This window comes from Marinobacter mobilis (genome assembly GCF_900106945.1).
GTDB lineage: Bacteria > Pseudomonadota > Gammaproteobacteria > Pseudomonadales > Oleiphilaceae > Marinobacter > Marinobacter mobilis.
Map to the genome: position 1 here is coordinate 342,751 of NZ_FNNE01000003.1, position 55,979 is coordinate 398,729.

General features: G+C 56.2%; 58 protein-coding genes and 1 tRNA gene (2 of these 59 only partly in view). 28 read left to right on the plus strand and 31 right to left on the minus strand.

The genetic code is table 11. From position 1 onward, the window contains the following. The 12 genes from trpA to cobA all read left to right on the plus strand — a co-directional run. Positions 1-307 carry the final stretch of a tryptophan synthase subunit alpha gene (trpA, locus tag BLV11_RS06400; RefSeq protein WP_091812133.1) on the plus strand. The gene continues 506 nt to the left of window position 1, outside the view, so the window shows 307 of its 813 coding nt (coding positions 507-813); its start codon lies off the left edge, out of view; its stop codon occupies positions 305-307. Positions 308-349: 42 nt separating this feature from the next. After that, positions 350-1,276, plus strand: a complete 927-nt coding sequence (gene accD / locus BLV11_RS06405) for an acetyl-CoA carboxylase, carboxyltransferase subunit beta (RefSeq protein WP_091812134.1) — start codon at positions 350-352, stop codon at positions 1,274-1,276. Further along, positions 1,260-2,582: a bifunctional tetrahydrofolate synthase/dihydrofolate synthase gene (folC, locus tag BLV11_RS06410; RefSeq protein WP_091812135.1), complete on the plus strand. Its 1,323-nt coding sequence runs from the start codon at positions 1,260-1,262 to the stop codon at positions 2,580-2,582. Before accD ends, folC begins: the two co-directional genes overlap by 17 nt. 140 nt (positions 2,583-2,722) lie before the next feature. Next, a complete protein-coding gene (locus tag BLV11_RS06415; protein WP_091812136.1) occupies positions 2,723-3,358 on the plus strand; it encodes an SPOR domain-containing protein in 636 nt (211 codons plus the stop codon). A 100-nt stretch (positions 3,359-3,458) separates the two neighbouring features. Continuing rightward, complete coding sequence (locus BLV11_RS06420) at positions 3,459-4,004, plus strand: CvpA family protein (RefSeq protein WP_091812137.1); 546 nt, start codon at positions 3,459-3,461, stop codon at positions 4,002-4,004. 35 nt (positions 4,005-4,039) lie between these two features. Beyond that, complete coding sequence (gene purF / locus BLV11_RS06425) at positions 4,040-5,569, plus strand: amidophosphoribosyltransferase (protein WP_091812138.1); 1,530 nt, start codon at positions 4,040-4,042, stop codon at positions 5,567-5,569. Positions 5,570-5,600: 31 nt separating this feature from the next. Beyond that, positions 5,601-6,818, plus strand: a complete 1,218-nt coding sequence (locus BLV11_RS06430; protein WP_091812139.1) for an O-succinylhomoserine sulfhydrylase — start codon at positions 5,601-5,603, stop codon at positions 6,816-6,818. A gap of 105 nt (positions 6,819-6,923) precedes the next feature. Next, positions 6,924-9,566, plus strand: a complete 2,643-nt coding sequence (locus tag BLV11_RS06435) for a DNA translocase FtsK (RefSeq protein WP_091812140.1) — start codon at positions 6,924-6,926, stop codon at positions 9,564-9,566. A 49-nt stretch (positions 9,567-9,615) separates the two neighbouring features. Then, positions 9,616-10,224 (plus strand): outer membrane lipoprotein periplasmic chaperone LolA, encoded by a 609-nt coding sequence (gene lolA, locus BLV11_RS06440; protein ID WP_245725951.1) that lies wholly within the window; start codon positions 9,616-9,618, stop codon positions 10,222-10,224. Continuing rightward, positions 10,224-11,567: a replication-associated recombination protein A gene (locus tag BLV11_RS06445; protein WP_091812142.1), complete on the plus strand. Its 1,344-nt coding sequence runs from the start codon at positions 10,224-10,226 to the stop codon at positions 11,565-11,567. The genes lolA and BLV11_RS06445 overlap by 1 nt, the downstream gene beginning before the upstream one ends. Before the next feature lie 143 nt (positions 11,568-11,710). After that, entirely contained in the window at positions 11,711-12,985 is a 1,275-nt protein-coding gene (gene serS, locus BLV11_RS06450) for a serine--tRNA ligase (RefSeq protein WP_091812143.1), read from the plus strand. Beyond that, positions 12,982-13,824, plus strand: coding sequence for a uroporphyrinogen-III C-methyltransferase (gene cobA, locus BLV11_RS06455; protein WP_091812144.1), 843 nt, complete (start codon positions 12,982-12,984; stop codon positions 13,822-13,824). The genes serS and cobA overlap by 4 nt, the downstream gene beginning before the upstream one ends. A gap of 78 nt (positions 13,825-13,902) precedes the next feature. On the opposite strand, the gene BLV11_RS06460 is transcribed toward cobA, so the two are convergent. Next, positions 13,903-14,970, minus strand: a complete 1,068-nt coding sequence (locus BLV11_RS06460) for a 3-deoxy-7-phosphoheptulonate synthase (RefSeq protein ID WP_091812145.1) — start codon at positions 14,968-14,970, stop codon at positions 13,903-13,905. Positions 14,971-15,286: 316 nt separating this feature from the next. Between BLV11_RS06460 and BLV11_RS06465 the strand changes: the two genes are divergently transcribed. The 3 genes from BLV11_RS06465 to BLV11_RS06470 are packed head-to-tail and all read left to right on the plus strand — an operon-like array spanning position 15,287 to position 17,535. Further along, positions 15,287-16,843, plus strand: coding sequence for a DUF1631 family protein (locus BLV11_RS06465; RefSeq protein WP_139173214.1), 1,557 nt, complete (start codon positions 15,287-15,289; stop codon positions 16,841-16,843). Between the two features lie 26 nt (positions 16,844-16,869). After that, positions 16,870-17,106: a DUF1631 family protein gene (locus BLV11_RS18490; protein WP_245725939.1), complete on the plus strand. Its 237-nt coding sequence runs from the start codon at positions 16,870-16,872 to the stop codon at positions 17,104-17,106. 33 nt (positions 17,107-17,139) lie between these two features. Continuing rightward, positions 17,140-17,535 (plus strand): PilZ domain-containing protein, encoded by a 396-nt coding sequence (locus BLV11_RS06470; RefSeq protein ID WP_175528298.1) that lies wholly within the window; start codon positions 17,140-17,142, stop codon positions 17,533-17,535. 62 nt (positions 17,536-17,597) lie between these two features. Here the strand turns inward: BLV11_RS06470 and BLV11_RS06475 are convergent, their stop codons facing one another. The 7 genes from BLV11_RS06475 to gloB all read right to left on the minus strand — a co-directional run bounded on the left by BLV11_RS06475 (position 17,598) and on the right by gloB (position 26,815). Continuing rightward, positions 17,598-18,383 (minus strand): enoyl-ACP reductase FabI, encoded by a 786-nt coding sequence (locus BLV11_RS06475; protein ID WP_091812147.1) that lies wholly within the window; start codon positions 18,381-18,383, stop codon positions 17,598-17,600. 63 nt (positions 18,384-18,446) lie between these two features. Then, positions 18,447-20,081 carry an ABC transporter ATP-binding protein gene (locus tag BLV11_RS06480; RefSeq protein ID WP_091812148.1) on the minus strand — a complete coding sequence of 545 codons (1,635 nt, stop codon included), beginning with the start codon at positions 20,079-20,081 and terminating at the stop codon, positions 18,447-18,449. Between the two features lie 3 nt (positions 20,082-20,084). Then, positions 20,085-21,113, minus strand: a complete 1,029-nt coding sequence (locus BLV11_RS06485) for an ABC transporter permease (RefSeq protein ID WP_091812149.1) — start codon at positions 21,111-21,113, stop codon at positions 20,085-20,087. A 3-nt stretch (positions 21,114-21,116) separates the two neighbouring features. Continuing rightward, entirely contained in the window at positions 21,117-22,202 is a 1,086-nt protein-coding gene (locus BLV11_RS06490; RefSeq protein WP_091812150.1) for a microcin C ABC transporter permease YejB, read from the minus strand. Positions 22,203-22,268: 66 nt separating this feature from the next. Beyond that, positions 22,269-24,089 (minus strand): extracellular solute-binding protein, encoded by a 1,821-nt coding sequence (locus tag BLV11_RS06495; protein ID WP_091812151.1) that lies wholly within the window; start codon positions 24,087-24,089, stop codon positions 22,269-22,271. Positions 24,090-24,119: 30 nt separating this feature from the next. Beyond that, complete coding sequence (locus BLV11_RS06500; RefSeq protein WP_091812152.1) at positions 24,120-25,847, minus strand: LysM peptidoglycan-binding domain-containing protein; 1,728 nt, start codon at positions 25,845-25,847, stop codon at positions 24,120-24,122. A 173-nt stretch (positions 25,848-26,020) separates the two neighbouring features. Beyond that, positions 26,021-26,815: a hydroxyacylglutathione hydrolase gene (gene gloB / locus BLV11_RS06505; protein ID WP_091812153.1), complete on the minus strand. Its 795-nt coding sequence runs from the start codon at positions 26,813-26,815 to the stop codon at positions 26,021-26,023. Between the two features lie 98 nt (positions 26,816-26,913). Here gloB and BLV11_RS06510 point away from each other — a divergent pair, with 98 nt between their 5' ends. The 5 genes from BLV11_RS06510 to BLV11_RS06530 all read left to right on the plus strand — a co-directional run bounded on the left by BLV11_RS06510 (position 26,914) and on the right by BLV11_RS06530 (position 31,464). Further along, on the plus strand, positions 26,914-27,702 hold the full coding sequence (locus BLV11_RS06510; protein WP_091812154.1) for a class I SAM-dependent methyltransferase: 789 nt from the start codon (positions 26,914-26,916) through the stop codon (positions 27,700-27,702). Next, positions 27,695-28,138: a ribonuclease HI gene (gene rnhA, locus BLV11_RS06515; protein WP_091812155.1), complete on the plus strand. Its 444-nt coding sequence runs from the start codon at positions 27,695-27,697 to the stop codon at positions 28,136-28,138. The genes BLV11_RS06510 and rnhA overlap by 8 nt, the downstream gene beginning before the upstream one ends. Positions 28,139-28,150: 12 nt before the next feature. Then, entirely contained in the window at positions 28,151-28,855 is a 705-nt protein-coding gene (dnaQ, locus tag BLV11_RS06520) for a DNA polymerase III subunit epsilon (RefSeq protein ID WP_091812156.1), read from the plus strand. Positions 28,856-29,104: 249 nt separating this feature from the next. Continuing rightward, positions 29,105-30,811: a FimL-related protein gene (locus tag BLV11_RS06525; protein ID WP_091812157.1), complete on the plus strand. Its 1,707-nt coding sequence runs from the start codon at positions 29,105-29,107 to the stop codon at positions 30,809-30,811. Positions 30,812-30,816: 5 nt separating this feature from the next. Next, positions 30,817-31,464, plus strand: a complete 648-nt coding sequence (locus BLV11_RS06530; RefSeq protein ID WP_091812158.1) for a multidrug transporter — start codon at positions 30,817-30,819, stop codon at positions 31,462-31,464. Positions 31,465-31,510: 46 nt separating this feature from the next. On the opposite strand, the gene BLV11_RS06535 is transcribed toward BLV11_RS06530, so the two are convergent. Continuing rightward, positions 31,511-31,825, minus strand: a complete 315-nt coding sequence (locus BLV11_RS06535; protein WP_091812159.1) for an SCP2 sterol-binding domain-containing protein — start codon at positions 31,823-31,825, stop codon at positions 31,511-31,513. 293 nt (positions 31,826-32,118) lie between these two features. Here BLV11_RS06535 and sohB point away from each other — a divergent pair, with 293 nt between their 5' ends. After that, positions 32,119-33,195, plus strand: a complete 1,077-nt coding sequence (gene sohB / locus BLV11_RS06540) for a protease SohB (RefSeq protein WP_091812160.1) — start codon at positions 32,119-32,121, stop codon at positions 33,193-33,195. A gap of 25 nt (positions 33,196-33,220) precedes the next feature. Next, the gene (locus BLV11_RS06545) at positions 33,221-34,219 is read left to right on the plus strand and encodes a YhdH/YhfP family quinone oxidoreductase (RefSeq protein WP_091812161.1); all 999 of its coding nucleotides are present in this window, start codon (positions 33,221-33,223) and stop codon (positions 34,217-34,219) included. An 82-nt stretch (positions 34,220-34,301) separates the two neighbouring features. Here the strand turns inward: BLV11_RS06545 and BLV11_RS06550 are convergent, their stop codons facing one another. The 4 genes from BLV11_RS06550 to metH form a co-directional block, all read right to left on the minus strand. Further along, positions 34,302-34,805 (minus strand): DUF934 domain-containing protein, encoded by a 504-nt coding sequence (locus BLV11_RS06550; RefSeq protein WP_091812162.1) that lies wholly within the window; start codon positions 34,803-34,805, stop codon positions 34,302-34,304. After that, positions 34,798-36,450 carry a nitrite/sulfite reductase gene (locus BLV11_RS06555; RefSeq protein WP_091812163.1) on the minus strand — a complete coding sequence of 551 codons (1,653 nt, stop codon included), beginning with the start codon at positions 36,448-36,450 and terminating at the stop codon, positions 34,798-34,800. Before BLV11_RS06555 ends, BLV11_RS06550 begins: the two co-directional genes overlap by 8 nt. A 409-nt stretch (positions 36,451-36,859) precedes the next feature. Further along, positions 36,860-37,105, minus strand: a complete 246-nt coding sequence (locus BLV11_RS06560; RefSeq protein WP_091812164.1) for a DUF2970 domain-containing protein — start codon at positions 37,103-37,105, stop codon at positions 36,860-36,862. A gap of 63 nt (positions 37,106-37,168) precedes the next feature. Next, positions 37,169-40,867, minus strand: a complete 3,699-nt coding sequence (gene metH / locus BLV11_RS06565) for a methionine synthase (protein WP_091812165.1) — start codon at positions 40,865-40,867, stop codon at positions 37,169-37,171. Positions 40,868-41,060: 193 nt separating this feature from the next. On the opposite strand from metH, the gene nfuA reads away from it, so the two are divergent. The 3 genes from nfuA (at position 41,061) to BLV11_RS06580 (ending at position 43,460) form a co-directional block, all read left to right on the plus strand. Continuing rightward, positions 41,061-41,648, plus strand: a complete 588-nt coding sequence (gene nfuA, locus BLV11_RS06570) for a Fe-S biogenesis protein NfuA (RefSeq protein ID WP_091812166.1) — start codon at positions 41,061-41,063, stop codon at positions 41,646-41,648. A gap of 296 nt (positions 41,649-41,944) precedes the next feature. Beyond that, positions 41,945-43,063 (plus strand): DUF445 domain-containing protein, encoded by a 1,119-nt coding sequence (locus BLV11_RS06575; protein ID WP_245725940.1) that lies wholly within the window; start codon positions 41,945-41,947, stop codon positions 43,061-43,063. A gap of 43 nt (positions 43,064-43,106) precedes the next feature. After that, complete coding sequence (locus BLV11_RS06580; RefSeq protein WP_091812167.1) at positions 43,107-43,460, plus strand: hypothetical protein; 354 nt, start codon at positions 43,107-43,109, stop codon at positions 43,458-43,460. Positions 43,461-43,478: 18 nt separating this feature from the next. Here the strand turns inward: BLV11_RS06580 and BLV11_RS06585 are convergent, their stop codons facing one another. The 6 genes from BLV11_RS06585 to BLV11_RS06610 form a co-directional block, all read right to left on the minus strand. Beyond that, on the minus strand, positions 43,479-44,519 hold the full coding sequence (locus tag BLV11_RS06585) for a glycosyl transferase family protein (RefSeq protein ID WP_091812168.1): 1,041 nt from the start codon (positions 44,517-44,519) through the stop codon (positions 43,479-43,481). 21 nt (positions 44,520-44,540) lie between these two features. Beyond that, on the minus strand, positions 44,541-44,858 hold the full coding sequence (locus tag BLV11_RS06590; RefSeq protein WP_091812257.1) for a TusE/DsrC/DsvC family sulfur relay protein: 318 nt from the start codon (positions 44,856-44,858) through the stop codon (positions 44,541-44,543). A gap of 5 nt (positions 44,859-44,863) precedes the next feature. Then, entirely contained in the window at positions 44,864-45,133 is a 270-nt protein-coding gene (gene tusB / locus BLV11_RS06595) for a sulfurtransferase complex subunit TusB (protein ID WP_091812169.1), read from the minus strand. Between the two features lie 27 nt (positions 45,134-45,160). After that, positions 45,161-45,508 carry a DsrE family protein gene (locus BLV11_RS06600; RefSeq protein ID WP_091812170.1) on the minus strand — a complete coding sequence of 116 codons (348 nt, stop codon included), beginning with the start codon at positions 45,506-45,508 and terminating at the stop codon, positions 45,161-45,163. A 3-nt stretch (positions 45,509-45,511) separates the two neighbouring features. Next, entirely contained in the window at positions 45,512-45,922 is a 411-nt protein-coding gene (gene tusD, locus BLV11_RS06605; RefSeq protein WP_091812171.1) for a sulfurtransferase complex subunit TusD, read from the minus strand. A 94-nt stretch (positions 45,923-46,016) separates the two neighbouring features. Then, positions 46,017-46,730: a Bax inhibitor-1/YccA family protein gene (locus tag BLV11_RS06610; RefSeq protein ID WP_091812172.1), complete on the minus strand. Its 714-nt coding sequence runs from the start codon at positions 46,728-46,730 to the stop codon at positions 46,017-46,019. Positions 46,731-46,942: 212 nt separating this feature from the next. On the opposite strand from BLV11_RS06610, the gene BLV11_RS06615 reads away from it, so the two are divergent. Together BLV11_RS06615 and BLV11_RS18405 are read left to right on the plus strand one after the other, a co-directional pair. After that, positions 46,943-47,033 (plus strand) — tRNA-Ser (locus tag BLV11_RS06615). 123 nt (positions 47,034-47,156) lie between these two features. Continuing rightward, the gene (locus BLV11_RS18405; protein WP_245725941.1) at positions 47,157-47,408 is read left to right on the plus strand and encodes a hypothetical protein; all 252 of its coding nucleotides are present in this window, start codon (positions 47,157-47,159) and stop codon (positions 47,406-47,408) included. A 12-nt stretch (positions 47,409-47,420) separates the two neighbouring features. Here the strand turns inward: BLV11_RS18405 and BLV11_RS06625 are convergent, their stop codons facing one another. The 8 genes from BLV11_RS06625 to BLV11_RS06660 all read right to left on the minus strand — a co-directional run bounded on the left by BLV11_RS06625 (position 47,421) and on the right by BLV11_RS06660 (position 52,701). Then, complete coding sequence (locus BLV11_RS06625) at positions 47,421-48,371, minus strand: 5-oxoprolinase subunit C family protein (protein ID WP_091812173.1); 951 nt, start codon at positions 48,369-48,371, stop codon at positions 47,421-47,423. Beyond that, the gene (pxpB, locus tag BLV11_RS06630; protein ID WP_091812174.1) at positions 48,368-49,042 is read right to left on the minus strand and encodes a 5-oxoprolinase subunit PxpB; all 675 of its coding nucleotides are present in this window, start codon (positions 49,040-49,042) and stop codon (positions 48,368-48,370) included. Before pxpB ends, BLV11_RS06625 begins: the two co-directional genes overlap by 4 nt. Then, entirely contained in the window at positions 49,039-49,794 is a 756-nt protein-coding gene (locus BLV11_RS06635; RefSeq protein ID WP_245725942.1) for a 5-oxoprolinase subunit PxpA, read from the minus strand. The genes pxpB and BLV11_RS06635 overlap by 4 nt, the downstream gene beginning before the upstream one ends. Before the next feature lie 89 nt (positions 49,795-49,883). Then, positions 49,884-50,972: a ferrochelatase gene (gene hemH, locus BLV11_RS06640; protein WP_091812175.1), complete on the minus strand. Its 1,089-nt coding sequence runs from the start codon at positions 50,970-50,972 to the stop codon at positions 49,884-49,886. A 37-nt stretch (positions 50,973-51,009) separates the two neighbouring features. Next, positions 51,010-51,438, minus strand: coding sequence for a TIGR01244 family sulfur transferase (locus BLV11_RS06645; RefSeq protein WP_091812176.1), 429 nt, complete (start codon positions 51,436-51,438; stop codon positions 51,010-51,012). 49 nt (positions 51,439-51,487) lie between these two features. Further along, a complete protein-coding gene (locus BLV11_RS06650) occupies positions 51,488-51,937 on the minus strand; it encodes a DUF6691 family protein (protein ID WP_091812177.1) in 450 nt (149 codons plus the stop codon). Positions 51,938-51,941: 4 nt separating this feature from the next. After that, positions 51,942-52,379, minus strand: coding sequence for a YeeE/YedE family protein (locus BLV11_RS06655; RefSeq protein ID WP_091812178.1), 438 nt, complete (start codon positions 52,377-52,379; stop codon positions 51,942-51,944). Next, the gene (locus tag BLV11_RS06660) at positions 52,372-52,701 is read right to left on the minus strand and encodes an ArsR/SmtB family transcription factor (RefSeq protein WP_217634542.1); all 330 of its coding nucleotides are present in this window, start codon (positions 52,699-52,701) and stop codon (positions 52,372-52,374) included. Before BLV11_RS06660 ends, BLV11_RS06655 begins: the two co-directional genes overlap by 8 nt. A 337-nt stretch (positions 52,702-53,038) precedes the next feature. On the opposite strand from BLV11_RS06660, the gene BLV11_RS06665 reads away from it, so the two are divergent. Continuing rightward, positions 53,039-53,449, plus strand: coding sequence for a phasin family protein (locus BLV11_RS06665; RefSeq protein ID WP_091812179.1), 411 nt, complete (start codon positions 53,039-53,041; stop codon positions 53,447-53,449). 7 nt (positions 53,450-53,456) lie between these two features. Here BLV11_RS06665 and BLV11_RS06670 read toward each other — a convergent pair whose 3' ends face one another. From BLV11_RS06670 to BLV11_RS06685, 4 genes are all read right to left on the minus strand, one after another. Further along, complete coding sequence (locus BLV11_RS06670; RefSeq protein ID WP_091812180.1) at positions 53,457-54,089, minus strand: TetR/AcrR family transcriptional regulator; 633 nt, start codon at positions 54,087-54,089, stop codon at positions 53,457-53,459. Positions 54,090-54,116: 27 nt separating this feature from the next. After that, a complete protein-coding gene (gene xthA / locus BLV11_RS06675) occupies positions 54,117-54,929 on the minus strand; it encodes an exodeoxyribonuclease III (RefSeq protein WP_091812181.1) in 813 nt (270 codons plus the stop codon). Between the two features lie 89 nt (positions 54,930-55,018). Continuing rightward, positions 55,019-55,780, minus strand: a complete 762-nt coding sequence (locus tag BLV11_RS06680) for a hypothetical protein (RefSeq protein WP_091812182.1) — start codon at positions 55,778-55,780, stop codon at positions 55,019-55,021. Continuing rightward, on the minus strand, positions 55,777-55,979 hold the final stretch of the coding sequence (locus BLV11_RS06685) for a DUF2878 domain-containing protein (RefSeq protein ID WP_245725943.1). It continues 298 nt past the right edge of the window; the window shows 203 of its 501 coding nt (coding positions 299-501); the start codon falls outside the window, past its right edge — the gene reads right to left on this strand; its stop codon occupies positions 55,777-55,779. Before BLV11_RS06685 ends, BLV11_RS06680 begins: the two co-directional genes overlap by 4 nt.

Below are 55,979 nucleotides of genomic sequence, written 5' to 3' on the forward strand. Positions count from 1 at the left end.
TTCATCCGGCTATGTGTACTATGTTTCCATTAAAGGCGTGACCGGTTCGGCGTCCATTGATGTAGACGAGGTGGCCCGCAAGGTCAGACATATCCATGAATTGACGGCTCTGCCGGTGGGTGTTGGCTTCGGTATTCGCGATGCTCAAACCGCTGCAGCGGTGGGACGGGTATCCGATGGTGTAATTGTTGGCAGTGTTCTGGTCGATACAATAGCCAGGAATCAGGCAGATCCTGAGCAGCTCAAGCGGGCCTTGGCGGATCTGCTTCAACCTATGCGTAACGCACTGGATGACCTGGCTTCCTGATAGGGGGCCTGGCACGCCGGCATCGAAGGACAGGATGACATAATGAGTAACTGGCTGGATAAGATTATGCCGAGCAAGATCCGCTCGGAATCGAAGCCTCGTACGGGCGTACCGGAAGGCATCTGGAAAAAGTGTCCTAAATGCGGCGCTTTTCTGTACAAGCCTGAGCTCGACAAAAACCTGGACGTCTGCCCCAAGTGCAACCATCACATGCGGGTAACAGCGCGTCGTCGTCTGGACATTTTCCTCGACCCGGAAGGACGCCAGGAAATCGGGGCGGATCTGGAGCCGTGGGACCGGTTGAAGTTCAAGGATAGCAAGCGCTACAAAGAACGGCTCATCCAGAACCAGAAGGCGACCGGTGAAAAAGACGCTCTGGTGGCGTTCCAGGGACAGACCCTGGGGATTCCGCTTGTTGCCTGTGCGTTTGAATTCAGCTTCCTTGGCGGGTCCATGGGGCAGGTTGTGGGCGAAAAATTTGTTCAGGCTGCCAATGTCTGCCTTAAGGAACGCATCCCATTGGTGTGTTTCTCTGCCAGTGGTGGCGCACGGATGCAGGAAGCAATCCTGTCACTGATGCAGATGGCGAAAACCGCAGCGGTACTTGAGCGCATGAAGCAGGAAGGTATTCCCTACATTTCTGTCATGACCGATCCGGTATTTGGCGGCGTTTCCGCAAGTCTTGCCATGCTGGGCGATCTCAACGTCGCTGAGCCCAATGCCCTGATTGGCTTTGCCGGTCCGCGGGTTATTGAACAGACTGTTCGCGAGAAACTGCCCGAGGGCTTCCAGCGTAGTGAGTTCTTGCTGGAGCACGGCGCGATCGATATGATCCTTCACCGCCACCAGATGCGCGAGCGACTGGCGTCGGTTCTCGCCAAGTTCACTGGCCAGGATCAGCCCGAAAGCGAAGCGCCGATCCAGTTTGAAGTGACCGAGAAACCTGACGTTGATGCCTCACAACTCTGATCTTGCTCGCCAGCAACCGGTTGCTCCGGTTGCTGGCGCCAGTCTTAACGACTGGCTCTCCTACCTCGAAGCGATTCACCCCGTAGAGATCGACCTCGGTCTTGATCGTGTTCTGACTGTGTTCCGAAGATTATTCCGCAGGCCCCCTAAAGCCCGCGTAGTAACGGTCGCAGGTACCAATGGCAAGGGCAGTGCGGTTACCTGTCTCGCTGGCCTGCTGCGGCAGGCGGGGCGCTCGGTCGGAACCTACACGTCACCCCACCTTCATCGTTACAACGAGCGCGTCATGATCAACGGTACGCCGGCGTCGGACGAACGCCTGGTTTGTGCCTTTGAGGCGGTAGAAGCTGCCCGCGGGGCTACGTCGTTGACCTATTTTGAGTTCGGTACGCTTGCTGCGTTTCAGGTGCTTGCTGAGGCGGGTGTCGAGGACTGGGTTCTGGAAGTCGGCCTTGGCGGGCGCCTGGACGCGGTCAATGTGGTTGACCCGGAGCTGGCCATCATCACCTCGGTGGATATCGATCACGTGGCATTCCTGAGTGACGACCGTGAAGTCATCGGGTTTGAGAAGGCGGGTATCCTGAGGCAGGGTAAGCCGGCGATTTATGCCGATATCGACCCCCCTTCGTCGGTTCTTCAGCAGGTGTCTGCTCAGCGGATTCCTTTGCTTCGACTGGGTGTTGATTATAGTCTGGCCGATCAGGACGGGCGGACGGTATTGTCGTTGCCGTCCGCTAAGGGATTGGCTGGCGCTGAACTCGTTATTCCCGAGATGACGCTCCCCCTGAACAGTGTCGCTGCTGCGGTGGTCGCAGCCTTGATGCTGGAGCCGGGTATTGGTCTGGATACCGTCACAGCGGCGCTCAGAAACATCACACTGCCTGGCAGGTTTGAACGACTGGCTTCGGAGCCTGATGTCGTTGTTGATGTTGGTCATAATCCCCATGCCGCCCGCTGGCTGGCTCGACAGGTAGTGCTACGTTGTCGCAGTGGAGGGAAAATCCGTGCGATCTATGGTGCTCTGTCGGACAAGGATATTGAGGGGGTGGTCCGCGAAATGAAGGGGGCCGTCGATGAATGGTATCTGGTGGGGCTCGACTGTCCCCGGGGGCTGTCATCGGAAGAACTGGGACGGCGCTGCGCAGAGCCATTAAGTGGCGCGGTGCAGTCCTCGTATCCTTCGGTTGAGTCGGCAATCAAGCAGGTCCGCGTGGACGCGGATACCCGTGATCTGGTTATCGTCTTCGGGTCTTTCTTTACGGTTGCCGACGCTCGCTTGGCGTTGGGTGCGGAAAACGCATCCTGATATCGGTCCTTCGTCTGACAAAATCGTCTTAAAGTTTGGTTATTTAAGTCCAGGCTTTTGAGTTCTCAGTTACGGATGGTTAGTATCTGCGGTGACGTGTAGTGCAGTTCAAGCTGAATTGAGACAGGGGACAGGAAAAGGTGGACGGACTCAAGCAACGGGTTATAGGCGCGCTGGTACTGGTATCGCTGGCAGTTATTTTTGTGCCCATGTTATTCGATGAGCCCCATTCCGAGCGGTCATCACGAGTGATCGATCTTCCTGAAGAGCCTCCTTTTCCCGAAGTGAATATTTCTGAGCCGGTAGACGTGGCGCAGCCTGCAGTTCCGAGTTACCGAATGGAAGAACATACGCCGGAGATGCCTTCCTCCGAGCCCCAAATGGCTTCCCCGGTAAACCAAACTGAACCTGCGCAGGTTGCTCCGGAGCTCGCGCCGCAGCCAATTGCTCAGCCGGAACCGGTCAGCCCAGAGCCTGCGCCGGTGGCCCAGCCTCAGGAAGAGCCCGTCACGCCGACTGATTATACAAACTCCATGGACGGTGCCTGGATTGTTCAGTTGGGGAGTTTTGGCAACGCCGATAATGCCCGTCGATTGCGCGATCGTGCCAGGGAGCAGGGTTACAGTTGCCATCTCCAGGAAGTGTCCCGCGGCGATTCGGTGCTCACGCGGGTGTTCTGTGGTCCCTACGCGGAACGGTCGCTGGCCGAAGGCGCCAAACCGGCACTGGATTCTGAGTTTGGGCTAAACAGCCTGGTTACTTCTGGCGACAAGTGATCAATGCCCAACAAGCCGTTATCGGTCATTCCAACTAACGGTTTGGTGTGACGATGATTCCTGATAGAATTTGCGCTTCCGTTTTACCACCGGGTTTCTCATGGACGCGCTGATCTGGATCGACTGGGTCATCATCACACTGATTTCTGTATCAACTCTGTTCAGCCTGAAGCGCGGTTTTGTTAAAGAAGCCCTGTCTCTGGTCAGCTGGGTAGGTGCGTTTGTCATCGCGCGTACTTTTCACCCACAGATGCAAACTCTGCTGGAAAGCTCTGTCGAAACCCCGTTGGTCCGGCTCATTGCCGCGTTCGCTATTTTATTTTTTGCCACCCTGATCATAGGCGCGATCGTCAATAACCTGATAGGGCATCTGATCCATGTCACCGGTCTGACTGCAACAGACCGTGTTCTTGGCATGGGCTTCGGTTTGTTGCGGGGTGTCGTGGTGGTTGTGGTTGCCATTGCCTTTCTCAGATATACGCCGGTGGCCAACGATACCTGGTGGCGAACGTCCATTATGATCAATAACCTGTCAGTCATTGAAGACTGGTCCAGGCGCACCTTTGGTGACGAATTCGCCGAATTGCTCGGCCCGGCTGAGGAGCAGCCGGAAACCCTTATGGAACCTGCGGAAGCTGCCCGCTAATATTCAGTTTTAACGCTTCGGAGAAGACCCTGCCCATGTGTGGAATTGTCGGTATAGTCAGTACATCTAACGTCAATCAGGCCTTGTATGATGCCTTGACGGTTTTGCAGCATCGGGGTCAGGATGCGGCGGGGATTGTGACCTATCAGGACGATCGTTTTTACCTGCGCAAGGATAATGGGCTGGTCAGAGATGTGTTCCGTACCCGGCATATGCGCCGCCTGGTCGGTAATGTCGGGATCGGCCACGTTCGCTATCCCACCGCCGGAAGCTCCAGCTCCGCCGAGGCACAACCGTTTTACGTGAACAGTCCCTACGGCATCACGCTGGCTCATAACGGGAACCTCACCAACGCGGACGACCTGAGCCGGGACCTGTTCCGTACAGATCTTCGCCATATCAACACCAACTCCGATTCCGAAGTCCTGCTCAACGTCTTTGCCCACGAATTGCAGAAACTTGGAAAGCTGACACCGACCAAGGACGACATCTTCGCCGCGGTCAAAGCCGTTCATAAGCGCTGCAAGGGTGCTTACGCTGTTATTGCGATGGTTACCGGTTACGGGATTGTCGCCTTCCGCGACCCCAATGGCATTCGTCCGGCTTGCTATGGCGTCCGTGAAACGGAAGAGGGCGGGCATGAGTACATGATCGCTTCCGAGAGTGTTGCGCTTAATGCGGCCGGATTTAATCTGGTTCGCGACATCGAACCCGGAGAAGCGGTCTATATCGAAACCGACGGTTCCCTCTACACCCAGCAGTGCGCTGATAAACCGCACCTGATTCCGTGTATTTTTGAGCACGTCTACTTTGCTCGCCCGGACTCTATCATCGACAAGGTGTCGGTCTACAAGGCCCGTCTGCGGATGGGCGAAACCCTCGCCGACAAGGTATTGCGGGAGCGTCCGGAACACGACATTGATGTCGTCATTCCTATTCCTGACACCAGTCGGACCTCCGCTATGCAGATGGCACACCGTCTGGGTGTCAAATTCCGTGAAGGCTTTATCAAGAACCGTTATATCGGCCGCACCTTCATCATGCCTGGCCAGAAATTGCGGAAGAAGTCCGTTCGTCAGAAGCTGAACCCGATTGATCTCGAGTTTCGTGGCAAGAACGTCATGCTGGTGGATGACTCCATCGTACGGGGTACGACCTGCAAGGAAATCGTGCAGATGGCCCGGGATGCCGGTGCCCGCAACGTCTACTTTGCTTCTGCTGCGCCGCCCGTTCGTTATCCCAACGTGTATGGCATCGATATGCCATCCGTTAACGAGCTGATAGCTCATGACAAGACCATTGATGAAATCTGCGAAATGATCGGCGCCGATTGGTTGCTGTATCAGGATCTTGAGGATCTCATCACATGTGTAAACGACGTGAACCCGGAAATTGAAGCCTGGGAATGTTCAGTGTTTGATGGCAAGTACATCACCGGAGACATTGATAGCGCTTACCTCGAAAAGATTGAAGCGCTGCGAAATGACAAGACCAAGAGCAAGCAGAACGGCGATGATGAAGATAACGGCATCATCGACCTTCACAACGATAACGAAAACGACTGATCGCCAGTTTCCTGAAGTGAGGATGTTTTAGATGACCTACCGCCGCGAAGAGCACGTCATGATCCCGGAATCGGATCTCGAGGGTATGTCCGTTGATACCCTGGCGGTACGCGCCGGCCAGATCAGGACGGGTCAGCTGGAACACAGCGACGCGATTTTTCCCACTTCAAGTTTCGTGTATGGCAGTGCGGCTCAGGCCGCTGCGCGTTTTGGTGGCGACGAGCCGGGAAATATCTACTCGCGCTTTACCAATCCCACCGTGCAGGCGTTCGAAGCGCGTATAGCGGCGATGGAGGGTGGTGAGCGCGCGGTGGCGACTGCCTCTGGCATGGCGGCGATCCTGAGCACCTGCATGGCGCTGCTGAAAAGCGGGGACCACGTGGTGTGCTCCCGTGGCGTGTTCGGCACCACCAACGTGCTGTTCCAGAAATATATGGCCCGTTTTGGTGTCGAAACGACCTTTGCCAGCCTGACCGATATGGCAGAATGGCAGGCGGCGGTGCGGCCCGAGACGCGCATGCTGTTCCTGGAAACACCATCGAACCCACTGGGAGAGGTGGCGGATCTGTCAGCACTGTCAGCGCTGGCCCGGCAATCGGATGCACTGCTGGTTGTCGACAACTGTTTCTGCACCCCGATCCTCCAGCGTCCGTTGGATTTCGGAGCTGATATCGTCATTCATTCAGCAACCAAGTACCTGGATGGCCAGGGCCGCTGTGTTGGCGGCGTCGTTGTTGGCCCCAACGCACTGATGGAAGAGGTTTATGGTTTCCTCCGGTCCGCCGGGCCAACCATGAGTCCATTCAATGCGTGGGTATTCCTTAAGGGGCTGGAAACGTTACCAATTCGTATGCGTGCCCACTGCGAGAATGCGCTAGAGTTGGCGAAGTGGCTCGAGCAGCAACCCAAGGTTGAAGAGGTGTTCTATTCGGGTCTTCCGGGACACCCCCAGCATGAGATGGCCAGCAAACAGCAGAAAGGATTTGGGGGCGTCTTGTCTTTCCGGGTACGGGGTGGACGTGAGCAGGCGTGGAAGTTGATTGACGCCACGCGGATGATTTCGATTACCGCAAACCTCGGTGACGTAAAAACCACCATCACCCATCCGGCCACCACCACCCACGGTCGCTTGTCTGACGAAGACAAGGCCCGGGCAGGGATTACGGAAAACCTGGTGAGGTTGTCTGTTGGCATTGAGGACATAGATGACCTCAAATGTGATCTGGAGCGCGGCCTCAACGCGCTTTAAGGCCGCCCCAGAGGCGACCGTGCTCACCAGTCGAACCGTCGATATCGGGGCCGGAATTCCGGACCGGTAGTTTCTATAACGAGTAAAGGATTCGTCAGGCAGTTCATGGCAGAGGCAAAAAAATCGACTCAACTACCGCCGCTCACTGAGAAGCAAAAGCGTTTTCACGGTCTGGTCGCTCAAGGTGCCCGGGAAGGTGCGGTGATTGCCCTGATTGTGCTGGCGATCTATCTGACCATGGCGTTGGTCACGTTCAGCCCGGCTGATCCAGGCTGGGCGAGTATCGGCCACCAGACCGAGGTCACCAATGCTGCCGGACGCACCGGCGCCTGGCTGGCCAGTCTGTTTATGGACTTTTTTGGCCACGTTGCCTTCCTGTTCCCGGTGATGGTTGCCGGGTACGCCATCATGCTGGTCCGGCGCCGGAATGACCCACTTGAGATGCACTGGCCACTGTTCCTGTTACGCTTCGGCGGCTTTGCGCTCATCCTGCTTTCACTGACCAGCCTGCTTGCACTCTATTCGGTCATGGGACTGAGCGCCTCGTCTGGTGGTGTCATGGGGATTGCTGTTTCTGATGCGATGGTGCGGCTGTTCAACTTGCCTGCCACCACCTTGCTTTTAGTGGCTATATTCCTGTTTGCGCTTACGGTGACCACCGGGTTGTCCTGGTTCTGGCTTATGGACCGTCTTGGAGCGCTGACCCTTGCCGGATATGAGCGTATCCGGGCGTTCGCCCACGGCCGCCTTGAAAAGAACACGTCTCGGTCCAACCCGGTTGAGCAAAAAAGTCGCCCGAAGAAGCCTGACCCTGAACCAGAACCGCCGATTCTCAGCAATCCAGTCGAACAGGGCGCTAGCCGCGCGCCAAAAGTCGGCTTGCTGCAACGGTTTGGCGGACTGTTTAAGCGCGCTCCGAAGCAGGGTAGGGTAGTGCCGCCTCAGCAGCGACGGATCGAGCCTGGCCTTGACGGTGTGGCGCCGGGTATTGATGACACTTCGTATCTGGAAAGTTTTGCCTCCGAGAACGATTCGGTTCCCTGGACGGAAGAGCCTATGGAAGCGGATGAACGCCGGGATGTGGTACGTCAACCCGTTAAATCTCGTGAAGAACCGGTCAAAAAGCCGGTAAATGACGAGAAAAAGACCGGAAAATCTCTCAAGATCCTGCCTTTCAAGCGAGATGAATCTGCTCGTAAAAAAGAGCCGGAAAGCCAGCCGTCGTTGTTTGATGACATCGAGAGCGCGATTCCTCCCATTTCTCTGCTGGACCCCCCGGAAGAGCATAAGGAGAAGGGGTATTCCCCCGAGTCGCTTGAGCATATGTCGCGACTGCTTGAAGAAAAGTTGTCGGATTTTGGGGTTACGGTGGAAGTGGTTGAGGTCAATCCAGGGCCTGTAATCACCCGCTTTGAAATCAAACCTGCACCGGGAGTGAAGGTCAGCAAGATTTCCAATCTTGCGAAGGACCTTGCCCGTTCGCTGGCCGTACTGAGTGTTCGTGTCGTTGAGGTTATTCCGGGCAAGTCAGTGATTGGTATAGAGATCCCTAACGAAGCCCGGGAAATGGTCCGGCTCAGTGAAGTACTGGGCGCGCGGGTTTTCGAAGAATCATCGTCGCCGCTGACCCTGGCCTTGGGTAACGATATTGGCGGTAACCCGATGGTTGCCAATCTTGCCAAGATGCCCCACTTGCTGGTAGCCGGTACCACCGGTTCCGGTAAATCGGTTGGGGTTAACGCCATGCTGCTCAGTATGTTGCTTAAAGCGACGCCGGAAGAAGTCCGCTTCATCATGGTGGATCCCAAGATGCTCGAACTGAGTATCTACGATGGTATTCCGCATTTGCTCGCACCGGTTGTGACTGACATGAAGGAAGCCGCCAATGGTCTCCGTTGGTGTGTGGCTGAAATGGAACGGCGTTATCGCCTGATGGCGAATCTCGGGGTCCGCAACATTGCCGGTTACAACCGCAAGGTCAAAGATGCCCAGGAAGCAGGCGAACCCTTGCTCGACCCGCTGTGGAAGCCTGATGAGTATCTGGCCAACGATGAGCAGGAACGGCCGGAGCTAGAAACGCTGCCGTTCATTGTCGTGGTGATCGATGAATTCGCTGACATGATGATGATTGTCGGCAAAAAAGTGGAAGAATTGATTGCCCGCATCGCGCAGAAAGCCCGGGCAGCGGGAATTCATCTGATCCTGGCCACCCAGAGACCGTCTGTGGATGTGATTACCGGTCTGATCAAGGCCAATATCCCAACCCGGATTTCGTTCCAGGTGTCCTCAAAAATCGATTCCCGCACGGTACTCGATCAGGGAGGGGCCGAACAGTTGCTGGGGCATGGCGATATGCTTTACATGCCACCAGGCACTGGTTTGCCCGTCCGGGTTCATGGTGCCTTTGTCGACGATGACGAAGTGCACCGGGTGGTGAGTGCCTGGAAGGCCCGCGGCGAACCGGTTTATGTGGAAGACGTTCTCAATGGCGCGGAGGGTGAAAGTCTGCCTGGCGTGCCGTCGCTGTCCGAAGGCGGTGACAATGAAAGTGACTCGCTGTTTGATGAGGCGGTGGCATTTGTCACTGAAGGGCGGCGGGTGTCGATTTCTTCAGTACAGAGAAAATTCAAGATTGGTTATAACCGTGCTGCCAACCTGGTAGAGGCCATGGAGGCGTCAGGGGTTGTAAGTGCCGCCGGTCATAATGGCACTCGGGAAGTGCTGGCACCGCCACCGCCAAGAGACTAGGAGAGGTTGTATGGTTTTCCGAAAAATGATTCTTGGGTTCGTTGCACTGATGTTCGGGCTGGGCGCACAGTCCACCTTCGCTCAGCCGTCAGTGGATGCTGCAGGTGAACTCGCAGAAATACTCAAGGGATACCGAACTTATCAGGCCAGCTTTATACAGATTCTGGTCAGTGAAAACGGGGGCCCGGTACAGGAAACCCGGGGTGAACTGAAAGCCAAACGCCCAGGGCTGTTCTATTGGGAGACCCGGGCACCGCTTGCGCAGTTCATTGTCAGTGACGGTGAACAGGTATCCGTTTACGATCCGGACCTTGAGCAGGTAACGATTCATACACTTGATCAACGGGCCTCCAGTACACCGGCCTTACTGCTCAGTGGCGAAGTGGATAATCTCGCGGAAAGCTACGAAGTGACCCAGCGTGCACTGGGTGAGCAAACCCGGGAATTCACCCTGAAGCCCCGTAACCCGGATTCGCTGTTTGTGTCGTTGCGTCTGTCATTCTATGGTGGGGAACTGCAGGAAATGCGCATGGAGGATTCCCTCGCCCAGTTCAGCATCCTGAGCTTCGATCAGATCGAGCTCAACGCGGACCTGCCAGATACCACCTTTACCCTGGAATATCCGGATGATGTCGATGTCATCCAGGACGAGATCTGATGCAGGACAGCCTCTTTGGTGATCAGGGCGTTGAGCCGCTGGCTGCCAGAGTGCGGCCAAAGAATCTCGATGACTATGTTGGTCAGACCCATCTCGTAGGCCCCGGCAAGCCGTTACGACGAGCTGTCGAGCAGGAACAGCTGCACTCCATGATTTTGTGGGGGCCGCCCGGTGTCGGCAAGACCACCTTTGCCCGTCTGCTGGCCAACGTTGGTCAGCTCAGCTTTGAAACCCTGTCGGCTGTGCTAAGCGGTGTCAAGGACATACGTGAAGTCGTTCAGCGGGCGAAGTTGCGCAAGCAGTCAGAAGGACGCGGTACCCTGTTGTTCGTCGATGAGGTGCATCGTTTCAACAAGGGGCAGCAGGATGCCTTTCTTCCCCATATTGAAGATGGCACCTTTATATTTGTCGGTGCCACGACCGAAAATCCTTCGTTTGAGCTCAATAGCGCCCTTTTGTCCCGTACGCGGGTCTATGTGCTCAAGAACCTGAGCGAAGACGAGTTGCTGTTGCTCCTCAGACGGGTGCTCGCCTCTGAAGAAGGATTGGCGGGTCAGGTTGCGGTCGCCGATGATGTGCTGGCACTGATTGCTTCCGCAGCCTCTGGCGACGCTCGCCGTGCCCTGAATATCCTCGAAGTGGGAAGCGATCTGGCGGAGCCTGATGACCAGGGTATACCGCAGATCACCCCCCAGAATCTTGAGATGGTCCTGCAAACCAGTCTGCGTCGGTTCGACAAGGGTGGCGACGTATTTTATGACCAGATCTCAGCGTTGCATAAATCCGTTCGCGGCTCTGATCCCGATGCTTCCCTGTATTGGCTCTGCCGGATGCTGGATGGCGGTTGTGACCCGCTTTACATTGCCCGCCGGTTGGTCCGCATTGCCAGTGAGGACATTGGTAACGCGGATCCCCGGGCGCTGCGACTGAGTCTGGATGCCTGGGAAACCCAGGAACGGCTGGGCTCGCCGGAGGGAGAGCTCGCGTTGGCTCAGGCGGTCACGTACCTGGCCCTGGCGCCGAAAAGTATCGGTGTTTATCAGGCGTTTAATCGTTGTATGGCGGATATCCGCGATGAGCCGGACTACCAGGTACCGGTTCACCTGCGAAATGCGCCCACTCAACTGATGAAGTCCCTGGGGCACGGCGATGAATACCGCTATGCCCACGATGAACCCGGGGCATTTGCGGCAGGCGAGTCCTATTTTCCTGAGGCGATTCATGGGCGGCGTTACTATCACCCGGTCGATCGTGGACTGGAAATCAAGCTGGCAGAAAAGCGTGAACGACTCGATGCGCTGAATGATGCCAGTCCTCAGCAGCGTTACCCCCGAAACGATTAGGCAGGCCCGTGCCCGGATTCTCGAAATGACTGCGCCGGTGCGCTGGCAAGGCACGCTGGCGAAGGTATAATGCTGCCATTGCGCCTTGAGCCCAAGCCATTAAGGGCTCGGCTAAACCCGAACGATCAATTATCAGGATTACCATGCTCGATCCCAAACGTGTCCGTACCCAGACCGAAGAGATTGCCCGTCAACTGGCTGTGAAGAACTACACCCTCGATACAGCCGCCTTTGAGCAACTCGAAGAGCGCCGTCGATCTATTCAGGTGCGTACCGAAACGCTTCAGAGCGAGCAGAACAAGCGATCCAAATCTATTGGTAAAGCCAAGGCCGCAGGCGAAGATATTCAACCGCTGCTGGACGAAGTTGAAAGCCTGAAGAAGCAGCGCTCAGAAGCGGAAGAGGAATTGCGTCTGGTTCAGGATGAGCTGAATGCGTTCCTGGCCGGCATTCCCAATGTTCCGGACGAAACCGTCCCCAGGGGCGAAAGCGAAGACGATAACGTCGAAGTCCGGCGCTGGGGTACGCCCCGGGAATTTGACTTTGAGGTTCAGGACCACGTCGCCCTCGGCGAAGCGCTGGGCGGTCTCGATTTCGAGCGCGCCAGCAACCTGGCTCATTCCCGGTTTGCGGTCATGACAGGTGGTATTGCCCGTCTGCATCGCGCTCTGGCCCAGTTCATGCTGGATCTCCATACCAGCGAGCATGGCTATACCGAAGCTTACGTTCCATACCTGGTTAACGCTGAGACGCTGTTTGGTACCGGCCAGCTGCCCAAGTTTGAAGAAGACCTGTTCAAAATGGATGGCGAAAAGCCGCTGTATCTGATTCCTACTGCAGAAGTCCCGGCAACGAACCTGGTCAGTAATTCCATTCTTGATGATGCCGAACTGCCGCTGCGCCTTGTCTGCCATACGCCCTGTTTCCGGAGTGAGGCGGGTTCCTACGGGCGTGACACCCGCGGCATGATTCGTCAGCACCAGTTCGACAAGGTGGAACTGGTGCATGTGGTTCGCCCCCACGAGTCAGACGCGGCCCTTGAGGCGTTGACCGGGCACGCCGAGAAGGTCCTGCAGTTGCTTGAGCTCCCGTATCGTGTGGTGGAGCTCTGCGGCGGCGATATGGGCTTTTCCGCGGCACGCACTTACGATCTTGAAGTCTGGTTGCCAGGCCAGGGTAAATACCGCGAAATTTCGTCCTGTTCCAACACCAGGGACTTTCAGGCACGGCGCATGCATGCAAGGTGGCGTAACCCGGAAACCGGAAAACCCGAACCTGTACACACATTGAACGGTTCAGGGCTTGCTGTAGGTCGAACCCTGATTGCGGTCATGGAGAACTACCAGCAGGCGGACGGCAGCATACTGGTTCCCGATGTTCTCAAGCCGTACATGCGAAGCACTGACAGGATTCAATGAACCAAAATAGACAAGATGGCGCCCCAAAGAAGGGCGCCAGCACCAAAACGGTGCCAGCCCGCTATGCAAAGAACCCGGTAACGGAAAATCCCAACGACTCGGCCGGTGAAGTGTTCCTTATTGGTGCCGGCCCCGGTGACCCCGAACTTTTGACGCTCAAAGCCTGGCGGCTGCTGACGAGCGCTGAAGTGGTGCTCTATGACCGCCTGGTCTCCCCGGAAATACTCGAACTGATTCCTGAAGACGCTGAGCGTATTCACGTCGGTAAGCGTCGTTCCGATCACACTCTCCCTCAGGAGCAGATCAACCAGCGGCTGGTGGAACTTGCCCAGAGTGGAAAGCGGGTGGTGCGCCTGAAGGGGGGGGATCCGTTTATCTTTGGCCGCGGTGGTGAGGAAATCGAAACCCTGGCCGAAGCAGGCGTGCGCTTTCAGGTCGTTCCCGGTATTACGGCGGCTTCCGGTTGCGCAGCGTATTCCGGCATTCCGCTGACACACCGGAACTATGCCCAGTCGGTGCGCTTCGTTACCGGTCACCTGAAAAACGATACCTGCGATTTGCCGTGGCAGGACTTTGTGCAAAACAACCAGACGCTGGTGTTCTATATGGGTCTGGTGGGTTTGCCGATCATCAGCCGTGAGCTGATGGCCCATGGGATGTCTGCTGATATGCCGGTGGCCCTGGTTTCAAAGGGCACAACCCCTGAGCAGAAGGTAATTGTAGGAGAGCTGGGTAACATCGTGGAGCGGGTCCGCGACAGTGGTGTAACGGCACCGACGATCATCATTATCGGGCATGTGGTGGAGCTGCGATCCAAGCTGGACTGGGTCGGCCAATAACTCTCCACCCGGGTTAAACAAAAAAGCCGAAGGCACAGTACGTGTCCTTCGGCTTTTTTGTGGCGTTACGCCATGTGATTAACGCTTGGGCAGCACATCCCTGAGCTTGTCACGCATGTCGCGGATCGCTTTTTCTGTGGTGTCCCAGTCAATGCAGGCATCCGTGATGGACACACCGTATTTCATGTCGCTGAGGTTCTCCGGGATTGGCTGATTACCCCAGTTGAGATGGCTTTCGACCATCAGGCCCTGAATGGATTTGTTGCCTTCCAGGATCTGGTGGCTGATGTCTTGCATAACCAGAGGCTGCAGGCCCGGATCCTTGTTGGAGTTGGCGTGACTGCAGTCAACCATGATGGACTTGCGCAAGCCGGCTTTTTCCAGAGCTTTTTCGCACAGGGCAACGCTCACTGAATCGTAATTGGGCTTTCCGCCGCCTCCGCGAAGTACGACATGACCGTAGGCATTACCGGACGTACGGATGATGGAGACCTGACCCTGTTGGTTGATGCCCAGGAAGCTGTGAGGGTGCGACACGGACTTCATGGCATTCACGGCGACGTCGAGGCTGCCGTCGGTGCCGTTCTTGAAACCGATGGCCATGGACAGTCCACTGCTCATCTCACGGTGCGTCTGGGATTCCGTGGTACGGGCCCCGATGGCAGACCAGGAGATGGTGTCCTGCAGGTATTGCGGCGAAATGGGATCAAGCGCTTCAGTCGCCGTTGGCAGACCCAGTTCGGCAATATCAAGCAGCAGCCGGCGGCCAATGTGCAGGCCCTGTTCGATATCGAAGGTGTCATCGAGGTGAGGGTCGTTAATCAGACCTTTCCAGCCAACCGTGGTCCGTGGCTTTTCGAAATAGACCCGCATGACGATAAGCAGGGTGTCGCTGACTTCATCCGCCAGTACTTTCAGGCGTTCGGCATATTCGCGGGCAGCTTTGAGGTCGTGGATGGAACAGGGGCCAACGACGATAAACAGGCGGTGGTCTTTACCGTCCATGATGTCATAGATCGCCTGCCGGCCCTGGTCGACTGTGGCAGCTGCCTTTTCGGACAGCGGCATTTCCTTTTTCAGGGCCTCAGGGGTGATCAACGTTTCCTGGCTGGCCACGTTGACGTTCTCAAGCTTGTTGCCGGACATTCTGTTCTTATCCTCGATGTATTACGTTCTCGGAAGCAATGTCACGAAAGAGAGGCTGCTCCCGACCTGAATCGTTGCGCATGCTGGATCGGAGCGTCCCGCCCGGATTCCAGAGAGTTCGATATACTGCGCCATTTACATCGCCTTTGCAATCGGATGGACCCGCCTGTAGCCGCGGTTTTAGCGCATTCCCGGGTAATTTGCTGAACCTTGGAACGGGGCACCCTAATGTTCTGGACGCAGATTTAACAACGTGTTGCAATTGGGTACTCTGCTTAATAATGCAATCTGTTCTCATCACTGGACCAAAGCGCTGATGTCATCCACGATCAACGAGAAGCCAGGGCAACTGGACGACCCGACATCAACCGATATTGTTGATCCTATTATCCAGGGTATTCGCATCTCTGACCTGCCGTACCCGCTCAATCCGATTGGTGCTGGCCAGGTATCGGATTGGCGCCCTTTGCTACTGTCCTGTTGGAGTGAGCAGCGGGATGAAACCGTTGTTCATTTACTGAATTCTGTTTCAGTGACCTGGACCGTGACGCAAGTAAATTCAGCCTACATGGCTGATCGCATCATGGATGCCTTTCTGGAAACCTCCGGCCTGAATGTGGTGCTTGCCCGGCAAGTGGCGAGGCTGCGCTTTTTCCTGGCCTGGCGGTTATCGGAAGAGGGTGGCCAGGCACTTGATGAATGCCTTCGACACTGGCTCGACAGCCTGGCGGAATGGCGGGGCTGGAGTGATTCTGGGGGGCGGTCCTCGCGGGCCTTGCTCGATCAGCTTGACGCCATGGTGATTGCGGTCGCCGCGAGTTTTGAACAGCAGTCTTTGTCTCCGTTCCGGGACTTTTGCGATCAATGGCAAAGGGACGCTCAGAGGCGCGCTGAACGGTCCGTGAAACTTCGCGAACGTCTGCTGCAGTCTGAATCCGGAATCGCCCGCCAGCGGCGCGCAGACCAGACCGCAAAAGCGGCTGTTGGTCGCGCGCTTGCTAACCGCCACTTACCCCTGGCGGTCGCGAACTTTATTCATGATTACTGGCTGCCCCTCATGCGGCAGGTGGCCTTTTCGAATGGGGTTGACGCTGCCCAGTGGCGTCATGCCAACAAGCTGCTGGAATGGTTGGTGTGGATTGGCGATGCCACGCTCTCTGGCGGGGAAGACGAGCGGCTTTATCAGGTCGGCGAACAGATTAGCGACAAATTGGCCGATGTCTGGACACAGTCAATGGGAGGCGCCATGGCGGACGGAGCCACGGCTGCGGTTGAATCCGTCATCGTGGCGCGGTTGCGGGGTGAGCCCCTGGAGCTCGCTTCAACCTCAGGCAATGGCCGGTTTGAATACGATGAATCCTGGCTGGCCTTTTCAAAACCTTCCCAGGCGGATGTTGGGTCAGTATCCGGGCGGTGGTTCGTTGAGGGGAGTGGCGCTTCGGAGCAGCGACGCTACTTCTTTGCCTTGCTCGAAGAGACCAATGAGGTGTTATGGACAAACGGATTTGGGGTAAAGCTCGGGACGACGTCCTGGAGCGATTTTGTAGAAGCGCGGAACAAGGGCCTGCTGCGGATACTCCCCGCAACAAGGCAATTTCAGGATGTACTCCGTGAATCAGTGATTGAATTGCATCAGAACTATCAGAGTCAGCTCGAACAGCGGCAAAAGGCCGCCCGTGCAGCGAAAGACCAGGCGGAGGCGCTTCGTAGCAGAATTGAGGCAGCCGAGGCCCGCAAACGTGAAGAACTGGAACTGGAGCGCCGGGAAGCGGAGCGCGCCCAAGCTGAGCAAGAGCAGCAGCAACGGGAACAACGTGAAGCTGAAGCGCTCAGGGCTCATCGTAAAAAAGACTGGCGGCCCGCCAATCGGTAGACAATTTGAGCCTTGGGAGCTGGATCGTGGTCGAGAATGAGGTTGGGGGTGAAAACCTTTTGCGGCTCAAGTTGGCTGTCAGGATCCCGGCGACACAGAAGCTGATCTTCGTGGATCGACTTGGTCTGAACCGGACAGAGTACACCGAGAAAAGCCTGATTGGTGATCTGGTTCAGGGGCACGTGCGAATCCTCAGTGAGGCGGCGGAATTTGACGATACGCTGTCGCGGGTTGTTGGTCGCATCCGGGTAGGGAAATCCTGAGCAGATCCATTAATGAACGTGGAGCGGATAACCATGGACAGTCATCCGGTACAAAAGAGTAAAAAGCGGACTGAACTGCGTGCCGATTTTCGGTTGGCGGGCAGGGCGTTGGTGGTTCTTGAAGTGGAGTCTGATGATCCCGGAGCAGGTCAGGGTGGCCGTACGATTTCAGCGGATACCCGCGATCTGTCTGCAGGGGGGGTCCGGATAGAAACCAAGGTGCCCGTAACCGTCGGGGCGCTATTGGCGGCCAAAGTCCAACTGAACCCCAGTCAGCCTTTTCATGAGCTGGCTGTCGATGTTATGTGGTGTGAGCGGGTAAAATCGGTTCAGGGCTGCTGGCAGGTGGGACTTAAGGTGGTCAGTTCAGACACCCAGGCCTTTCTAAGTTGGGTTGATGCGGTAGCCCTTGCCCTGGCGGACGCCTGAGGCAGGGCGACCCTGGGAATGTCGTCCATGGTCGCCCTTTCTGGATTCAGCGGCTGTGAGGATCAGTCTTCAAGATCGCCCATGGCCGTTACGTTGAAGCCAGCATCAACATGCATGATCTCACCGGTCACACCACTGGCAAGATCGGAACACAGGAACGCGGCGGCATTACCGACTTCTTCCTGGGTTACGTTCCGACGCAGCGGTGCACGCTTGGCGTTTTCTGCCAACATGCGGCGGAAGCTCTTGATTCCCGACGCGGCAAGGGTCTTGATCGGACCTGCGGAGATACCATTAACCCGAACCCCGTCTTTGCCGAGGCTGGAGGCCATGAAGCGGACGTTGGCTTCGAGAGAAGCTTTGGCCAGGCCCATGACGTTGTAGTTTGGCAGTACTTTTTCGGCACCCAGGTAGCTCAGTGTCAGCAGAGAGCTGTTCTCGCTAAGCATGTTGCGGGCGCCTTTCGCCAGTGCGACAAAACTATAGGAGCTGATGTCGTGGGCAATCCGGAAGCCGTCACGGGTGGTGACGTCGACGTAATTGCCGTCAAGCTCGTGAGCGGGAGCAAAACCGACAGAGTGGACAATGATGTCGATCTTGTCCCAGTGCTCACCGATGGCCTTGAACGCGGTCTCGATTTCTTCATCGCTGCCCACGTCACAGGGGAACGTCAGTGAGCTGCCCCAGCCTTCTGCAAACTTTTCAACCCGAGATTTGAGCTTGTCGTTCTGGTAGGTGAAAGCCAGTTCGGCCCCTTGCTGATAGAATGCTTCCGCGATACCGGCTGCGATGGAATGTTTGCTGGCTACGCCTACAATCAGCGCTTTTTTGCCGCTGAGAATTCCCATTTGGTGTCTCCCTGAGTAGCAATGTTCAAGCATTATCCCCAAACCGGTTGTCTGGAGTTACGCTCAATTGGTCGTAGTCCCGGCTGATGTATGCGAGTCAGCCGGAGGGTTCTGATAGAAAAACGCCGCCGTGAGCAATTCACGGGTGTAATCGGATTGAGGCCGGGCAAAGACGGAGGAGGCATCGCCATACTCAACAATTTCGCCACGACGAAGTACCAGCAGTTTATGGCTTAACGCCCGCACGACCGCCAGATCATGACTGATGAACAGGTAACTGATGTGATAGCGGGCCTGCAGATCGAGAAGCAGTTCAATCACCTGACTCTGGACAGTCCGGTCCAGGGCCGACGTGGGTTCATCGAGAATGATGAGCTCAGGGCGAAGTACCAGCGCGCGGGCGATCGCTATGCGCTGACGTTGACCGCCTGAGAATTCGTGCGGATAGCGGTGGCGGGCGTCGGGATCGAGACCAACATCCTTCAGCGCCTGAACGACCTTGTTGTCGTGTTCCTCAACGGGAATGTCGGGTTCGTGGATCTCCAGCCCCTCACGGATAATCTCGGAAATGGACATCCTGGGACTGAGGCTTCCGTAAGGGTCCTGGAAGACGATCTGAACCTGGCGCCGGTAGGGACGAAACTGTTTCTGATTGAGCCCCGCAAGGTTTTCGCCATTGAGCTCAATCACGCCATCGCAGCCGGTCAGCTTTAACAGCGCATGTCCGATGGTGGTTTTTCCGCTGCCGCTTTCACCCACAATGCCCAGGGTTTCGCCCTTGTTGACGGCGAAACCAACCTTCTGAACCGCCTGAAACCAGGTCTTGGGCTTTCCAAGCCAGTTCTTTGAGGTGGCAAACCGAACGTTCAGGTCTTTTACCGCGAGCAGGGGCGTGTCGGAGTGGGGCGCTGCAGGTGGCGCGCTATGGGGCTCCGAGGCAAGCAGCTTCCGTGTGTAGGGGTGGCTGGGGCTGGCGAACAGTGTCTCGGTATCAGCTTGCTCAACCAGGGCACCTTTTTCCATGACCGCCACCTGATCCGCGTATTTCCGGACGATGGTGAGGTCATGGGTGATCAACAGGACCGCCATACCAAGACGCGCCTGGAGTTCACCGAGCAACTCCAGCACCTGCTTCTGGACGGTGACATCAAGCGCTGTAGTCGGTTCGTCTGCAATCAGCAGGTCGGGTTCATTCGCCAGAGCCATCGCGATCATCACCCGCTGTTTCTGCCCACCGGACAGCTGGTGTGGGTAACTGCTCAGCCGCTCTTCCGGATTGACAATGCCGACCAGTGTCAGCAGTTCTAGGCAGCGTTTGCGGGCCTGCTCACCCCGCATGCCCATATGGAGAGCGAGGCTCTCAGAAATCTGCTTTTCCACAGTATGGAGCGGGTTGAGCGAGGTCATCGGCTCCTGGAAAATCATGCTGATGTTACGCCCACGAATCTGCCGAAGTCGCTTTTCATCCGCCTTTAACAGATCCTCACCCTGATAAAAGATCTCTCCGCTTGGGTATTGGACATGCCGGGCATCCAGCAATCGCAGTACTGACAAAGCGGTGATCGACTTCCCTGAGCCACTCTCGCCTACGAGGGCAAGTGTCTGGCCGGATTTGAGTGCCAGCGACACGTTGCTGACAACCTCGGCTCCGTGGTTAAAGCTGATGGAAAGGTTCGAAATGGTCAGCAGGTCCGTCATGGCTTAGTTCTTCCTGGGATCAAAGGCATCACGCACGGCCTCTCCGACGAAAACCAGCAGCGTCAGCATGAGCGCGAGACTGACAAAGGCCGAGATACCCAGCCAGGGTGCATGGAGGTTGGATTTGCCCTGTGCGATGAGCTCTCCAAGGGAGGGAGACCCGGAGGGCAGACCGAAGCCGAGAAAGTCCAGCGATGTCAGTCCTGTGATCGCGCCAGTCAGTATGAACGGCATAAAGGTGAGCGTTGCCACCATGGCATTGGGCAGAATATGGCGGAACATGATCATACGGTTGCCAAGACCCAGAGCGCGGGCCGCCCGGACATATTCGAAGTTGCGGGCGCGGAGGAATTCGGCGCGAACCACATCAACGAGCCCCATCCAGCTGAACAGCAACATGATGCCCAGCAGCCACCAGAAATTGGGCTCAACGATACTTGAGAGGATGATCAGCAGGTACAGTGCGGGTAATCCGGACCAGATCTCGATAAAGCGTTGACCCAGCAAATCGACCTTGCCGCCGTAGTAACCCTGAAGGGCTCCGACCGCAACGCCAACAATACTGCTCAGTATGGTGAGGATCAAACCAAACAGAACTGAAATCCGGAACCCATAGATCACACGAGCGGCAACGTCACGCCCCTGATCGTCAGTTCCGAGCCAGTTCTCAGCCGAGGGTGGTGCGGGAGAGGGGACATCGAGTTCATAGTTGATCGTGTCGTAGCTGAAGCGGATTGGAGGCCACAGCATCCAGCCGTTGGCTGCAATCTCATCACGGATAAAGGGGTCGCGGTAATCGGCTTCTGTGGGCAGAAAACCGCCGAACACTTCCTCGGAAATGTTCTCGACCAGCGGGAAATGCAGGTCGTCTTTGTACGACAGCATGAGCGGTTTGTCATTGGCGATCAGCTCGGCGCCCAGCGACAGTACAAAGAGCACGAGAAACAGCCAGAGGGCCCAGTAACCCCGACGGTTGCTGCGGAAGTTTTGCAGGCGACGCTGCTGGATGGGCGAAAGCTTGAGGCCAGCCACGTCTCAACCCTCCCGACTTTCAAAGTCAATCCGCGGATCGACAAGCACGTAGGTTATATCGCTGATCAGTTTCAACACCAAACCGATCAGGGTGTAGATGTACAGTGTGCCGAACAGCACCGGATAGTCCCGGTTCAGAGCGGCTTCAAAACCAAGCAGGCCAAGGCCATCGAGCGAGAAAATCACCTCGATCAACAGTGAGCTGGTAAAAAACAGCGATACCAGAACGCCCGGAAGGCTGGCGATTACAATCAGCATCGCATTACGGAAAACATGTCCATAAAGTACCTGGCGTTCTTCAAGCCCTTTGGCCCTGGCCGTGACGACATATTGCTTGCCGATTTCGTCGAGAAAGGAGTTCTTGGTTAGCAGGGTCAGGGTTGCAAATCCGCCAATCACGTTCGCCGTAACCGGAAGCGCCAGATGCCAGAAATAGTCGCCCACTTTTTCAAGCCAGCTGAGTTCGTCCCAGTTTGGCGAGGTGAGGCCTCGCAGTGGGAACCAGTCAAAATAACTGCCGCCGGCGAACAGCACGATCAGCAGGAACGCAAACAGGAATCCGGGTATGGCGTAGCCAACGACAATGGCAGAGCTGCTCCAGACGTCGAAACGGGAGCCGTTGGTGACTGCTTTCTTGATACCCAGAGGAATGGAAATGAGGTAGATGATCAGCGTCGACCACAGACCCAGTGAAATGGAGACCGGCATTTTGTCGATGATGAGGTCAATGACCGAGCGGTCGCGATAGAACGAATCGCCAAAATCAAAGGTTGCGTAGTCACCGAGCATCTTGAGGAAGCGCTCCGAGGCGGGCTTGTCAAACCCGTAGAGCTGCTCAAGCTCGTCCAGCAGCTCCGGACGGATACCCCGGGTGCCGCGGCTGTCCGTGCCCCCGTCCGAGCCGGAAACCTCGTTGCCACCGCCACCACCGGCCCGGGCGAGGGCGCTGCCACCGTGGCCTTCCATCTGGGCAACAAACTGCTCGATCGGACCACCGGGCGCGGCCTGTACGATGACGAAGTTAACCAGCATGATTCCGATCAGGGTCGGTATGATCAGAGCCAGTCGCCGCAGTATGTATGCGCCCATGGTCAGGCTGGTTCCGTCATGAAGGCAGCGTCCCGCCGCGAGTAAAAAGGTATCTGGATCATGGCGTCAGGGCTCGATCCACCAGTTATCAAAATCTATCCCGTTCTTGGGGATGGCATCCGGCCGTTGCAGCTGAGACCAGTACGCGATGCGGTCCATGGCCAGGTGCCACTGGGGAACAACATAGAACCCGTGGAGCAGCACCCGATCCAGGGCGCGAACCCGGTGGACGAGACTTTCGCGATCCGGAGCCTGTATCACCAGGTCAACCAGCGCATCGATCACGGGATCGCTAACTCCCATGTAATTTCGTGAACCGACCATGTCTGCGGTTTCCGATGACCAGTATTCACGCTGTTCATTGCCGGGAGAATCGGATTGCGGCAGCACCTGGGTCACCATATCGAAATCGAAATTGCGTACCCGCTGAATATACTGGGTGGTGTCCACCATACGGACTGCCACTTCGATGCCGAGCTTCTCCAGATTGGCCTTGAACGGCAGCACGATTCGCTCGAATGTTTTCTGGAACAGCAATATTTCGAAATTGAGGGGCTCACCGGTTTCTACATTGACCATCTTGCGGTCGCGAATTTCGTAACCCGCGTCCTTGAGCTTGAGCATCGCGATACGCAGGTTGCCGCGAAGACTGTGATCGCCAGTCGTCGAGGGGGGCTGGTAGGGCTCAGTGAAAACGCTGACGGGCAGCTGGTCGCGGTAAGGCTCCAATATCGCGAGCTCTTCCGGAGTAGGCAGGCCGGATGAGGCCAACTCGCTATTCTCGAAATAGCTGTCGGTACGCGTGTACTGACCATAGAAGAGGTTGGTGTTAGCCCAGTCAAAATCGAAGGCGTAAGCCAGGGCCTCGCGAACCCGTGGGTCAGAAAACTGGGGCCGGCGGGTATTGAAAACAAACCCCTGCAGGCCAACCGGGCGGTGGTGTTCAAGGCCTTCGGTTGTAATCAGACCCTGATCAAATTTGTCACCGGTATAGGCGGTTGCCCAGTTCTTGGCAGAGCTTTCGAGGCGGAAGTCATAGTTGCCGGCCTTGAAGGCCTCCAGGGCTACGGTGTCGTCCGTGTAATAATCGAAACGAATCTCGTTGAAGTTAAAGTAGCCGCGGCGGACCGGAAGGTCCTTGGCCCAGTAATCTTCAACCCGGGTGTACGTGATGGATCGGCCAGCATCGAAATTTCCAATCCGATAGGCGCCGCTGCCCACTGGAGGCGTGAGGCCATTCTTGCCGAATTCCCGATCCTGCCAGTAGTGTTTTGGGAGTACCGGGAGCTGGCCGAGAATCAGCGGAAGCTCGCGATTCTGGCTGTCGCCGAAATCGAAGCGGATACGATGGCTGCTTTCGACACTGACGGACTCAACGTCCGAGTAATAGCTCCGGTAAAAGGGATGGCCCTCGGTAGTCAGCAGCTCAAAGGTGAACCGGACGTCCTCGGCTGTAATCGGGGTGCCGTCCTGAAACCGGGCCTCTTCTCGCAGATTGAAAACAACGTATTGGCGGTTTTCGGGGGTTTCAACGGACTCCGCAATCAGCCCGTATTCGCTGAAGGCTTCATCCGCTGAGGAAACCATCAGGGTGTCGTACAGGTAGGTGTTGATGCCGACGGCCGCAATGGCGCCAATTACGAAGGGGTTGAAAGAGTCAAAGCCGTTGGATACGACCCCGCGGCGCAGGGTTCCGCCCTTGGGGGCATCGGGATTGACGTAGTCGAAATAAGGAAAGTCTGCAGCGTAGGCCGGTTCGCCATGCATGGCGAGTGCATGGCTTGGCGTCACCTGTTCGGCGGAAACTGTCTGGCTGCTGACACCGAAAACAACAGCAGCCAGGAAGGAAAGAGCATTACGGTATGAATTCGTCCTGTTTCTTACCATGGATCTCGCACGTGTGGATTTTTGTAATGGTTAGTTGGCGTTACGAATATCCACGTAGAGTACCAGACTTTGTCCGGGTTGGAGATAGCGCGAAGTATTAAGGTTATTCCAGCTTGCGATGTCACTCACATTGACTGAAAAACGGCTTGCAATGGTCGACAGTGAATCACCCCTGCGTACCTGATAACCGACCCGCCGAACCATCGCGTTGTTACGTGCACTGGCGAGGGTTGTCGGGTTAGCGGTTTGCGACCAGATAACAAGCGTCTGGCCCGGCATCAGAGGATCACCCGGTGCCATGCCGTTCCAGGACGCAACCTGGCGCACACTGACGCCGTTTTCCCGGGCAATATCCCAGAAGGTATCCCCGGAGCGGACGGTGTACTCGATACGTTGGCCATTGCCGCTGCGGGAACCGCGGGCCTGGGTCGCGGCGAGACGCTGGTTCTGGCTGAGTGAATACGCCGACGAGCCTCGGCTGGCCGTTGGTATCAACAGGTGCTGGCCAGCGCGAATCATGTCGCCGTTCATATTGTTGACCTCACGGATGACCGCGGGTGTGGTGCCGAAGTTGCGGGCAATGCGAATCAGACTGTCACCGGACACGACCTGGTAATTCTGCCAAGAAACACGTTGCTCCGCAGGCAGGGCATTTATACCTTCACGAAACTGCTCGGCATTCTCGGCAGGAACCAGCAGACGGTGAGGGCCATCCGGGGTGGTTGCCCAGCGATTGTAGGAAGGGTTGAGCAGATAGATTTCGTCGGTGCTCACGCCTGCCAGCGTGGCGGCCTGGGCAAGGTCAAGCTGGAACCCGGTCTCGACCACCTCGAAATAGGGCTGGTCTTCCAGCGCCGGGAGCTCAATGCCATAGGCGGCCGGATCCTGATAGATCTTGGCCAGCGCAATGAGCTTCGGTACGTAGTGGCGGGTTTCGCGGGGCAGGTCCAGAGCCCAGAAATTGGTTGCCTTATTGCTGCGCTGGTTACGGCGTATGGCGCTTGACACAGTGCCCCCGCCGCTATTGTAGGCGGCCAGGGCCAGGGTGTAGTCGCCATCAAAACGATTGGCGAGACGTTCAAGGTAGGTATAGGCCGCGTCGGTGGCGGCAAGAATGTCACGACGGTCGTCATGCCACCAGCTCTGGGTAAGCCCGAAGTATTTTCCGGTGGAGGGGATGAACTGCCAGAGGCCCGCGGCGCGGCCGTGGGAATAGGCGAACGGGTCAAACGCGCTTTCAACCACCGGAAGCAGCGCCAGTTCGGTCGGCAGTCCCCGTTTTTCAGCCTCATTGAGCACGTGATACATGTACCGGCTTGCGCGCTCGGAGACCCGGCGGATGTACGAAGGATGGTTAACGTACCAGTTCAGCTGTTGTTCGATTCGCTCATTACTGACGGTCAGGTCGAGGGAAAAACCATCTCGCAGCCGCTGCCATAGGTCGCTGTTGCCGATATCTGCGTCAGCCTGGGGCGGCATGGCCTCCAGGGATTCGCGGGCCTTTTCAGCCGTTGCCTGGAGCTCGGGGGCGATTGAGTCGTCAAGATCGCTGGCAGACACCTTGTTTTCGTCGCCTGACTCAACGGAACGCACCAGTTCCTGGTCACCTGTGGCGACCTGAAGGCTGGCCGATGAGAGCAGGGATTCTTCCTGGTCACCAGTGGCGCTCCACCAGCTGCTACCCGGTGTCTGGAGGCTGCTGCAACCGGCGGTGAGTGTGCTGGATACGAGCAGCGCGGCAAAACGTCGTGACATCATAATCGTAGGCCCGGCTCAGGATCCCGCGAGATCCTGAATATTAATGTTATGAATGAGATAGATGGCTAATGTGTACGGAATTCTATTGGAAGCCAATTTCTGGGGTCAAGGTGACTCGCGTTACTTCGGTGACACCTTTTGTTAATTAAGGTCAGGTGCCCGATACTGCGGGCTCAGAAATGATCCTTGCCGTGGCGGACCGCTGCAAACACGGCGTCAGGCGTATCGCATTCAAGCCCCTGTTCTCGTGCGTAGTTAGTTGCTGCCGCGATTACCTCGGGATCATCCCAGCGCAAAAACGGGTTGAGCTGCTTTTCCCGGCCAAGCAATCCCGGAACGGTGGCCTTGTTGCTGGCCCTGAGTTGTTCGCATTCGGCTTCGAACGCGGCAAGACCTTCATCTCCGGGTAACAGGTTCCGGGCATAGTTGAGGTTGGCCAGGGTGTATTCGTGGGCACAGTACACGCCGGTGTCGTCCGGCAATTGCCGTAACTGTGCCAGAGAGTGGCGCATTTGGGCTGGCGAGCCCTCGAACAGACGGCCACACCCGCACACAAACAAGGTGTCCCCGCAGAACAATACCGGGTGCCCATCCACCGGAGTCGGGCAGAAGTAAGCGATATGGTCAAGTGTGTGCCCCGGAACTTCCATCACCCTGAAGGTCAGCTCGTGCCAGCTCACGGAATCACCGGCGGCTACCGTTTCGCTGGCGGAAGTAAACGGCGAATTGGCCGGCGCAATCGTGCGGACAGCGCCAAGCGTCTGAATCAGTTTCCGGATCCCGCCGACGTGATCCGGGTGATGGTGGGTGACCAGAATTGCGTCGAGTGTGAGGCCGTGCTGACTGAGATGATCAATGACCGGTCCGGCGTCTCCGGGGTCAACGACCATGGCCTTCCCGCTACTGCTGTCGGCAAGACACCAGATATAATTGTCATTGAATGCGGGAATAGCAGAAATGGACAGCATGGTGTCTCCGATGTGAACCGGTGAATGTGACTGCTATCATAGAACATTCATCACCACAGCCCAACGACCCGGAACAACGGGTAGCAGGACAGGCAGGCATGTACTCTGAAAAGCAGGATTATGCGGAGCGTCACCGGAACTTCGAACACTGGTTTCAGACCCCTTTGGGCCGGGCCCTGATCGCTGACCAGCGGCGCTGCATTGATCAGGTGCTGGCAGGGGTCATGCCGGGTGACCGGCTGCTGCAAGTTGGGTTGAGTCACCGCCTGCCGCTGACATCCGCGCTGGATTTTACCCACAAGTTCATGACCACTTCCGAGTGGGGATGCGGCATTCCTGATGGCGCCGTAGTGTGCGATAGCGACGAGTTGCCTTTCCCCTCTGAATCAATGGACCTTGTTATCCTTCATCACAGTGCTGACTTTTCTGCTTATCCTCATCAGGTTGTACGGGAGGCGTGCAGGGTCCTGAAAGGCGGTGGCCAACTGCTCCACATTGGCTTTAATCCGCTCAGTATCTGGGGGCTGCGTAAGCTGCTTTCCCGTTGTCATAGCGGGCCTTGGGGCGGGCGTTTTATCTTAAAATCGCGGATGGAAGACTGGCTGCGGTTGCTGGATCTCGGGGTCGATCGCTCGGGTAGTTATTTTCTCCATCTTCCGCTGAATAATCTTAGCCCCCAGGGCGATCTCCGCTGGCTGACCCGGATCGGCGGGCAGGGAATCCTGCCAGTGGGCGCCTATTACTGTATCCTTGCCACCAAACGTGTGGGCTCACCAATCAAAGTGCAGCGAAACTGGCGCCGGAGCAATGTGATAACTTTGCCTGGCACGACTGCAATTGGTGCGTCAAGGGGATGTATCCGCGACAACGGTGGAGTGAATGGTTAACAAGGTAGTGATGTACACGGACGGGGCCTGTAAAGGAAATCCGGGACCTGGTGGCTGGGGTGTGGTTCTGCGATACGGCGACGCCATGAAAACCCTCCATGGCGGAGAACGCAACACCACCAATAACCGGATGGAACTGATGGCAGCCATCATGGGGTTGCGGGCCTTGACCCGGACCTGTGAGATTGATCTGTTTACCGATTCCCAATACGTCCGTAAGGGAATTACCGAATGGATGACCGGCTGGAAAAAGAACGGCTGGAAAACCGCTGCGCGTAAGCCAGTGAAAAATGATGATCTCTGGAAAGCGCTGGATGAAGAAGTCGGGCGTCATACCGTCACCTGGCACTGGGTCAAGGGGCATGCCGGCGTACCTGACAATGAACTCGCTGACGAGCTTGCGAATCGCGGTGTGGACGAACTGGCCTCGGCCTGATCAGGATAAGTAATGCGACAGATCGTACTGGATACAGAAACCACGGGTATTGATCCCAATGATGGTCACCGGATCATCGAAATTGGTTGTGTTGAACTGATGGAGCGCCAGCTCACCGGGCGCCATTACCACGTTTACATCAATCCCGAGCGGCCAATTGATGCCGAAGCCATAGCCGTACACGGCATCACTAATGAATTTCTCGCCGACAAGCCATTGTTCCGGGACGTAGCTGATGAGTTCTTTGAGTTCATCAAGGGTGCCGAGTTGGTCATTCATAACGCGGCGTTCGACGTTGGCTTTATGGACGCCGAGTTCGCCCGCCTGAAGCCGGTTCGTAAAACCGCCGACCATTGCGGGATTGTCGATTCCCTGGCGATAGCCAGGGAAAAGCACCCGGGGCAGAAGAACAACCTCGACGCTTTGTGTAAACGCTATGGTGTCGACAACAGCAGCCGGGAACTCCATGGCGCGTTGCTCGATGCCGAGATATTGGCTGATGTATTCCTGTTACTTACGGGTGGTCAAACTGCACTGACCCTGGATGACAGTGATGGCGAAGCAGGGCAGTCCGGCGGCATTCGGCGCCTGGCAGCCGATCGCGCCAGACTGGTGGTTCCCCAAGCCAGCAATGAGGAGCTGGAAGCACACAGCGAATTGTTGGCGGCGATCGAAAAGAGTGCCGGTGAAAGCCTGTGGAGCAAGCTCGACCTTTGAGATATCCGGAGGCGCTGATGGCCGGGAGCCAGCGACTGAGAACTGTGTCAGAGTGTACTTATTGTTACATTTCGGGTTTCTTGAGGAACATGAGTTTTGTGTTATAAGTAATGGTCAGTTCGCCAGTTTTTTGCGTGCCATGTCATCGATTGATGGTTCGTGAGCTGGCCAAGGACGGTTCGTAGCTAACTCGATCCCGAATAATAAAGAGGAAGCGGAAAGGTTCCGCATCAGGTACAGGAAGCGTATATGGTTCAATCGTCTCTAGCGACGAAATCTCAGTCGTTTGACCTGGTCAAAGATGAAATCGGGCAGACCATCCGTCAGGCTGAAGCCAGTCTGGAACGCTTCCAGGAAAACCGGGATAGCGGGGAAGACCTGCAGAACTGCGTAGATTTTATCAATCAGTTACGCGGCATCTTCGTCCTTGTTGAACTGCGCGGCGGCGTGCTGCTATGCCAGGAAGCCGTGTCTCTTGCCAACGATGTGCCGGTGGGTGCCAACGACGACAAAAACGTCCTGCTGACGACGCTGAATACGTCACTCTTCATCCTCAGGCGCTACGTCGAATATTATCACCAGCAACGGGAAGACCATCCCGAGCTGTTGCTGCCGGTGATCAACGACCTTCGGGAAGCCCGCAAGGAAAAACCTTACCCTGAATCCTGCTTTTTCGACGTCGATGCCAAACATCGCCCAGACTTCTGTGGCAGCGTTCAGGTCGAGCCGTTCGAAGGCGATGAGCGTGACTTCGAGGTGATGGCTCGTCGTATGCGGCTGACCTTCCAGGTGGCGTTGTTGAGCGCGCTGCGTAATCGAAGTGATGTGGTGGCCCTGAAACTCGTCGGGCGTTCGGCCCGGGGGTTTGTCCGCCTTTGTGGCAAGGGCTCCATGGCACAGATGTGGTGTCTGGTAGCGACGGTAGCGGATACCATGCTCGACCGCGCGATGGGCTTTTCAAAAGCCCGTAAGCGCCTGTTGATGCGCATTGAGCGCTATACCCGTGAAATTGTCTACGTCGGTCGGGTCGCAAGCGCCAAGGATGCGCCGGATTCGCTGATCAAGGATCTTCTCTACCTGTTGTACCGCAGTGGCTCTGGCAACCCCGAGGTCACCGGAATTCTGGCGGCATTCGGGATCGCGCCTGCAGAATATTCCGACATGATCTTCGAGGCTCATAGCAAACGGCTGTACGGCCCGGGGAGTGACGTCCTCAAATCGCTGTCGGAAGCGTTGCAGGAAGAGCTTAATCAGCTCAAGGACAAGCTCGATATTATCGAGCGGGGCATCGAACCTGATCTTGCTGAACTGGCTTCAATCGCCGAGGCACTCGAGCGCCTCGGCCATACTCTGGTCATGCTCGACCTGAATCAACTGGCCGGTGCGGCGCGCGCTGAAGCTGCGAAACTTCGGGACTGGGAAAAAGAATCTCGCCTGCCCGCGGAAGAAGAACTTTACACTCTGGCAGACTCTGTTCTGGCCATCGAGGGCGCCATTGCCCAGATGGAAGCCCGGGGAATCACCTCCGAGACCGATGCGCTTGCGGCTGCCCGCAACAACCGCGACAGCTCGCTCTATCTGCGCGAGGCACTGTACGTTGTTGGTGATGAGGCGAAGAGTGCTCTGACCCTTGCGAAACGGGCAATCACAGCCTTTGTCGAGTCAGATTTCGAGAAGCTCCACCTCGCCAACCTGCCGGCTACCCTGCACAGTATCTGGGGTGGACTGCGGATGGTTGAAGATCAGGATGCGGCAAACGTCCTTGCCCGCGTGGCATCTTCGATTCAGACCAAGCTGCTCGATGAAAAGGACGCGCCGTCCAGTCGTGTTCTGGAGGCCCTTGCTGACGCGCTGACGTCACTGGAGTACTACATCGAGTGTATCGGCACCCGGGAAGAGCGTAATCCGGACCTTCTCAAGCTCGCCGAGTCGTCGTTGGACGATGTAGGCCTCTAATTTCCATGTCATTTCCCTCGGCTATCGCCATTCTCGCCACCCTCGGTGGTGTGTTGGTGATCGCCGGGCTGGCTTTCTTTATTCGTCCTAAATGGTTTCTCGGCTGGCTCAAGGGCACGCTGGTGCTTTGCCTGTTGCTGGCAGGGGGGTATTCCCTCGTGATGGCTGCCGGTCTGACCAGATATCAGTCCCTGGCTTCGATGGATACCATTGCGTCGCTGAGAATTGCGCCTGCTGGTGAACAAACCTGGACTGTGGCGCTGGATATCACGGAAGGCGAATCCGGTGTGTACAGCCTGAATGGTGATCAATGGCAACTGGATGCGCGCATCATCCGCTTCAGTGGGCCCTTCCGGTGGTTTGATATCGCGCCGGGCTACCGGCTTGAGCGGTTGAGTGGTCGTTATCTCTCACTGGAGCAGGAGCGTTATTCCGAGAGAAGTGTGGTCAGTCTGTCCTCTGGGGGCTGGCCGGATCTGTGGGAGTTGGAGCGAACCTTCAACCTGCCTTTCGTGGAGGCTGTCTATGGAAGTGCGACGTTTATGCCCATGGCGGCTGGGGCGACGTTCGATGTGAGGCTGTCATCCACCGGTTTGGTTGCCATGCCAACCAACGAAGCAGCATTCAGGTCAGTGAGACTTTGGAGCGAATAAAAAAACCTGCCAACTGGCAGGTTTTTTTAGCAGCTGCGGGCTTAGCTTAGCCCATGGTGAAGAGTTCACCGAGCTTGGTTGCCAGCATCATGTCGCCTTCGGCGCGAAGCTGGCCGGCCATGAAGGCTTGCATGCCATCGGTTTCACCGGAAACGATACCCTTGAGGGTGTCGCTGTTCATGATCAGGGTAACAGACGGGTCGTCGTTTTCGCCTTCAACCAGCTGACAGGTACCGTCGTTGATAACCAGGTGGTAGGTGTTGTCGTCTTCAATAGCAAACTGGAAGATCAGGTCCAGACCAGAAGCGGCGTCAGCGTTGAAATTCTGGGCGAGTGTTTCAAATACCTGTGCTACAGACATTGTTATACCTTCTAGTATTTTGGCTTACGCTCTATTTGAAAATATGCCGGCGTGGTCCAAGCCGAAAAGGCAATGGTGAAGCCACGTCAGTAATCCGGCAATGCAATTCGACTTTATGGGGGCTGTGGGGATCTGTCAAGCTTGATCGAACGCTTGTTTTAATTTTTGGTATTTTTTGTCTTATCAGGCCATGGGTGATGAAAGCGCGTCGCGGGGGCTACCGCTCTTGTTAGTTGATTATCCTCAGTTACAATCAATCCCCCTATATAAACTGTGACAGCTGGAGAAACGCTTTGGAATTTCTGTCGGATTATGGATTGTTCTTGGCAAAAGTTGCGACGGTGGTCGTCGCGGTTCTGATACTGATCACGGCCATCGTGTCCGCTGCACAGAAAGACCGGGGCGATCAGCACGGGGACGGTGAGCTGCGAACCCGCAAGCTTAATGACAGGTATCGCCGCCTCAAGGAATCACTTCAGTCGCGCCTGATGGATGATGAGCAGCGCAAGCAGTGGGAAAAGTCAGAAAAGAAACGACGTAAGGCCGAACAAAAGGCGCAAAAACAGCACGCAAAGGCAGCAGGGCATACGCCCCAAGACGCCGACGAGCGCAAGCCACGGGTCTTCGTACTCGATTTTCATGGCGACATCAAAGCCAGCGACACGGACATGTTGCGCCAGTCGGTAACCAGCGTGCTGAGTGTGGCTGAAGCCGGTAAGGACGAAGTGGTTGTGCGACTCGAAAGCGGCGGTGGTCTGGTGCACTCCTATGGCCTTGCGGCTGCCCAGCTTGACCGCATTCGCAATCGGAACATCAACCTGACGGTGTGTGTCGATAAGGTAGCGGCCAGTGGCGGCTATATGATGGCCTGTGTTGCCGATCGCATCATTGCATCACCGTTTGCCATCCTCGGGTCGATTGGGGTTGTTGCACAGCTTCCGAATTTTCATCGCCTGCTCAAGAAAAACGATGTGGACTTTGAGGTACTGACTGCCGGCGAGCACAAGCGGACGCTGACAGTATTCGGCGAGAACACGGATAAAGGGCGCCAGAAGTTCCTGGATGACCTGGAAGACACACACGTGCTGTTCAAGGAGTATGTTGGCGAGCGTCGTCCGGGCCTTGATATTGCCGCGGTATCTAATGGTGATATCTGGTTTGGTAAGCGGGCCTTGGACGTTCATCTTATTGATGAAGTCATGACTTCCGACGAATATCTGGAATCAGCCTGTGATCGCGCTGATGTCATCGTCGTTGGTTTTCATCATAAACGCTCCCTGGCGGAGCGGCTGGGCTTTGCGGCAAGTACCGCAGTTGAGCAATCCTTCTGGCGCATCGTAGGCACGTTCCGTAACCAGAATATCCAATAACAATCAGAAATAGGAAAGTAATCAGATGGCAAACGAAACTGAATTTAAAGCGTGGCTGGTCACCGAAAATGACGGCCAATTCAGCGGTGAAGAGGTTATCCGAAAGGTCAGCGACTTGCCTGAAGATGACGTACTTATTCGGGTTCGTTATTCCTCACTGAACTACAAGGACGCGCTGTCTGCTTCGGGCAACCGTGGCGTTACCCGGAACTATCCGCATACGCCGGGGATTGATGCGTTTGGCGACGTTATTGAGTCTGCGGACGACCGGGTCAAGCCAGGACAGCACGTCATTGTGACCGGTTACGATTTGGGTATGAATACTGATGGCGGCTTTGGTGAGTATATTCGGGTGCCTGCTGGCTGGTGTGTGCCGATGCCTGACGGCTGGGATGGCATCAAAGCCATGACCTACGGTACCGCGGGTCTTACTGCGGGCCTTTGCGTAAGCAAAATCCTCATGGCGGGTGCAAAGCCGGAGCAGGGTAAAGTTGCCGTAACCGGTGCGACCGGAGCGGTGGGTAGTGTCTGTGTCGAGCTGCTGTCTGGTCTTGGATTTGACGTTGTTGCCGTCAGTGGTAAGGCTGACCAGGCCTCGTTGCTGGAAGAATTGGGCGCCAAAGAGGTGGTTGGCCGAGACGCTCTGAATCCGGAGAAGAGGCCGCTATTGAAACCGGTTTTTGCCAATGGCATTGATACCGTGGGTGGGGCGCCACTGGCCGAGCTGCTCAAGCAGATTAGCCCCGGTGGGTCTGTGTCCTGTTGCGGCCTTGTGGCGGGTCCGCAGCTTGAAACCACGGTACTGCCGTTTATTCTTCGCGGTGTAAACCTGCTTGGTGTCGATTCGGTTGAGATCCCTCTTGAAGACAAGGCGGCAGTATGGAAGATGCTTGCCGGAGAGTGGGCGTGCCCGGTCTCAGAACAACATTGCCGCACCATCGCCCGCAGGGAGTTGCCGGAGTCTCTCGGTGCTTTCCTCAAGGGTGAGTCGGTAGGCAAGATCGTCCTTGATCATAGCCTGTAGGCGCAAAATCTGATGGCAGAACGCAAAAGGGCTCCAGTTATTACTGGAGCCCTTTTTATTGCGCTTTTTTGCGCCTGGAGCGTCAGGAGGTCCGGCGGCGGAAAAGCGGCACGTTAGTGTCTGTGGCTGCCTGGTAGCTGTTGCTGAAGAAGCTCAGGCAGGCAGCCGCCTTGGAGGAGTCTTTGTCTTCCCGCAGGGCATAGCTGTCAAAGCCACAGCGCTTCATGAACTGCAGCTGGTCCAGCAGAACATCGCCAATAGCCCGCAGCTCATTGGTGAAGCCAAAGCGTTCCCGGAGCAGGCGCCCGATGCTGTAACCACGGCCGTCGCTGAACTTGGGGAAGTTCACGGCGATCAGTGGTAACTCGTTCACCAATCCTTCCAGCGCTTCTGGTTCGTCGTGACTTTCAAGCCAGACGCCAATGTCGCTGCGACCTTTAAACTGATCGCGACCAGCAAGCCACAGATCCATTGGGATGAGAGACGGCGCGCCGGAAAGCTCAAGTGCTTCTCCTTCTGCCGGGCGCGGTACGACCACCCAACTATCGGCCTTAACGGAACCGTCTTTGCTGATGATGTCAGGCATATACACGCTCCTTGAACGGGTCGAGACCGATGCGACGATAAGTATCGATAAACTCTTCTTCGTCGGTGCGGTTTTTTACAAATACATCGATAATCTTTTCGATGACGTCCGGCATGTCATCCTGGGCGAACGAGGGGCCCAGAATCTTGCCGATCGTTGCGTCATGGTGGGATGAGCCGCCGAGACTGATCTGGTAGAACTCCTCACCTTTCTTATCGACACCCAGCACACCAATGTTGCCGACATGGTGATGCCCACAGGCATTCATGCAGCCAGAGATGTTCAGGTCAATTTTGCCGAGGTCGTAAAGGAAGTCCAGGTTGTCGAAGCGGCGCTGTATGGCCTCGGCGACAGGAATGGACTTGGCATTCGCCAGCGCACAGTAGTCACCGCCCGGGCAGCAGATAATATCGGTCAGGGTGTCGAGATTCGGGGTCGCAAAGCCCATCGGTGTAATGGCCTGCCACAGCTCGAACAGCTGATCCTGGCGAACATCCGCGAGCACCACGTTCTGCTGGTGGGTAATGCGAACTTCGCCAAAGCTATAACTGTCGGCAAGATCGGCAATCTGCTCCAGCTGGCGATCACTGACGTCGCCAGGAGGGGTGCCAGTCGCCTTCATGGTCAGGGTCACAATGGCGTAGCCATCAACCTTGTGGGTATCGACGTTACGGGTCACCCAGTTATCGAAGGCCTTGTTCTCAAAGCGCAGGGCTGCCAGTTGATCGCCCTGGTTCGCCGCTGTGTCGTATGCCGGCTCGGTGAAGTAGGCTTGCACGCGGGCAATGGCCTCACTCGTCAGGCGGCTGGGCGAGTCCTTGAGGTGGGCCCATTCCGCTTCAACCTTCTCTGCAAAGCCTTCAGGCGTGAGCGCCTTAACCAGAATCTTGATTCGGGCCTTGTATTTGTTGTCGCGACGACCGTAACGGTTGTAGACCCGGATAACGGCCTCAAGGTAAGTCAGCAGGTCCAGTTCCGGCAGGAAGTCACGGACAACGGGCCCAACCATCGGGGTACGTCCGAGACCACCGCCGACATGAACGCGGAAGCCAAGCTCACCAGCGTCGTTCTTGACAATTTGCAGGCCAATATCATGGACCTGGATCGCCGCACGATCGGTATGTTCTGAGGCATTAACGGCAATCTTGAATTTACGTGGCAAGAACGCAAACTCCGGATGAAACGTGGACCACTGGCGAATGATCTCGCAGTAGGGCCGGGGATCAACGATTTCGTCTGTCTGTACGCCGGAGAACTGATCAGTGGTGGTGTTACGAATGCAGTTGCCGCTGGTCTGGTTGGCATGCATTTCCACTTCGGCCAACTCGGAGAGAATGTCTGGAACGTCCTCAAGAGCCGGCCAGTTAAGCTGGACGTTCTGGCGAGTGGTGAAATGAGCATAGCCCTTATCATAGTCCCGGGTGACCCGGGCCAAACGACGAAGTTGCTCAGAGCGCATCATGCCGTAAGGAACACAGATACGGAGCATGGGCGCAAAGCGCTGTACATACAGACCGTTCTGAAGTCTCAGCGGCAAAAATTCATCTTCGCTCAGTTCGCCGGAGAGCGCGCGGTCGGTCTGGTCCCTGAACTGGGCAACCCGTTCGGCCAGAATTTGCCGATCGTGTTCGTCGTAAACATACATAGCGTTACGTCCTGCTAAAGAGATTTCGGGCTATTTTGCGGTGGGGGAGAATAGCATTCCCTCTATATTCTTAAAATGATTATTTCCAAATATGATTATCGGTTTTGGCGATATAGAAGATGGAAGCATCTGAAAAGAAGGAAGAAAACCGAAAGGACGGGCAGTCACCGGTAAGCAATTGGACGAATGCAGGTTCTCTGGCTAGATTTAGTAAGGTCAGTAACTCCGACAACTCCAATAATAAGGAACGGCGTGATGAAGAAGAGTGTCCGTACAGACAGTCAGGTGGATGCAGTCGCAGCAGTGGTGCTTGTATTTTTGGTGGTCGCGTTTGCGATAACGTGGGTATCAGGTCAGTAACGGGGGCTGAATGAGATAGAGGCCTGGCACTATAACCAGGCCGCTGGTTTTATCGGCCCGCCAGGACCCACTGGACAACCACGATCAGGGTCACAACGAAAAGCGCAGTGAATGCCACGGCGGTAATAATGTAAGGCCAGGGGCTTTTGCTGGCAAAGTCCTCTTCCCGTCGTTTCCCCGATTGCACGCCCAGTGCACCGGCCAGCACGCTCTGCATAACTTTCAGAATTCCGGGATTGCCCGGGCCGGGCGTTTTCGCCGGTTTGGAATCGTTGTTGTCCGCGTGTTCTGTCATGGGCGCTTTCCGATCGGTATTGTTGGACAGGCCAGCCCCAAGGGTCGCGAATTTCCCGGCAGATTACTCTGCCGGGTCGTATGCGAGGCTTGGCGCGAGCCATCGTTCGGTCTCGGCTACCGTGAGACCTTTACGTTCAGCATAGTCCTCAACCTGGTCTCGTCCAATCCGACCGACTGCGAAGTACTTTGACTGCGGGTGGGCGAAATACCAGCCGGATACGGCTGCCGCCGGGAACATGGCGAAGTGTTCGGTCAGCTCGATACCGGTATTACTGGTCGCTTCGAGCAGCGAGAACAGCTCGGCTTTTTCTGTGTGGTCGGGGCAGGCCGGGTAGCCGGGGGCCGGGCGGATGCCACGGTACTGCTCATGAATCAGGGCGTTGTTATCCAGAGACTCGTCAGTGGCGTAACCCCAGAACTCCTTGCGCACCCGCTCGTGCATACGCTCCGCGAAGGCCTCAGCGAGGCGGTCGGCCAGCGCCTTGACCATGATGGCGTTGTAGTCGTCGTTACTCTGCTTGAATTCCTCGGCAAATTCTTCGGCGCCGATACCCGTGGTAACTGCAAAGCCGCCGACGTAATCGGTCTGGCCGCTCTCCTCTGACATCACGAAGTCCGACAGGGACGTCATCTGTTGGCCCTTGGCTTTTTCATCCTGCTGCCGGAGGTGGTGCAGGGTGGTCAGCTCCTCCGAGCGGGAGTCATCGGTATAGACAACAATGTCATCGCCGCGGCGGTTGGCTGGCCAGAATCCGATAACGGCACGGGCCTGAATCCGCTTTTCATCAATCATCTGGCGCAGGATCTTCTGGGCATCGTCGAACAGGGTTCGGGCTGCATCCCCACGTTTCGGATCGTCAAAGATCTTGGGGTATTTGCCGGCCATATCCCAGGAGATGAAGAACGGCGTCCAGTCAATGTAGTCAACCAGTTCATTCAGGTCATAGTCATCGAAGGTGCGCACGCCGGTGAAGGCCGGCTTCTTCGGCTGATAGTCGGAAAAGTCGAGCTCGGGCGCCCGCGTCCGGGCCTGTTCCAGCGACACCAGCTTGACGCGGTCTCCACGATTCTTTCGGCGCTCGCGGATTTCGTCATATTCTGTGCGCGCTGCCTCTACGAATTTGGGCTTCTGAGTGTCGCTCAGCAGCTGCGAGGCGACATTGACGCAGCGTGAGGCGTCGGCCACATAAACAGCGACATCGTTCTTGTACTTGGGCTCGATCTTAACCGCGGTATGAGCTTTGGAAGTGGTAGCACCACCGATCATCAGCGGAATCTGGAAGTCCAGGCGCTGCATCTCGCTGGCGACGTGGACCATTTCGTCCAGGGATGGCGTAATCAGACCACTCAGACCGATGATGTCGACGTTCTCGGCACGGGCGGTTTCCAGGATCTTGTCGCAGGGCACCATGACGCCGAGGTCGATGACTTCGTAGTTATTGCACTGCAGCACCACGCCGACGATGTTCTTGCCGATGTCATGGACATCACCCTTGACCGTGGCCATCAGGATTTTGCCCTTGGCTTTCTGGCCCTCGGATTTCTCCGCTTCGATATACGGAATCAGATGGGCAACGGCCTGTTTCATTACCCGGGCGCTCTTGACCACCTGGGGCAGGAACATTTTGCCGTCGCCGAACAGGTCACCGACGACGTTCATGCCATCCATTAACGGTCCTTCGATGACTTCAATGGGGTGTTTGGCATTCAAACGGCAAGCTTCGGTATCTTCAACGATAAAGCTGGTGACGCCTTTGACGAGGGCATGCTCAAGGCGCTTCTCGACCGGCCATTCCCGCCAGGCGAGATCTTCAGTTTCGGTTTTGCCGGCCTTGCCCTTGAAGCGTTCGGCAACCTCCAGCAGGCGGTCGGTGCCATCGTCACGGCGATTGAGGACGACATCTTCGACCCGCTCCTTCAGCTCCGGATCGATTTCATCGTAAATCACGAGCTGGCCAGGGTTCACAATGCCCATGTTCATGCCAGCCTTGATCGCATGGTATAGGAACACGGAATGGATCGCTTCGCGAACCACATCGTTGCCGCGGAACGAGAACGAGACATTACTGACGCCACCGGAAACCGATGCATGGGGCAGGTTTTCACGAATCCAGCGGGTGGCTTCGATGAAGTCAACGGCGTAGTTGTTGTGCTCATCAATACCGGTTGCGATGGCAAAAATATTGGGGTCGAAGATGATATCGGATGGCTCGAAGCCGATGCCGGTCAGTACATCGTAGGAGCGCTTACAGATCTGGATCTTGCGCTCATAGGTGTCAGCCTGGCCGGTTTCATCGAACGCCATGACAACCACGGCTGCGCCATAGCGCATGCAGTCACGGGCGCGCTTGATGAACTCTTCCTCGCCTTCCTTGAGGCTGATCGAGTTCACTACGGCCTTGCCCTGGATGCAGCGGAGGCCGGCCTCAATCACGTCCCACTTGGAGGAGTCGATCATGATCGGAACCCGGGAGATGTCAGGTTCGGAGGCAATCAGGTTAAGGAAGGTGACCATGACCTCCTTGGAATCCAGCATGCCCTCATCCATGTTGATATCGATTATCTGGGCACCGTTTTCAACCTGATCGCGGGCAACGCTCAGGGCTTCTTCGTACTGCTCTTCCTTGATCAGTCGGAGAAACCGCTTTGAGCCGGTCACGTTGGTACGCTCACCGGCATTGATGAACAGAGTGTTCTTATCACCCGTGAACGGCTCGAGACCGGACAGGCGAAGAGCGGCAGGGCGCTCAGGAATTTTGCGGGGAGGGTATTTTGCTACTGTTCGTGCAATAGCCTCGATATGGTCAGGGCGTGAGCCGCAGCAGCCGCCGATAATGTTGAGGAAGCCGTCACGGGCGAACCCTTCGATGATGTCCGCCATTTCCTCAGGGGTCTGGTCGTATTCGCCAAATTCATTGGGCAGGCCAGCATTGGGGTGAGCGCTGACGTAAGTGGTGGCCTTGTTTGAAAGCTCTTCGACATAGGGGCGCAGGGCATCAGCCCCCAGTGCACAGTTCAGGCCGACGGAAATGGGACGGGCATGGGCAACGGAGTTCCAGAATGCCTCGGTGGTTTGTCCGGATAGTGTACGGCCAGACGCATCGGTAATGGTGCCCGAAATCATGATCGGAAGGGTGATGCCGCTGTCCTCAAAGTACTGTTGGGTCGCGTAGATCGCGGCCTTGGCATTGAGGGTGTCGAAAATGGTTTCGATCAGGATAAGGTCCGCGCCACCTTCGACCAGGCCAGAAACTGCTTCGTAATAGTTGTCCACCAGGGTCTGGAAGTCGACGTTACGGTAACCCGGGTTGTTCACGTCAGGTGAGATGGACGCTGTGCGGGAGGTCGGGCCGACGGCGCCGGCAACGAACCGGGGCTTCTGAGGGTCACGGGCAGTCACCTCGTCCGCGATTTCGCGGGCAAGACGGGCTGACTCCACATTCAGCTCCCTGGCGATTGCTTCAAGGCCGTAATCGGCCTGAGAAACGCGGGTGGAATTGAAGGTGTTGGTCTCGATGATATCGGCACCGGCATTGAGGTAGTCTTCGTGAATGCGTTTGAGCAATTCGGGTTGACTGAGGCAAAGCAGGTCGTTATTGCCTTTGACCTCGCGGTCATAATCCGCAAAACGCTCGCCGCGAAACGCCGCTTCATCCAGTTTTTCATCCTGGATCATGGTGCCCATACCGCCATCGAGGACGACAATGCGTTCTTTCAGGATGTCTTGGAGGGACTGGAGGCGTTGTTCACGGTCGTTCATAGAGACTACTTCCGAATATTATCGAGATAAAAGTGGCGCAGGATCATAGCAAAATTGCACAATGTCGTCCTGAGACATTTTGCGTGAGCCCTATCATACAATGCCAGAAAAAAGACTGAGTGTTTTAGTTGGTCTTTTTTGTCTGGAAGATCTCCATTAAAATAGGCTCACACTCGTTAAACAGGTTTGAACAATGGCACTGGTAACTGTGACAGAACCCGCGCGGGATTACCTTGCGCAACTTATCGAAAAGCAGGACGTGGAAGGCATGGGCGTGCGGGTCTTTGTTACCCAGCCCGGGACCAAGCACGCCGAGACCTGCCTCGCATACTGTCCGCCCAATGAGGTTGTGCCGACTGATGAAAAGATCGATCTGGAGAAATTCGTTCTCTATCTCGATCATGCCTCAGTGCCGTTTCTCGAGGATGCCTATGTGGACTACTCGAAGGACCAGATGGGTGGCCAGCTGACGATCAAGGCGCCGAACGCCAAGGTGCCGAATGTTGATGAAAATGCACCGTTGAACGACCGAATCAATTACGTGCTGGCCTCAGAGATCAATCCCGGGCTTGCCTCCCATGGCGGCGAGGTGTCACTGGTGGAAGTGGTTGAGGGTTCTGTGGCGGTGCTCCGTTTCGGTGGCGGCTGCCAGGGGTGCAGCGCGGTAAGCCTGACCCTGAAACAAGGTGTTGAAACGACCCTGATTGAGCGGGTGCCTGAGATTACTGGCGTTCGGGATGTGACGGATCACTCAGTGAAAGAAAACGCCTACTACCAGTAAGCACGTTCACTCGTTATTCAAAGGGCCAGCTTTCGAGCTGGTCTTTTTTTTACAGCTCTCTAGTCCCCTTCTGCATGGCTGCGCGGCCAATGTCGGTCACCGCCAATTCCCTCATTATCGTAAAAAAGAATCCATAAAGCGGACGGGCTTCTACTTGTCCGTCAGTTGAATTTTTTAAACTGCGCTTTGCGCTTACACACTTACTGCTGGGGTTTACTTTGGTCGACGTCGCGCTTTGGTCCGTGCCGTTAATGGCAGCATTGGTCGGTTGGATTACCAATTGGCTCGCTATTCAGATGTCATTCTATCCGGTTCGGTTTATCGGAATCGGTGTTGTTGGCTGGCAGGGCGTTATTCCTCGCAAGGCCGAAAAAATGGCGCACATCTGCATCGACCGGACCTTGCAGCAGTTTGGGGATCTCAATGAGGTATACCGCAAACTTGAGCCCCAGCGCATCATTGAGCAGATTCTCTCCCAGGTAACCCCGCGGCTTGACGAATATATTGATGAGGTCATGTACGAGATCCAGCCGGTGCTGTGGGACAACATGCCCTTGTTCCTGCGCAAGCGGATTTACGGGTGGGCGAGGGAGCAGCTGCCCTCACGCATTGAAACCCTGGTAGAGGATTTTGGTGATGATCTTGACGATCTGGTTGATCTGAAGGCGCTGCTCAGCCGGCAATTGACCAACCATCCGGATCTGATGAACCGGATATTCAAAGAGGCTGGTGAGGTTGAGCTGAATTCAGTGATCAACCGGGGCGCGATCATTGGTGGCCTGCTTGGCACTATCCTCGCGCCGCTCTGGCTGCACTATCCTGAGCCTTGGGTGTTGCCGCTGGGCGGTTTCGTGGTTGGTTTCATTACCAACTGGCTCGCTATCAGTCTGATTTTCAGTCCGTTGACGCCCCGGCGCGTGCTGTTCTGGAACATTCAGGGGCTGTTTTTGCGTCGTCAGCCTGAAATCAGCGATATCTGGTCGCGCCTGGTTGCCGAAGAACTGATTACGGTTGAAAAGGTGGCGGATGCAATGCTGCATGGCGAACACGGAGACCGTACCAGAGCGATCATCCAGAAACATTTGCGCCCGTTGCTGGACAATACGGTAGTCATGAAGCTGACCGCCCAGGTGGCGATTGGTATGACCGGATACACTGACCTCAAGAAAGCGATGAACGATAAGGCCGTGGTCGCCACCCGGGACGTATTTGGTGATCCGTCCTTCAACCGGGATCGGGCGCCGGTCGTTGCCGGTGTGCTGGCCGAACAGATGAAGGGGCTCGCTCCGGCGGAGTTTCAGGACATTCTCAGACCGGCGTTCCGGGAAGAGGAGCTGCAGCTGATGGTTGTGGGCGGCTTACTGGGTGCATTGGCCGGTGCCGTCCAGTTGGCGGTATTTGTACTCGCAATCTGACCATTGCCGATTACCCGGCTTACCCCTAACGTGGAGGTTTCTTATGGCGTTCTGGCAGCAGTTACTGATTCAGGTAGCTATAACATCAGTTGTAGTAATATCAATTATAACAATATTTTATTGCTTCTTTCTAAAGCCTTTTCTCAACAAAAAGGTGCAGGAACTTATTCAGGCGTCAGAGGCCATTGAGCCGAAGATTACAGCGGGCGTGAAGCGTGGCGTCACCGAGTCACTGCGGGACATTCCCGAAGCAGCGGTAAAGGATTCTACCCGCCAATTTTTGCGCTTCGGCTCTGACCTGTTTGAGAATGGGCTGAGCAGTTTTCTCGGTACCGCCGATGATCTGGCCCGCAGGTCGCCGTCTGGCCGCCGGGATTCCTCTGACGACCGTGACTGAACGACAGATAAGCCGGCGTTAAAACCGGCTCTTATCTCTCTTCTCCCAAAGGGCCCGCGCCAGATCCATGGCGCTGTCATGGGACTGGGCGTTGCCTGACTCGAGCAACGCCAGTGCCGCGGTCGACAATACCGCCGCCTCACCATAACTGTCTTCGATTTCTCCCCGCCATAAGCGTTTCATTGGCCCAACGCCTATTTCCTTGGGTTTGACATGGCGACGCTCAAAGAGCGCCGGCCACTGGTCTTCGCTCAGGACACCTTCCTGACCTTCACCACCATGGGCGCGATACACGGTCATCGCGTTGTCGGGATTGCGCTCAATCTCGCCACCTTCGCCACGTATCACTGCAATGTGCGGGTAACCCAGCAGCAAACCCGCCTGCTGATGCATGCTCGCATAGGGCGGGTGAAAGATGCCTTGCATCACGGTTGGCGCATCCAGGGGGTTAATCAGTCTTGCCAGCGAGTGTACCGGGGACCGAAGCCCCATGATCGGTCTGAGATCGATCATCTTTGCGAGATTCTCGGCAAAGCGCCCAAGAGGGAGGTAGCTGAACCCCTGTTGATCGAGTTGATCGGCAACATCGCGCCAGTCCCTTGCGGCGGACAGGCCAAAGTCCTCCATGGCCTCGCTGAGGTAGATGCGCTCCGGGGTGTGGCCCTCGGCGCCATGGATAAAAACACGTAGTCCATGATCTGCCAGCAGGAGAATCGAGAACAGGAACCAGGGCGCGTGACGCCGTTTACCTGCGTAGGACGACCAGTCGATATCCACCTTCAGGTTGTCTGGTGCTTTGGCCTGTTCTCTGACCGCCTGAACAAATCCGGCCAACTCCTCAGGAGTCTCTTCCTTGACTCGTAGCAGCATCAGAAAAGCGCCCAACTGAACGTCCTCGACGTCGCCTCGCAAGATCATGGCCATCGCGTGGCGAGCTTCCTCAAAACTCAGGGAGCGCGAGCCGCGTTTGCCTTTGCCAAGAATTCTTACGTAGGGTGCAAACGGGTGTTCGCCTTCTTTGGCTTCCGGTAATGGGGCAGGGGTGTTGTCGGCGGTCATGATCGTAGTGCTCGCTCTGGATTAAAGGCAGTTGGTAGGTCGGGGCAGCCCGGCAATGCGACAGGCTGTCTTCGCTGGTGTGCCGGGAAACAGCTGCATCAGGTATATGCTGTTGCCTTTTTCTTCGCCCATAGCCTCTTTCACGGCTTTGACGAACAGGCGATTTGAAGGCGGTGACATGTCGAACTTCTGGTAGAAGCTTCGGAGAAAATCAATCACTTCCCAATGGGGCTGTAACAGATCGATACCGTCTTCACTGGCAATCTGTACGGCAACATCTGGGGTCCAGCTTCCGGCATCTTCCAGGAAGCCCTCGTTGTTACGAATCGGCATGGTCATCGGTTTCACCAGCAAATAATCCGGTCCGCGTCCGCAGTGAGGCGGACCATGCCCGGGTAGTCGATTACGGTTGTTGTCGGTCGGCCCGCAAGCCCGCGAGCTTCAAGGTCGGCCGCCAGCGCATAATTCTCTGAGGGCAACACAATGCCGGCATCTGCCAGGGCGATGACGGCATTTTCGGTGAGTAGCAGCTGGTCGCTGGCCTCCAGCGCGGCAAGGCAACGACCGAAGCGGGCCTGATCCGGAGACTTGTTAACGATGTGCAGTGTTTTCATGGTATCGGCTCCCGTTCCCCGTGTTATCTAGAGGCAGACCACATGGTAATAATTGGCAAGCAGCTCGGGGGTGTAGTCGACAGTCGACGTGCCTGCAATCAGCGCAGAGGGCTCAAGTTGGTATTTTGCGAGCGATTGTCGGTCGACCAGTAGTTCTTCAATTCCAAAGATTGGCGCGGCAGACACGTTCCGCTCCACGGCTTTCTGGCTCAGCCCGGCCGGCTCCTGTCCTGCCCGTAACCAGTTCACCCCAGGGCCCGTAAAGAGCAGCGAAGCGGGCTGGTCAAAAGCAGCCAGTGACAGCGCCATATCGAGCGATTCCCTGCCACGCCAGCTGCCATAAGGCGCTTGGTCGATAATTACAAGTACGCTCACCGTTCAGTGGTCTCCATGGAAGTACAGGGTTTTGGAGGTGCTTGCAATACTCTCAACCCATTCACCCAAGCCCAGTAACTCGAAGGGCTCTATGATGTTTGATGCATTTCTTTGATAGCGCGCTTGCTCCTCGTTATTGAGGATGCCCCGACGCAGTGCAGATGCAATGCAGGCCACCGCCGGAATGTCATTGCCCTGAAGAAACTCGGCCCAGGCCTTGGGCCAGTTGGTTTCATCGCTCGGAGGGGCGGCCAGAGCCGAGGACAGGTGGACGCCGTCGCCGTAGAGAAAGACCCGATCGATGCTGTAACCCTGTGCCAAGGCCGCTTTGGCAAAGGCGAGGGCGGTTTGCGGAGCCTGGGTGCTATATGGCGCGCCGGTAATAACGAGCGTAAACGCAGTCTGGGAATGCATGGAAACTCAATTGTGTCTGATCGTTGCGAGCTATTGTAACCCACAAACAAAAAGCCCCGGCAACAGACCGGGGCTTTTTGCGATCACCAGGCAATCAATCGTCGCTGAACGCGCCGATGAGGTGCAGCAGGCTGACAAACAGGTTGTAGATGTTCAGATACAACGCCGTTGTTGCCATCAGGTAGTTGGTCTCGCCACCGTTAATGATGCGACTGGTATCAAACAGGATGAAACCGGACATCAGCAGTACGATGGCTGCGCTCATAGCGAGGTGGAAGGCGCTGATATCAACGCCAAACATGGACGCGATCAGGCCGCCCAGCATAGCGAATACAACCACCATCAGACCGGCGAACAGGAAGCCACCCATGAAGCTGAAATCTTTCTTGGTGGTCAGCACGTAGGCCGACAGCGAGAAGAATACCAGCGCGGTGCCGCCCAGCGCCTGCATGACGATGGTGCCGCCATTAGGCATGGCCAGGTAGTGGTAAAGCATGGGCCCAAGAGACAGCCCCATGAGTCCGGTGAAGGCAAAAACAACGCCGATACCGGCGGAGCTGTTTGCGGTACGGGGCAGTATGAACCAGATCAGCAGCAGCGCACCGATGCTGCATACCAGGCTGGCGCCACGGCCCAGACCGATGGTCATGGACACTGCGGCCATGATGGCGCTGAACGCCAGGGTCATTGCCAGCAGGCTGTAGGTGTTACGCAGTACCTTGCTGGTATCAGCACTCAGGGCAGTACCGGCACCGGAGGCCGCATACATACGCTGATCATGCTGCGCGTTTACATTTCTGTGTTCCATCATTTACTCCGTTTTGATAACGAACCAGTTTTGAACTACCACCAATAATAGTGTTCTGGGTGTAAGTTTCAACGATTTACGACAGCACTTTAGGCAAACCATTCCATTAAAGGACGTTAATGTTGAGAAAAAATTGCAAGGCGTTGACAGCGCAGGCGATTCAGGTATCATGCACACCGCTGTCGCAATGACGGCGAACAAAGTGTTAAAACGGTGGGCTGGCAGAGCGGTTGAATGCACTGGTCTTGAAAACCAGCGAGGGTTAATAGCCCTCCCGGGGTTCGAATCCCTGGCCCACCGCCACTTTCTTTCCTTTCTTCGCATTTCTCCCTATTTATCCCTGTTATCGATAGCGCTAGGCTGATCCATAGGTCAGGATTCGTTCGATTGTTTTCTTTCGTTCCGGTTTTTCAGGGAGACTAACTCATGCCCCATCCACAAACGCTTTCTTCAGGTCGCGAGACTGGCCGGAAATATGCGGTGTCTGCAAACCGTACTGAATCCCGTCATCGGGTACGCTACGTGGAAACGGGCGGAGCTGCGGTTGATGCCGGTGAATGTGCCTTCTGTGAGACCACGCCTGTGCTGACGGATTCGGAGGGCGGCGAGACAGCGCATTCTGACGTTGGATCGAGCCGTTGCCAGGCTGAAGGGCGATTGCCCTCGGATAACACCTGATTGCGCTGGGTTTCAGGCCCAGCTTAACCGGTCGCCTGATGCGCACCAGCGGCTCATCTGAAAGAATCGTTCAAATACCTGCCATTCGGCCTGCGCGGTTTCGACATTGGTCAGGGTAAAGCGGACTTCGTTACCGGGTAACGCCTGGATCAGACGATTGCAGTCCTGCGAGCACACCACACCGACTTTCGGGTAGCCGCCAATGGTCTGACGATCATTTAGCAGGACAATCGGGTTGCCGTCACCGGGAACCTGAATGGCTCCCATGGCAATGCCTTCGGAGGTGATTCCGGGGGGCGGGGAGGTTAGTGGTGCGCCAGCAAGTTGAAAGCCCATACGGTCTGATCGCTGGGAAACCCGGTACTTCTGTCGGAACAGGCCGTTCAGATCGGCACTGCTGAAGTCCTTGTACTGGTATCCAGGTATTACCCGGCAGAGGACTGGGGATTGGTAATATCGCCGGAACTGTTCGGGGACCGTCCGCGTTGGTGCTGCGGTAGCTTGAGCGCCTTTAATAACATCCCCCGCTGCGACGGCCCCGAGCCCTTCGATCTGCTCGCGAACAACGATTGAGCGGCTGCCCAGAAACGATTCGCTGAGCACGCCGCCAGAGATGGCCAGGTAGCTTATCCGGCCGTACCTGAATCCCGGGATTTTCAAACGGTCACCGGTCTTGAGCTGAACGGTTCGCCAGCCGGGATGGCGGGTTCCGTTAACCAGAATTTCCTGCGCTGCGCCGGTCACGGCTATCGTGAGTTCGCAGAGCGCTTCCGCTTCAAAGCCACCAAAGGCCAGCTCCAGGCAGGCCTGATCCGGTCCATTATCAAACAGTTTGTTCGCCCAGAGAAAAGCGTGCCTGTCGGCGGCACCGCCCTGGGCCAGACCGTGCTTCTGGTAACCCTTACGCCCACTGTCCTGAACGGTGGTCAATGGTCCGGGAGTGATCACTCGCAGCAGGTTCACAGGCGCCCTCCAAGCCCCAGGTAATCGGCGCGCGAAACAGGGACAAAGCGAACCCGGTCGCCGATACGGAATCGGGACAGGTTCTGGCGGTCAAACATCACTGCAGGAGAGCGACCGATAAGCTGCCAGCCTCCAGGGGATGCCTTCGGATAGATGGCTGTTTGCTCATTGGCGATCGCCACACTGCCTGCGGGCACCAGTGCGCGCGGCGTGGCCTTTCTTGGCGCCTGGATTTGCGGATCAACGGTCCCGAGAAAGCCGAACCCAGGCATGAAACCGATGGCGTATACCTGATATTCCCGCTGGCTGTGCAGTTCGATGACTCTGCTTTCACTCAGACCCTTCTGAGTCGCCAGCTCACCCAGATCCGGTCCGGTCTCGGGGGCGTAGTAAACGGGTATCTCATGGACCGTGCCGGGCCGGCCCTGGACGGTCGTTTGTTGCAGAAGGCTCAATCCGTTGTTCAGGCACTGTTTTACACCGCGAAAATCCAACTGCATCGGATCGTAGACAACCAACACCGTAGTGTAGGAGGGAACCAGGTCAATCAACCACTGGAACGACTGCTGTTCCAGCCAATCACATAATGCGGCAATGCGGGCAGTTAACCGGGGGCTAATCTGCCGACCCAGGGTCACCAGAGCACTGTTTTCCGAAACACATTCGATCATTGCCCGATGGTCTGAAGAGCTGCACGAATGGCTTTGACCGCCGCCAGTGCATGGTCATTGTCACCGTGTACGCAAAGGCTGGTCGCAGGCAGGTCCAGCCACTGACCGGAAACGCTGGTAATCCCACCCTTTTCGGCGAAGGAGAGTGCCTGGCTCACGATCACGTCTGGGTCATGGTGCACCGCGCCGCTCTGGCTGCGGGAAACCAGGTGGCCGTTGTCGTCATAGGCCCGATCAGCGAAGGCCTCAAAGATGAGTGGCAGCCCAACCCGGTCAGCCAGGGACTGATGGTCGCTATAGCCCCGGGTTACCGGGATCATCAGCGCAAGGCCCGGGCGGTAACGGGCCACCGATTCCATCACCGCTTGCAGCAGACGGGCATCCTTCATCATGTCGTTGTTCAGTGCGCCGTGAGGTTTGACGTAGGCAAGCCGGCAGTTTTCCGCACGACAGATGCCTTCCAGAGCGCCGATCTGATACAGCATCAGTGCAACAACTTCATCAGCGGTGTGAACGATGGAGCGACGGCCAAAGCCTGCCAGGTCGTGATAGGAAGGATGCGCGCCAATGTCGACGCCATGCTTCAGCGCCATGGCAACGGTTTTGTGCATAATCAGGGGGTCGGATGCATGAAAGCCGCAGGCGATGTTCGCCATATCGATCCACGGCATCACCAGTTCATCCTGGCCCATGGTCCAGGCACCGTAGCTTTCACCCAGGTCGCAATTCAGTTTCATGAGGTTTGTGCTCATAACTCGATTTCCCTGAGCGTCCGCCTATATAGACCGGAAAATTCGCCAGACTATCCGGCTGGCTGCCCGGGGTATTCCTGGCAAAGTGTCTACTGTTCGGCGCCCATGGCTATAGCCCGTGCGCGGCATTGGGAGGCATCGGTGTTCCCGGTGCGCTCGGTCCAGCCGCAGAGGTTTTCCTCAATCAACTGCACCAGTGCCCCGATATGCCCTGGATCGCTGTTGAGGGCGGGGATATAGGCAAAGTGCTCGCCTCCGGCTTTGAGAAAATAGTCGCGGTTTTCCTCATCAATCTCCTCAATGGTTTCGAGGCAGTCCGATGAGAAGCCCGGGCAGAAGACATCAACGCTTTTCGTGCCTTTTTCCGGCAATGCCTTCAGGGTGTGATCGGTGTACGGCTGCAGCCATTCTTCTCGCCCAAAACGGGACTGGAAGGTGGTGACGTATTGGCTTTCATCAAGGTCAAGTCTCTGCGCAAGCAGTCGGGAGGTCTTGTGACACTCGCAATGGTAGGGGTCGCCATTGTGAAGATACTTCATCGGAACGCCATGATAAGACAGCATCAGAAGTTGTGAGCGGCCATGAGCTTCCCAGTACCCTTCGATATGACGGGCCATCGCTTCGATGTAGGGAGGGTAGTCCGGATAATGGCTGATAAAACGAAAATCCGGCAGCCAGCGTCGACTGGTGTAATCCCTGGCAATGGCATCGAAGGTGGAGGCCGAAGTCGATGCAGAATACTGTGGGTAGAGGGGGAGAACGACAAGTTTTCGAACACCCTGATCCTGGAAGTAGTCAAGTGCTCCGGTGATTGAGGGGTTGCCATAACGCATGGCAAAGCGAACGACAATCTGGTCGCCGTACTTTTTCCGGAGTTCAGCTTCAATCGCCCGGCATTGATTGCGGGTATGAATCAACAGTGGGGAACCGTCGTCCCGCCACACTTTACGATAGGCTTCAGCCGACCGCCGTGGCCGAATCCGCAGGATGATCCCATTGAGAATGAACCACCACAGCAAACGTGGAAATTCAACCACCCTCGGGTCGGACAGGAACTCTTTGAGGTAGCGCCTGAGCGCTGGAGTTGTGGGCTCGTCCGGCGTACCGAGGTTGGTGATCAGTACGCCGAGCTTTTCAGTCTGGCCGTGGGCGAAGTTCTCAACGCCTTTGTATGGCATGAAGTTCGAGTTCCTGTCCTATGGGTTGGTAGGGGGGTCAGTTCCTGGCAGCGAAGTACTGCATGCGAGGCTTCAGGCCATTGAGGTCATAGCCTGCCTGATACGCCTTGATCAGCAGTACGTCAGCTGGTGCCTTGGCTGACTGGCTCATGGCCCAGAGCGAGCAGCAGCGGGTTCCGGAGCGACAGAAAGCCAGAACCGGCTTTTCCGCCTGCTCGAATATCTCGCCGAAGCGGTCTACGTCGCTATCGAGGATATTGCCAGACTGAACCGGCTGATACACCCAGGCCAGACCGGCCTGGTTTGCAGCGGCCTCCATGTCCGCCATAGAAGGCTGGCCCGGCTCCTCGAAATCTGGCCGGTTCGCCACAATGGTGCGGAATCCGAGTTGAGCCGCAATCTGAATGTCTTCCGGTTGAATCTGCGGGGCAACCGTAATGTCGTCGTCAATTTTTCTGAGATTCATAGTTCACCCGTCTTGAAAAAACGTATGATGACACAGCTTTTCGCCGGTGTCAGATGCCTCTTCTGGCGGTTTGCCGGCTGGCCTGCATACTGCGTTCGAACATTTCAAAAATGGCCATTCCGGCAACCATGGACACCACAAATACCAGCGCCTTCGTTTCGCCTGCACCAATAGCCACCAGCGCGGGTCCGGGACAGAATCCAGCAATACCCCAGCCCACGCCGAAAGTAATGCTGCCAAGCACCAGGCGCTTGTCAATCTGAGTTGCCGTTGGCAGCCGAATTGGGCTGCCGAACAGGGTGACCGTACGCTTGCCGGCAATCAGGAAGCCAACCAGGCCAACCCCGATAGCACCTACCATGACCAGGGCGAGGGAAGGGTCCCACAGTCCGGCGAGATCGAGGAACCCAAGGACTTTTTCCGGGTTTGCCATACCGGACACCAACAGCCCGATGCCAAAGACCAGGCCGGAAAAAAACGACGTCAGAGAAAATTTCATGGTGTCAGGCTCCAATAATGTGGCGAATCAGGTAAACGGTCAGGAAACCACCAGCCATAAAGGACAGTGTTGCCACCAAGGATCGGGGCGAGAGTCGGGAAATACCACAGACACCATGACCACTGGTGCACCCGGAGCCGTACCGGGTGCCGATGCCGACGATAAGACCCGCAAGGACAAGCGCCGGATAGCCGGCGTCAATCCGGATTGCAGGTAACTCTGCGGCGATGATCCAGACAGCAGGGGCGCCAATCAGACCCGCCAGGAACGCGACGCGCCAGGCAATGTCACCCCGGGACGGTCTTAGCAGGGTGCCGAGGATGCCACTGATGCCCGCCACACGGCCATTGATGAGCAACAATAAGGTGGCGGCGAGGCCAATCAGAACCCCTCCTGCAAGTGCCGCACCCGGGGTAAAGGTATTCCAGTCAATTTCAATCATCTTCGGTTACCGTCTCTTGAGAACAAAACATTGAATAAAGCTGCACCAGCATCGCCCGAACGTTGTCCGAAGCGATGCTGTAATAGACCCGCTTTCCCTGTTTGCGCGGTTCGATCAGTCCTTCTCGTCTGAGCACGCCAAGTTGCTGTGACAAAGAGGGCTGGTGAATACCGCTTTGCTCCTCAAGCTCGCTGACACAGGCTTCGCCCCTGGTCAGGTGGCAAAGCAGCATCAAGCGATCCCGATTGGCCAGCGACCGAAGAAACTGGCTGGCATTCTCGGCGGACTGTTGCATCTGCTTCAGATCAATCGCGGCATCCATGGCGTCTTCTCAATATCTAAAAACATAATATATAAATATGTATAACGTTTGGTCAAGACAAAAAAAGCCCGGCTTTGGGAGGCCGGGCAGAGGCGTGCGAGTAGTATCCATGAAAGACTTCCAGACAACCGGCGTCAGCAGGGACACCGGTATTAGGAAGTATTGACCATAATTTGAGCACTTCAAGGCAGGATCCTGCCAGTTTGAGAGCATTTCGTCATATTGAAAGGAGGCTTATAGCCGGCCGAAACCACTGAATTTAGGATTCCCATGTAATACAATGGTGCCATTGCCAATTTGTTTTCCGCCTAGCGGAAGTATCAGAGGTTTCAAACAGATGTCTGACGAAAACGAAAACAAGCCAGAAAGCGATGCCCAGCTTGCGGGCAAGATCAAGGATTCCGCTCGGCAGATCTGGCTTGCGGGCCTGGGAGCTTACACCAAGGCTGAGGAAGACGCCGGTCGCTTTTTTGAGCGCCTGGTTCAGGAAGGTGAGCAGCTGGAAAGCAAGACCCGTGGCGTCGTTGAAAAGCACGTGAAGCAAGTGGAAGACCGGGTGGAAGATGTTCGGGAAAAGGCCACGGGCACCTGGGACAAGCTGGAGCACCTGTTTGATGAGCGGGTGTCCAACGCCTTGCGTCGTCTGGGTATCCACAGACGGGAAGAAATCGAGGCCCTCGAGCATCGCATCGCTGCGCTGGAAGCTGAGCTTGGCCGTTTGCGTGGCGATAACTCAGACGAAGAGTAGCCCTTCCTCAGAGGTAATCCTGGCTTAGCAGCATTACCTCTTCTCTCTCCTCTGCACTCAAGTAGGGGAGCAGCAAATGAAGCATCTGGTAAACACCTCGCCCCGGATCGGTTGAATCCCGGTCATTGAGCTTTGCGAGACTGTCAAAGCTACTCCAGTAGCAGGTAGTCAGCGTCAATTGTTCACACAGAGCATCCAGCTCACTTTCTGAAAACTGGGCAATACCCTGTCGGTTCAGGCTGTTGCACATAATTCTGAACGCTTGCCGCTTGCGATTCAGAATCCTTCGAAATCGGGTCTGCAGGCTGTCGTAGCGTGATAAAACGTTGACCAGATCCTGGTACAGAAAACGGTAGCGGGCGACGGTTTCAAACAGTATGTGCAGAAAAAACGAGATCTGCTCCAGGGATATGGAGACATCTTCAGGCACCGCCAGCAGTTCGCCGACTTCCGCTTCGTAGCCATCAAAGAGCACGGTGACGATATCGCCCTTGCTCTTGAAGTGGTAATAAAGGTTGCCCGGGCTTATGTCCAGCTCATCAGAGATCAACAGGGTGGTGACATTCGGCTCGCCCACGGTATTGAACAGGGCGAGGCTGGTGGTCAGTATCCGGTCTTTGGTCTTGATCTTCTTGGCCATGTCGGTCCCGAGGGTACTCCTGTGGTGTCAGCCGTCAAACCGCGCCCAGATCGGGCAATGGTCTGACGGCCGCTCCATACCACGAATGTCATAAGATACGCCCGCCTCGGTGGCGTTGGGGAGAAGGCGGTCGCTGGCCATGATCAGGTCGATGCGCAATCCCCGCCGGGGTTCCCGCTCGAAGCCTTTGCTGCGGTAGTCAAACCAGCTGTAAGTATCCGCTTCTTCCGGGTGAAGATGGCGGAATACGTCAGTAAGCCCGCGGGATTCTACCTGAGCCAGCCATTCCCGCTCTTCCGGCAAGAAGCTGGTCTTGCCATCACGCAGCCAGCGCTTGGCATTCACATCGCCGATGCCGATATCCTTGTCGGTAGGGGAGATGTTCATATCCCCCATCAGGATGATGTCGTGATCCTTATTTCTGAGCTCATCCAGGTACGTCATCAGGTCGGCATAGAATTTCTGCTTGGCAGGAAACTTGACCGGATGACTGCGGTTCTCGCCCTGCGGGAAGTAACCGTTGATTACGGTCAGGCGACGTCCGTTACGTTCGAATTCGGCGGCTATAAAGCGACGCTGGGCATCTTCGTCGTCCCAGGGGTAGCCCTTTTGAACGGATAAGGGCTCTTCGCGGCATAACAAGGCCACGCCGTAGTGGGTTTTCTGCCCATGAAAAAAGACGTGGTAACCCATGGCGCGCACATCATCGACCGGAAAGTCCTGGTCTGTCACTTTGGTTTCCTGCAGGCCGATAACATCGGGCTGATAGGTGTCAATGACGGCCTGAAGCTGATGCAGGCGGGTCCGAATGCTATTGACGTTGAATGAAACGAACATCATGGGCGTTGACTCTGTGTCCTGTGTTGGCGAGAGGCTTTGCAAACCCGCAGAGTCTAGCACAGTTCGATTCACGCAAAGCTGACTGGTTTTTAAGGAATTAGCGGGCAGGGCGGTCGCTGGGTTGTGGTATAGAGAATTTCAGCGCTGTAATTGTCGCCATCGCGGTTACGAGGGATATTGGTCAAGCCCGAATAGTAGCTGAGCAGGCCGGTGTCGTTATACCCGAGAGTAATGGGCTTTACCAGGAAGCGGGTGATGAGTCCGCTGGGGCGAACGGTAATTACCAGCGGGAAATCCAGCTGGGAAGGTGATTCCGGAGCGAGCTGAAAACCGAAGTCGGTGCCGCGGGTCGGCGCAAGAAAACGGAACTCGACCGAAGCCCCGTTGTGGAGCTCATCCCACCGCTCGCGAACAAGTTGATCAAAGCCTGCATCGACCACAAGGTCCGGCTTTGTCGGCACGAGGAACTGTTTGATCTGGCGGGATTCTGACCACCACTGGATGTCGAGCGCCCCACCGGCATCGTCCGTGGTTATGGTCATTGACGCATCCAGTTCGGCCAGCGAAAACTCCACCTGAGGACGGGTCAACGCCTCCGGGTACCGAAGTTTCTTGGTTGCAAACGGTGTCGCCTCCCCTGGCCAGTAGTACTGCACGCTCTGGTCCTCAGGCCGCCAACGGCTATCGGTACAGGTACCGGTGAGCTGGTGATGCTCGGTATAGATCAGATTACCTGAGTCATTGAAGGCTTCGCCGACAAAACTCAGCTGTTCGCGCTGTGCATGCCCGGTATCAGCAATAGCCAAGACAAGTGCACAGACAGACAGTCGCAGCCATGGGTTTTGAATCATGATGCCGCAGGCTCCCTTAACAAATGCTGACTCCAGCTGAGGAACAACGGGAATAGCAGCAGCCAACCCATGCCGATGGCCAGTAGGCCCAGTAGGGGCGCGCGAAGTTCGACCGCACCCAGTTGACTGGCGCTCCAGTAGGCGAACGCACCGGCGACCGGTGACAGCAGAAAGACCAGCCTTCGATGGGCCGCAAGCC

Excerpts from the sequence above, each read along its gene's own strand:
- pxpB (WP_091812174.1), bottom strand. The coding sequence starts at position 49,042 with ATGATCGAATGTGTTTCGGAAAACAGTGCTCTGGTGACCCTGGGTCGG.
- hemH (WP_091812175.1), bottom strand. The coding sequence starts at position 50,972 with ATGCCATACAAAGGCGTTGAGAACTTCGCCCACGGCCAGACTGAAAAG.
- BLV11_RS06655 (WP_091812178.1), bottom strand. The coding sequence starts at position 52,379 with ATGATTGAAATTGACTGGAATACCTTTACCCCGGGTGCGGCACTTGCA.
- BLV11_RS06580 (WP_091812167.1), top strand. The coding sequence starts at position 43,107 with ATGGCGTTCTGGCAGCAGTTACTGATTCAGGTAGCTATAACATCAGTT.
- BLV11_RS06435 (WP_091812140.1), top strand. The coding sequence starts at position 6,924 with ATGGCAGAGGCAAAAAAATCGACTCAACTACCGCCGCTCACTGAGAAG.
- BLV11_RS06645 (WP_091812176.1), bottom strand. The coding sequence starts at position 51,438 with ATGAATCTCAGAAAAATTGACGACGACATTACGGTTGCCCCGCAGATT.
- BLV11_RS06550 (WP_091812162.1), bottom strand. The coding sequence starts at position 34,805 with ATGCCTGACATCATCAGCAAAGACGGTTCCGTTAAGGCCGATAGTTGG.
- lolA (WP_245725951.1), top strand. The coding sequence starts at position 9,616 with ATGTTCGGGCTGGGCGCACAGTCCACCTTCGCTCAGCCGTCAGTGGAT.
- BLV11_RS06530 (WP_091812158.1), top strand. The coding sequence starts at position 30,817 with ATGTCATTTCCCTCGGCTATCGCCATTCTCGCCACCCTCGGTGGTGTG.
- BLV11_RS06465 (WP_139173214.1), top strand. The coding sequence starts at position 15,287 with ATGTCATCCACGATCAACGAGAAGCCAGGGCAACTGGACGACCCGACA.
- BLV11_RS06670 (WP_091812180.1), bottom strand. The coding sequence starts at position 54,089 with ATGGCCAAGAAGATCAAGACCAAAGACCGGATACTGACCACCAGCCTC.
- BLV11_RS06490 (WP_091812150.1), bottom strand. The coding sequence starts at position 22,202 with ATGGGCGCATACATACTGCGGCGACTGGCTCTGATCATACCGACCCTG.
- BLV11_RS06480 (WP_091812148.1), bottom strand. The coding sequence starts at position 20,081 with ATGACGGACCTGCTGACCATTTCGAACCTTTCCATCAGCTTTAACCAC.
- BLV11_RS06475 (WP_091812147.1), bottom strand. The coding sequence starts at position 18,383 with ATGGGAATTCTCAGCGGCAAAAAAGCGCTGATTGTAGGCGTAGCCAGC.
- BLV11_RS06470 (WP_175528298.1), top strand. The coding sequence starts at position 17,140 with ATGGACAGTCATCCGGTACAAAAGAGTAAAAAGCGGACTGAACTGCGT.
- BLV11_RS06445 (WP_091812142.1), top strand. The coding sequence starts at position 10,224 with ATGCAGGACAGCCTCTTTGGTGATCAGGGCGTTGAGCCGCTGGCTGCC.
- folC (WP_091812135.1), top strand. The coding sequence starts at position 1,260 with ATGCCTCACAACTCTGATCTTGCTCGCCAGCAACCGGTTGCTCCGGTT.
- BLV11_RS06610 (WP_091812172.1), bottom strand. The coding sequence starts at position 46,730 with ATGGAACACAGAAATGTAAACGCGCAGCATGATCAGCGTATGTATGCG.
- BLV11_RS06555 (WP_091812163.1), bottom strand. The coding sequence starts at position 36,450 with ATGTATGTTTACGACGAACACGATCGGCAAATTCTGGCCGAACGGGTT.
- BLV11_RS06660 (WP_217634542.1), bottom strand. The coding sequence starts at position 52,701 with ATGGATGCCGCGATTGATCTGAAGCAGATGCAACAGTCCGCCGAGAAT.
- BLV11_RS06680 (WP_091812182.1), bottom strand. The coding sequence starts at position 55,780 with ATGATTCAAAACCCATGGCTGCGACTGTCTGTCTGTGCACTTGTCTTG.
- cobA (WP_091812144.1), top strand. The coding sequence starts at position 12,982 with ATGAACCAAAATAGACAAGATGGCGCCCCAAAGAAGGGCGCCAGCACC.
- BLV11_RS06525 (WP_091812157.1), top strand. The coding sequence starts at position 29,105 with ATGGTTCAATCGTCTCTAGCGACGAAATCTCAGTCGTTTGACCTGGTC.
- BLV11_RS06545 (WP_091812161.1), top strand. The coding sequence starts at position 33,221 with ATGGCAAACGAAACTGAATTTAAAGCGTGGCTGGTCACCGAAAATGAC.
- BLV11_RS06585 (WP_091812168.1), bottom strand. The coding sequence starts at position 44,519 with ATGACCGCCGACAACACCCCTGCCCCATTACCGGAAGCCAAAGAAGGC.
- purF (WP_091812138.1), top strand. The coding sequence starts at position 4,040 with ATGTGTGGAATTGTCGGTATAGTCAGTACATCTAACGTCAATCAGGCC.
- BLV11_RS06500 (WP_091812152.1), bottom strand. The coding sequence starts at position 25,847 with ATGATGTCACGACGTTTTGCCGCGCTGCTCGTATCCAGCACACTCACC.
- metH (WP_091812165.1), bottom strand. The coding sequence starts at position 40,867 with ATGAACGACCGTGAACAACGCCTCCAGTCCCTCCAAGACATCCTGAAA.
- BLV11_RS06650 (WP_091812177.1), bottom strand. The coding sequence starts at position 51,937 with ATGAAATTTTCTCTGACGTCGTTTTTTTCCGGCCTGGTCTTTGGCATC.
- BLV11_RS06460 (WP_091812145.1), bottom strand. The coding sequence starts at position 14,970 with ATGTCCGGCAACAAGCTTGAGAACGTCAACGTGGCCAGCCAGGAAACG.
- BLV11_RS18405 (WP_245725941.1), top strand. The coding sequence starts at position 47,157 with ATGCCCCATCCACAAACGCTTTCTTCAGGTCGCGAGACTGGCCGGAAA.
- rnhA (WP_091812155.1), top strand. The coding sequence starts at position 27,695 with ATGGTTAACAAGGTAGTGATGTACACGGACGGGGCCTGTAAAGGAAAT.
- gloB (WP_091812153.1), bottom strand. The coding sequence starts at position 26,815 with ATGCTGTCCATTTCTGCTATTCCCGCATTCAATGACAATTATATCTGG.
- serS (WP_091812143.1), top strand. The coding sequence starts at position 11,711 with ATGCTCGATCCCAAACGTGTCCGTACCCAGACCGAAGAGATTGCCCGT.
- BLV11_RS06635 (WP_245725942.1), bottom strand. The coding sequence starts at position 49,794 with ATGAGCACAAACCTCATGAAACTGAATTGCGACCTGGGTGAAAGCTAC.
- BLV11_RS06495 (WP_091812151.1), bottom strand. The coding sequence starts at position 24,089 with ATGGTAAGAAACAGGACGAATTCATACCGTAATGCTCTTTCCTTCCTG.
- BLV11_RS06420 (WP_091812137.1), top strand. The coding sequence starts at position 3,459 with ATGGACGCGCTGATCTGGATCGACTGGGTCATCATCACACTGATTTCT.
- BLV11_RS06510 (WP_091812154.1), top strand. The coding sequence starts at position 26,914 with ATGTACTCTGAAAAGCAGGATTATGCGGAGCGTCACCGGAACTTCGAA.
- BLV11_RS06560 (WP_091812164.1), bottom strand. The coding sequence starts at position 37,105 with ATGACAGAACACGCGGACAACAACGATTCCAAACCGGCGAAAACGCCC.
- BLV11_RS06665 (WP_091812179.1), top strand. The coding sequence starts at position 53,039 with ATGTCTGACGAAAACGAAAACAAGCCAGAAAGCGATGCCCAGCTTGCG.
- BLV11_RS06430 (WP_091812139.1), top strand. The coding sequence starts at position 5,601 with ATGACCTACCGCCGCGAAGAGCACGTCATGATCCCGGAATCGGATCTC.
- nfuA (WP_091812166.1), top strand. The coding sequence starts at position 41,061 with ATGGCACTGGTAACTGTGACAGAACCCGCGCGGGATTACCTTGCGCAA.
- xthA (WP_091812181.1), bottom strand. The coding sequence starts at position 54,929 with ATGATGTTCGTTTCATTCAACGTCAATAGCATTCGGACCCGCCTGCAT.
- tusB (WP_091812169.1), bottom strand. The coding sequence starts at position 45,133 with ATGAAAACACTGCACATCGTTAACAAGTCTCCGGATCAGGCCCGCTTC.
- tusD (WP_091812171.1), bottom strand. The coding sequence starts at position 45,922 with ATGCATTCCCAGACTGCGTTTACGCTCGTTATTACCGGCGCGCCATAT.
- BLV11_RS06535 (WP_091812159.1), bottom strand. The coding sequence starts at position 31,825 with ATGTCTGTAGCACAGGTATTTGAAACACTCGCCCAGAATTTCAACGCT.
- accD (WP_091812134.1), top strand. The coding sequence starts at position 350 with ATGAGTAACTGGCTGGATAAGATTATGCCGAGCAAGATCCGCTCGGAA.
- BLV11_RS06575 (WP_245725940.1), top strand. The coding sequence starts at position 41,945 with ATGTCATTCTATCCGGTTCGGTTTATCGGAATCGGTGTTGTTGGCTGG.
- dnaQ (WP_091812156.1), top strand. The coding sequence starts at position 28,151 with ATGCGACAGATCGTACTGGATACAGAAACCACGGGTATTGATCCCAAT.
- BLV11_RS06590 (WP_091812257.1), bottom strand. The coding sequence starts at position 44,858 with ATGACCATGCCGATTCGTAACAACGAGGGCTTCCTGGAAGATGCCGGA.